The organism is Stenotrophomonas sp. SMYL86 (assembly GCF_036320025.1).
Classification (GTDB): Bacteria; Pseudomonadota; Gammaproteobacteria; order Xanthomonadales; family Xanthomonadaceae; genus Stenotrophomonas; species Stenotrophomonas maltophilia_A.
This window is the reverse complement of record NZ_JAWIRU010000009.1, coordinates 37204-93219: the sequence shown is the minus strand read 5'-3', so window position 1 is coordinate 93219 and position 56016 is coordinate 37204. Positions and strand designations below refer to the sequence as shown.

The 56016-nt window shown below is 65.5% G+C and carries 55 protein-coding genes and 6 tRNA genes (1 of these 61 only partly in view); 30 read left to right on the top strand and 31 right to left on the bottom strand.

The annotated features are described in order from the left end of the window. Positions 1-91 carry the final stretch of a hypothetical protein gene (locus V3B64_RS11820; protein ID WP_005412387.1) on the top strand. Its footprint begins 362 nt before the window's first position, so 91 of the gene's 453 nt are visible here — the last part of the coding sequence; its start codon lies beyond the left edge, outside the window; the stop codon is at positions 89-91. Between the two features lie 21 nt (positions 92-112). Here V3B64_RS11820 and V3B64_RS11815 read toward each other — a convergent pair whose 3' ends face one another. The 3 genes from V3B64_RS11815 to V3B64_RS11805 form a co-directional block, all read right to left on the bottom strand. Then, entirely contained in the window at positions 113-451 is a 339-nt protein-coding gene (locus V3B64_RS11815) for a response regulator (RefSeq protein ID WP_157173538.1), read from the bottom strand. A 151-nt stretch (positions 452-602) separates the two neighbouring features. Further along, positions 603-935, bottom strand: coding sequence for a hypothetical protein (locus tag V3B64_RS11810; RefSeq protein ID WP_032961798.1), 333 nt, complete (start codon positions 933-935; stop codon positions 603-605). A gap of 215 nt (positions 936-1150) precedes the next feature. After that, a complete protein-coding gene (locus V3B64_RS11805; protein WP_032961796.1) occupies positions 1151-1480 on the bottom strand; it encodes a hypothetical protein in 330 nt (109 codons plus the stop codon). Between the two features lie 1075 nt (positions 1481-2555). Here V3B64_RS11805 and V3B64_RS11800 point away from each other — a divergent pair. The 11 genes from V3B64_RS11800 (at position 2556) to V3B64_RS11750 (ending at position 8362) form a co-directional block, all read left to right on the top strand. Continuing rightward, positions 2556-2717: a hypothetical protein gene (locus tag V3B64_RS11800; protein WP_154267699.1), complete on the top strand. Its 162-nt coding sequence runs from the start codon at positions 2556-2558 to the stop codon at positions 2715-2717. Between the two features lie 68 nt (positions 2718-2785). Further along, the gene (locus V3B64_RS11795) at positions 2786-2956 is read left to right on the top strand and encodes a hypothetical protein (protein WP_004154558.1); all 171 of its coding nucleotides are present in this window, start codon (positions 2786-2788) and stop codon (positions 2954-2956) included. Positions 2957-3020: 64 nt separating this feature from the next. Beyond that, complete coding sequence (locus V3B64_RS11790; protein ID WP_005412385.1) at positions 3021-3620, top strand: hypothetical protein; 600 nt, start codon at positions 3021-3023, stop codon at positions 3618-3620. A gap of 52 nt (positions 3621-3672) precedes the next feature. Further along, positions 3673-3996 (top strand): hypothetical protein, encoded by a 324-nt coding sequence (locus V3B64_RS11785; RefSeq protein WP_005412384.1) that lies wholly within the window; start codon positions 3673-3675, stop codon positions 3994-3996. Then, positions 3996-4436, top strand: coding sequence for a hypothetical protein (locus V3B64_RS11780; protein ID WP_005412383.1), 441 nt, complete (start codon positions 3996-3998; stop codon positions 4434-4436). Before V3B64_RS11785 ends, V3B64_RS11780 begins: the two co-directional genes overlap by 1 nt. Then, positions 4433-4615: a hypothetical protein gene (locus V3B64_RS11775; RefSeq protein WP_032961794.1), complete on the top strand. Its 183-nt coding sequence runs from the start codon at positions 4433-4435 to the stop codon at positions 4613-4615. The genes V3B64_RS11780 and V3B64_RS11775 overlap by 4 nt, the downstream gene beginning before the upstream one ends. Next, positions 4612-4872, top strand: coding sequence for a hypothetical protein (locus tag V3B64_RS11770; RefSeq protein ID WP_032961791.1), 261 nt, complete (start codon positions 4612-4614; stop codon positions 4870-4872). Before V3B64_RS11775 ends, V3B64_RS11770 begins: the two co-directional genes overlap by 4 nt. 63 nt (positions 4873-4935) lie before the next feature. Further along, positions 4936-5556 carry an antirestriction protein ArdA gene (locus V3B64_RS11765; protein ID WP_032961789.1) on the top strand — a complete coding sequence of 207 codons (621 nt, stop codon included), beginning with the start codon at positions 4936-4938 and terminating at the stop codon, positions 5554-5556. 241 nt (positions 5557-5797) lie between these two features. Next, the gene (locus V3B64_RS11760) at positions 5798-5938 is read left to right on the top strand and encodes a hypothetical protein (RefSeq protein ID WP_005412379.1); all 141 of its coding nucleotides are present in this window, start codon (positions 5798-5800) and stop codon (positions 5936-5938) included. A gap of 738 nt (positions 5939-6676) precedes the next feature. Then, on the top strand, positions 6677-7051 hold the full coding sequence (locus tag V3B64_RS11755; protein ID WP_005412378.1) for a hypothetical protein: 375 nt from the start codon (positions 6677-6679) through the stop codon (positions 7049-7051). 66 nt (positions 7052-7117) lie between these two features. Continuing rightward, on the top strand, positions 7118-8362 hold the full coding sequence (locus V3B64_RS11750) for a site-specific integrase (RefSeq protein WP_049417433.1): 1245 nt from the start codon (positions 7118-7120) through the stop codon (positions 8360-8362). Positions 8363-8421: 59 nt separating this feature from the next. On the opposite strand, the gene V3B64_RS11745 is transcribed toward V3B64_RS11750, so the two are convergent. The 6 genes from V3B64_RS11745 to V3B64_RS11720 form a co-directional block, all read right to left on the bottom strand. Further along, positions 8422-8508: transfer RNA gene (locus V3B64_RS11745), tRNA-Leu, on the bottom strand. 139 nt (positions 8509-8647) lie between these two features. Next, on the bottom strand, positions 8648-9013 hold the full coding sequence (locus V3B64_RS11740; RefSeq protein ID WP_071228865.1) for a hypothetical protein: 366 nt from the start codon (positions 9011-9013) through the stop codon (positions 8648-8650). Positions 9014-9258: 245 nt separating this feature from the next. Further along, positions 9259-9334 (bottom strand) — tRNA-Lys (locus tag V3B64_RS11735). Positions 9335-9532: 198 nt separating this feature from the next. Beyond that, positions 9533-9608 (bottom strand) — tRNA-Lys (locus V3B64_RS11730). Between the two features lie 79 nt (positions 9609-9687). After that, positions 9688-9764, bottom strand: a tRNA-His gene (locus tag V3B64_RS11725). 168 nt (positions 9765-9932) lie between these two features. Beyond that, positions 9933-10064 carry a hypothetical protein gene (locus tag V3B64_RS11720; RefSeq protein WP_275043403.1) on the bottom strand — a complete coding sequence of 44 codons (132 nt, stop codon included), beginning with the start codon at positions 10062-10064 and terminating at the stop codon, positions 9933-9935. Positions 10065-10112: 48 nt separating this feature from the next. Here V3B64_RS11720 and V3B64_RS11715 point away from each other — a divergent pair, with 48 nt between their 5' ends. From V3B64_RS11715 to V3B64_RS11705, 3 genes are all read left to right on the top strand, one after another. Continuing rightward, on the top strand, positions 10113-10454 hold the full coding sequence (locus V3B64_RS11715) for a hypothetical protein (RefSeq protein WP_329914182.1): 342 nt from the start codon (positions 10113-10115) through the stop codon (positions 10452-10454). Between the two features lie 139 nt (positions 10455-10593). Continuing rightward, a complete protein-coding gene (locus V3B64_RS11710) occupies positions 10594-11514 on the top strand; it encodes a hypothetical protein (protein ID WP_032129316.1) in 921 nt (306 codons plus the stop codon). Positions 11515-11523: 9 nt separating this feature from the next. After that, positions 11524-12018 carry a hypothetical protein gene (locus V3B64_RS11705; RefSeq protein ID WP_329914181.1) on the top strand — a complete coding sequence of 165 codons (495 nt, stop codon included), beginning with the start codon at positions 11524-11526 and terminating at the stop codon, positions 12016-12018. Positions 12019-12336: 318 nt separating this feature from the next. On the opposite strand, the gene V3B64_RS11700 is transcribed toward V3B64_RS11705, so the two are convergent. After that, positions 12337-12413: transfer RNA gene (locus tag V3B64_RS11700), tRNA-Arg, on the bottom strand. A 39-nt stretch (positions 12414-12452) separates the two neighbouring features. Beyond that, positions 12453-12529 (bottom strand) — tRNA-Pro (locus V3B64_RS11695). A 180-nt stretch (positions 12530-12709) separates the two neighbouring features. On the opposite strand from V3B64_RS11695, the gene V3B64_RS11690 reads away from it, so the two are divergent. Then, positions 12710-13468, top strand: coding sequence for a Bax inhibitor-1/YccA family protein (locus V3B64_RS11690; protein ID WP_032129086.1), 759 nt, complete (start codon positions 12710-12712; stop codon positions 13466-13468). A 60-nt stretch (positions 13469-13528) separates the two neighbouring features. Here V3B64_RS11690 and V3B64_RS11685 read toward each other — a convergent pair whose 3' ends face one another. From V3B64_RS11685 to grxC, 7 genes are all read right to left on the bottom strand, one after another. Continuing rightward, entirely contained in the window at positions 13529-14278 is a 750-nt protein-coding gene (locus V3B64_RS11685; protein WP_329914180.1) for a sulfite exporter TauE/SafE family protein, read from the bottom strand. Positions 14279-14306: 28 nt separating this feature from the next. Continuing rightward, the gene (locus V3B64_RS11680; protein ID WP_121504052.1) at positions 14307-15215 is read right to left on the bottom strand and encodes a LysR family transcriptional regulator; all 909 of its coding nucleotides are present in this window, start codon (positions 15213-15215) and stop codon (positions 14307-14309) included. 53 nt (positions 15216-15268) lie between these two features. After that, on the bottom strand, positions 15269-16012 hold the full coding sequence (locus tag V3B64_RS11675) for a cysteine hydrolase (RefSeq protein WP_329914179.1): 744 nt from the start codon (positions 16010-16012) through the stop codon (positions 15269-15271). A 161-nt stretch (positions 16013-16173) separates the two neighbouring features. Next, positions 16174-16584, bottom strand: coding sequence for a hypothetical protein (locus V3B64_RS11670; RefSeq protein ID WP_329914178.1), 411 nt, complete (start codon positions 16582-16584; stop codon positions 16174-16176). A 131-nt stretch (positions 16585-16715) separates the two neighbouring features. Further along, positions 16716-17720, bottom strand: a complete 1005-nt coding sequence (locus tag V3B64_RS11665; RefSeq protein ID WP_032129081.1) for an isocitrate dehydrogenase — start codon at positions 17718-17720, stop codon at positions 16716-16718. Between the two features lie 361 nt (positions 17721-18081). Continuing rightward, complete coding sequence (locus tag V3B64_RS11660) at positions 18082-18474, bottom strand: carboxymuconolactone decarboxylase family protein (RefSeq protein WP_004146041.1); 393 nt, start codon at positions 18472-18474, stop codon at positions 18082-18084. Further along, complete coding sequence (gene grxC / locus V3B64_RS11655; RefSeq protein ID WP_049400919.1) at positions 18471-18761, bottom strand: glutaredoxin 3; 291 nt, start codon at positions 18759-18761, stop codon at positions 18471-18473. Before grxC ends, V3B64_RS11660 begins: the two co-directional genes overlap by 4 nt. An 88-nt stretch (positions 18762-18849) precedes the next feature. Here grxC and V3B64_RS11650 point away from each other — a divergent pair, with 88 nt between their 5' ends. The 10 genes from V3B64_RS11650 to lpxH all read left to right on the top strand — a co-directional run bounded on the left by V3B64_RS11650 (position 18850) and on the right by lpxH (position 35932). Continuing rightward, complete coding sequence (locus V3B64_RS11650) at positions 18850-20550, top strand: M48 family metalloprotease (RefSeq protein ID WP_180838317.1); 1701 nt, start codon at positions 18850-18852, stop codon at positions 20548-20550. Between the two features lie 116 nt (positions 20551-20666). Continuing rightward, positions 20667-21356, top strand: a complete 690-nt coding sequence (gene phoB / locus V3B64_RS11645; RefSeq protein ID WP_005408258.1) for a phosphate regulon transcriptional regulator PhoB — start codon at positions 20667-20669, stop codon at positions 21354-21356. A gap of 106 nt (positions 21357-21462) precedes the next feature. Further along, the gene (gene phoR, locus V3B64_RS11640) at positions 21463-22794 is read left to right on the top strand and encodes a phosphate regulon sensor histidine kinase PhoR (protein WP_032129078.1); all 1332 of its coding nucleotides are present in this window, start codon (positions 21463-21465) and stop codon (positions 22792-22794) included. 4 nt (positions 22795-22798) lie between these two features. After that, positions 22799-24886, top strand: a complete 2088-nt coding sequence (ppk1, locus tag V3B64_RS11635; RefSeq protein WP_049400920.1) for a polyphosphate kinase 1 — start codon at positions 22799-22801, stop codon at positions 24884-24886. A gap of 356 nt (positions 24887-25242) precedes the next feature. Next, on the top strand, positions 25243-26769 hold the full coding sequence (gene ppx / locus V3B64_RS11630; protein WP_010483920.1) for an exopolyphosphatase: 1527 nt from the start codon (positions 25243-25245) through the stop codon (positions 26767-26769). A gap of 306 nt (positions 26770-27075) precedes the next feature. Then, positions 27076-30045, top strand: a complete 2970-nt coding sequence (locus V3B64_RS11625; protein WP_121504055.1) for a TonB-dependent receptor — start codon at positions 27076-27078, stop codon at positions 30043-30045. A gap of 337 nt (positions 30046-30382) precedes the next feature. Then, positions 30383-33307, top strand: a complete 2925-nt coding sequence (locus tag V3B64_RS11620) for a TonB-dependent receptor (protein WP_329914177.1) — start codon at positions 30383-30385, stop codon at positions 33305-33307. A gap of 145 nt (positions 33308-33452) precedes the next feature. Then, positions 33453-34598 carry a glycosyltransferase family 1 protein gene (locus V3B64_RS11615; protein WP_032129074.1) on the top strand — a complete coding sequence of 382 codons (1146 nt, stop codon included), beginning with the start codon at positions 33453-33455 and terminating at the stop codon, positions 34596-34598. Then, a complete protein-coding gene (locus tag V3B64_RS11610) occupies positions 34579-35118 on the top strand; it encodes a phosphatase PAP2 family protein (protein ID WP_049400923.1) in 540 nt (179 codons plus the stop codon). Before V3B64_RS11615 ends, V3B64_RS11610 begins: the two co-directional genes overlap by 20 nt. A gap of 67 nt (positions 35119-35185) precedes the next feature. Beyond that, positions 35186-35932, top strand: coding sequence for a UDP-2,3-diacylglucosamine diphosphatase (gene lpxH / locus V3B64_RS11605; protein WP_253143531.1), 747 nt, complete (start codon positions 35186-35188; stop codon positions 35930-35932). Between the two features lie 87 nt (positions 35933-36019). On the opposite strand, the gene V3B64_RS11600 is transcribed toward lpxH, so the two are convergent. Beyond that, the gene (locus V3B64_RS11600) at positions 36020-37273 is read right to left on the bottom strand and encodes a zinc-dependent metalloprotease (protein ID WP_049400924.1); all 1254 of its coding nucleotides are present in this window, start codon (positions 37271-37273) and stop codon (positions 36020-36022) included. 225 nt (positions 37274-37498) lie between these two features. On the opposite strand from V3B64_RS11600, the gene V3B64_RS11595 reads away from it, so the two are divergent. Beyond that, positions 37499-38956: a DUF2235 domain-containing protein gene (locus V3B64_RS11595; protein ID WP_049400930.1), complete on the top strand. Its 1458-nt coding sequence runs from the start codon at positions 37499-37501 to the stop codon at positions 38954-38956. Between the two features lie 68 nt (positions 38957-39024). On the opposite strand, the gene V3B64_RS11590 is transcribed toward V3B64_RS11595, so the two are convergent. The 7 genes from V3B64_RS11590 to V3B64_RS11560 form a co-directional block, all read right to left on the bottom strand. After that, positions 39025-39849 (bottom strand): ferritin-like domain-containing protein, encoded by an 825-nt coding sequence (locus V3B64_RS11590; RefSeq protein WP_032129069.1) that lies wholly within the window; start codon positions 39847-39849, stop codon positions 39025-39027. Between the two features lie 9 nt (positions 39850-39858). Beyond that, a complete protein-coding gene (purF, locus tag V3B64_RS11585; protein WP_032129068.1) occupies positions 39859-41325 on the bottom strand; it encodes an amidophosphoribosyltransferase in 1467 nt (488 codons plus the stop codon). Between the two features lie 30 nt (positions 41326-41355). Continuing rightward, entirely contained in the window at positions 41356-42135 is a 780-nt protein-coding gene (locus V3B64_RS11580) for a CvpA family protein (protein WP_329914176.1), read from the bottom strand. 46 nt (positions 42136-42181) lie between these two features. Further along, on the bottom strand, positions 42182-43210 hold the full coding sequence (locus V3B64_RS11575) for an SPOR domain-containing protein (RefSeq protein WP_329914175.1): 1029 nt from the start codon (positions 43208-43210) through the stop codon (positions 42182-42184). Between the two features lie 81 nt (positions 43211-43291). Then, positions 43292-44563, bottom strand: a complete 1272-nt coding sequence (folC, locus tag V3B64_RS11570) for a bifunctional tetrahydrofolate synthase/dihydrofolate synthase (protein WP_329914174.1) — start codon at positions 44561-44563, stop codon at positions 43292-43294. A gap of 41 nt (positions 44564-44604) precedes the next feature. After that, positions 44605-45249, bottom strand: a complete 645-nt coding sequence (locus V3B64_RS11565) for a histidine phosphatase family protein (protein ID WP_010483945.1) — start codon at positions 45247-45249, stop codon at positions 44605-44607. Positions 45250-45498: 249 nt separating this feature from the next. Continuing rightward, complete coding sequence (locus tag V3B64_RS11560; protein ID WP_329914173.1) at positions 45499-47661, bottom strand: S46 family peptidase; 2163 nt, start codon at positions 47659-47661, stop codon at positions 45499-45501. A gap of 399 nt (positions 47662-48060) precedes the next feature. Here V3B64_RS11560 and tdh point away from each other — a divergent pair, with 399 nt between their 5' ends. Beyond that, positions 48061-49083, top strand: coding sequence for an L-threonine 3-dehydrogenase (gene tdh, locus V3B64_RS11555; protein ID WP_010483949.1), 1023 nt, complete (start codon positions 48061-48063; stop codon positions 49081-49083). Positions 49084-49243: 160 nt separating this feature from the next. Here the strand turns inward: tdh and V3B64_RS11550 are convergent, their stop codons facing one another. Continuing rightward, positions 49244-49939: a TorF family putative porin gene (locus tag V3B64_RS11550; protein WP_329914172.1), complete on the bottom strand. Its 696-nt coding sequence runs from the start codon at positions 49937-49939 to the stop codon at positions 49244-49246. 206 nt (positions 49940-50145) lie between these two features. On the opposite strand from V3B64_RS11550, the gene kbl reads away from it, so the two are divergent. Next, complete coding sequence (kbl, locus tag V3B64_RS11545; RefSeq protein ID WP_329914171.1) at positions 50146-51354, top strand: glycine C-acetyltransferase; 1209 nt, start codon at positions 50146-50148, stop codon at positions 51352-51354. A gap of 84 nt (positions 51355-51438) precedes the next feature. Here kbl and V3B64_RS11540 read toward each other — a convergent pair whose 3' ends face one another. The 4 genes from V3B64_RS11540 to V3B64_RS11525 all read right to left on the bottom strand — a co-directional run bounded on the left by V3B64_RS11540 (position 51439) and on the right by V3B64_RS11525 (position 54508). Then, entirely contained in the window at positions 51439-51774 is a 336-nt protein-coding gene (locus tag V3B64_RS11540; RefSeq protein ID WP_005412356.1) for a hypothetical protein, read from the bottom strand. Positions 51775-51859: 85 nt separating this feature from the next. Then, positions 51860-52669, bottom strand: coding sequence for a pseudouridine synthase (locus V3B64_RS11535; RefSeq protein WP_197616478.1), 810 nt, complete (start codon positions 52667-52669; stop codon positions 51860-51862). Positions 52670-52689: 20 nt separating this feature from the next. Beyond that, positions 52690-53196, bottom strand: coding sequence for a hypothetical protein (locus V3B64_RS11530; protein WP_010483956.1), 507 nt, complete (start codon positions 53194-53196; stop codon positions 52690-52692). Between the two features lie 220 nt (positions 53197-53416). Next, on the bottom strand, positions 53417-54508 hold the full coding sequence (locus V3B64_RS11525; protein ID WP_010483958.1) for an OmpA family protein: 1092 nt from the start codon (positions 54506-54508) through the stop codon (positions 53417-53419). A 357-nt stretch (positions 54509-54865) separates the two neighbouring features. On the opposite strand from V3B64_RS11525, the gene V3B64_RS11520 reads away from it, so the two are divergent. Continuing rightward, positions 54866-55885 carry a zinc-binding alcohol dehydrogenase family protein gene (locus V3B64_RS11520; RefSeq protein ID WP_071229155.1) on the top strand — a complete coding sequence of 340 codons (1020 nt, stop codon included), beginning with the start codon at positions 54866-54868 and terminating at the stop codon, positions 55883-55885. Positions 55886-56016: the final 131 nt, after the last annotated feature.

Genomic DNA, 56016 nt, shown 5'->3' with positions numbered 1-56016 from the left:
CCTCATGGCCTGCTCGACGGACCTCTACAGCGGTCCTCCGGTGCAGACCTACGACACGGTTACAAAGCGTTTCCTAAAACGCCGGACCTGAACTACTGGCGCATGGACGCGCCTAAACAGGAATGCCGATTTGGCGAGTCCTATCAAGGGCGCTCATGAGTTCTTTGATGCGGTACGGCTTCGGGAGAAAGGTCGCCCACTGGTGAGCGTCAGGGAGCTGCGGGTTCGGCACCCCGGACGCGAACATGTAGGGAATTCGGTGCGACAGCAGGTAATCGGCGACGGACATTGATGCTCCGTCCTGCGTCTGGATGTCTAAGATCGCCGCGTGAAATGCTTTCGCCTCTATGCGGTCGAATGCATCGGCAGCGGAGGCGACCACATCGACCTCGTAACCCTGCATCGCCAGGATTTCCTTCAACATCCCTGAGAGGTCAGGATCATCTTCCATGACCAACAACGAGCCGAGCCGACCCTGGCTGTATGCATCCGTAGCCATCGCGCGTTCTCCCACGCCTACGTTCCCCAAACGGTTCGTACCGTACACGACGGCCAGTTAAAAGACAGGAAACGACTCTACCTGAAAGTGAACAGTTCAGCTATCACGCCAATTCTTCATCCTTGAACCACCACATTACAGCCAAGACGACAAACCAAACGATCAGCGGGACGCCAATCGTGAATTCCACGAGTAGGCCTCTCATGTGCTCGTGCTGCGCGGCCTCAGTCAGTGCAGAATCCAGAATTGGCACCGCATCGGCCACCACGCTGTACGCGGTCGTGTCATCGTTTATGACCTCGCGGGTACGTTCGACCAGCTCCCGTGCTGCTCGAAGCTTCGCGTGCTGATATGCGGCGGGCACTCCAGCACAGACCAGCGAGAGGACAGTGACCAGCGCCGCCAAGCGAATGAGGAGGGTATTGAGCGATGCCATAGATGCTCGTTGTAATGTCTATGCCAACCGCTAAGTTTATTCGACCACGGAGCACTGGGAGGGCTTGACAAGGGTGCTATCATAGTAAGACCTAAGTATTACTCTAGCAGGACTATAGAGTTCTATTCATTGGTATTCACCATCAAGTAGAGCTACAGTTCTCCTATGCACTCCTGGGGTGTTCCTCTGTCCTCCTTGGGTGCCACTGCGGCGGACTAGACCTCCGTCCCATCCTTGATGACCCATAGCACCACGCCCGCACCAATCCAAGCGAGCGCCGGGATGCCCAAAGCGAGCTGGAGAAACAGGTTGCGGGAATTGCGGTTGCTGATGAGGTCATTCGTCGCGGCGTCAAACGTCCGCACCGCCTCATCAACCAACACCTGCGGCGAGGCGTCGTTCTCGATGATCTGCTCGTTCCAGGAACGCAACTCCTCAGCGCTCCTTACGCCGGTCTGAAAGTACGCGGCAGGGAGTCCTGCGAGCACTAAGGCCAGGACGGTGATCGCGGTAGCGGTTCTTATCGTGTATCGGCGGGCGTACATAACGTCTCCTCGAAGTGACAGAGGTGGTCGAAAGGTTTGCGGCAAATTTCCGAAGGAGTATCCAACTACTTGGAACGGCGCGATCACCCCCCGTAGGGGGTCGCCCCCTGTAGCGTAAGGCACGATGCGCCCCCTTCGCGTCACCTGCGGCGTCACCACCTCGGCTAACCTACTGATTCCAAAGGTGAACCACCGGATTAGGTATCCAGTGCCTAGGCAATCCCATGCGATACCTGGGCAACCTGCGGACATCCGCGCTCAAACGTTCGCGCCCCTGTCTGTCCCTATCTGTCTTTTTGCCCTGACCGCCACGCGCCCACCTCGGCACCACCTCGGCACACCTGCCGACCACCTCGGCACACCCTGCCCGGCCTATGCCCACCTGCCGCCCACCACGGCCAGCCAATGCGCCACCACGGCCCACGCAAGGCCCGCCACGGGCACCCCTACCGCCCCGCCTATAGAAGCTCCCCACGCGCGCGCTAGGCGCTCCCTGCGACCATCCAAAATCGTTGCCATCGGGGTATTGACAGCCATGCGGGGATTGATCTAATCTATACCCGTCGCCAGCAACACGGCGGCAGCGGAAAAGGCGGCGACAGACGTGCGACCGATGGATCGACAGCACCTAGAGCTTATCCCGCCAGCACTGAGGACTAGCCCCAAAGGCCCCTAAGCGCACCGCAGGTAACGTCCGGCTCAACCATCCCCCTACCGGGAGTGATTGACAAATCGGGAGCAAAAGGGCATAATGCCCACCATCGAACAACGGCCGCAGGGTGCGGTCGGGACAGTAGGAAAGGGGCAGGCAGGAGCGCCGCCCACGGCAGAACGCGGGGAGCTGGGAACACTAGCCGCGCCGGGAAGTGTAAGGGCCGATGAAGGCCGCCACGGATACCGGGTCACCGCCAGAAAGAGCGGGGCCATCTGTACGGGATTCCTAGGCGAGCTGGAGGCGCTCCCGGAAGCTGGCGACGGTCAGATTCCATGCCTTACGAGCATGAGTCTGACCGCCAAAGCGCCCCTACCGTTGTGATGGGGCGTTTTGGTGGTCCGATTCACTGGAGAGCAACCCATGACGATGATCCCGTTTGATATGACCGCCCGCGACTACTACGTGGCCGGTTGCATCCGCCGCGGCATCCGCGAGCACCGCGCCCGACTCAACGAGCGGGAGCGCCAGGCACACAAGAACCGCACCCAAGTTGCGCCTTGTCCATCCCCCGTTGTCATCTGATCCCCTTTCGTCAACCCGGTTTTCCACACCCCGCCGACGTGTGACGGCGGGTCTTTTTTGGAGCTACCATGAGCACCAATGGACCACTGGAGGACTTGCAAGTGCGCAAGCTCACCGCTGAGATTCGCAAGATCAACCGCGAGAGCGACAAGCTGATGATGGAGACCCGGTGGTATCCGCTGGTGGTCGCCACGGCCTTTGTGGCTGGCATCGTCACGCTGACCAAGCTGTTCCTCTAACAGCGCCCTACCCCAATCCCCCGAAGCCGCCGCAAGGCGGCTTTTTTGTTGCCCGGAGAAAGCTATGAACAAAATTCCTTCCGCCCTGATCGCCGCCGCTCTGCATGTGGCCCCCAAGAATGACGTTCGCTTCTACTTGAATGGCGTGCTGATTGAGTCGCACGCCGATGGTGCGATCATCGTTGCTACAGACGGCCACCGCATGCTTGTGGTGCGTACCAGCCTGCCGTGGGACATTGGCAAGATCATCGTGCCGCGCAATGCGTGCGAGCTGGTCGCCAAGATGAAGGGCGATGTCTATTTCAGCGCCGTGGGCGATGCCAGCCGGTTCAAGGCGGAGCGCGGAGGCCAGGCCATTGAGTTTGCTGCCGTTGATGGAACCTACCCGGACTGGCGTGCTGCGGTGTCCAAGCCGAACGAACTCAAGCTGTCCGGATTCGCGCCTGCCGTCCTCGAAGGCGTAGTGAAGGCGGCCGGTGTAATTTGCAAGGCATTCGGCGGCAAGGCCACTTCACTGATTCCGGTGACTGGCGGCGACGTGGCGGCCATGTTCGGTATTGGCGGCATCACCGATCCGAGCATCAGGTGCGCGTCTTTGATCGTCATGCCAATGCGCGACTCGTCATACCCGGAAGCCCTGTGCAGCGACGCGCTCCGCGCTTAACCCGAACCCATCAGCCGCCGCAAGGCGGCTTTTTTGTTGCCCGGAGAAAGCCATGAACCTCGACAACTACGCCCCCGAGAGCGCGAAGCGCATAGCCGTGGCGCTGGTGGATGCCGCCCTCGCCGCTGGTTACTCGCTCGGCGTCTACGACGGCGAAGAAACCACGGTGCGGCACAGCCGCGACCGGCAAGAAGTGTTGGAGGCCCTCGCCTCTACCGACCACGATCACCTGCGGTTCTACCGCCCGGACGCAACAAAGGCGGGGTTTGTGCTCCTGATTTGGGAGAACGGGGACGACGCCGCGAGCGACTGGAGCGACAACGACGAGACCAACGCGCTGGTGATGCCGGTGCTGCGCGGGCTGGGGGTGCTGTGATGGAACTGCGCACCTACGGAACCCGCAACGTGTTCCTGGCACAGCCGGGGCGCTATCACGAACAACTGGCGGCGACCGCGATGACGCCGCAGCAAGCCGAGGAGTTCGCCACCGTGGTCAACCGCGCAATCAGGGATACCGACTTCGACCCCATCGACCTCGCGCAGCTGGCGAGCGGGTGGACGTGGCCCGAGCCGATGAGCACCGCGCCGCTGGGCATTGAGGACTCCGAATTTCTTGTCGAGGTGGCGCGCATGCTGCACCGCCTCTGGCAGGAGGTCGGCGAGCAGTGGAGCGGCGTTTGGGCCTACGACATCGCCGACCCGCTGGGCGGGTGGCTGTCGAGGAACGGCATCAACCACGAGACCGCCGATGGCGTGGCCCGCGCCGAGCAGCAGGCCCGCGCATGGATCGCCGAGGGCATGGGAGCCGCGCGATGAGCTACCGCGAGGAGGACATCTTGTTCGAGACCGAAAAGGCATGGGTGCTGCGCAAGGGGCCGAACCATTTTGAGGTCTACAAAATCGGCCTCACCCACTCGACACGCCACGGCATTTTTCACAACATCCCCGGCGCACTGGATCGCGCCATCGAACACGCAAAGGGCCTGTCGCAATGAGCAATGACAACGAGCTGGCTGTACCTGCCGGTGACAAGCTGGTCACCCTGGGCGACCGATCGGTCTCCTACGGTCCCCGCCAAGAGTTCGACGGGAGCGTCGAGCCTTGCGCACCGATGGCCGCGCAGTTTTGGGGCGTCTACCGCTGGGCCGGTAAGGACCGCTGGTGGTGGATTGCCGACGTGGCCGACGAGGACACCGCCCGCGCAGTGGCCGCCGCCTACCTGCTGAACGTCAAGCCCGATTGGGCGCACTGACCGATAACCACCCCTGATCCCGAGGCCCGCCTAGTGCGGGCCTTCGCATTTCTGGAGCACACCATGCAAATCTACGTTGCCTGCCTTGCCTCATATAACGCTGGCGTCCTGCACGGCGAGTGGATCGACTTGGAGGGACGCGACGCCGACGACGTGCGCGATGAGATTGCCCGCATCCTGCGCGAGTCGCCGCACCCGAACGTGACCGTTGATTGCCCGGATTGCGGCGGTACTGGAACCACATACGTCCCCCGAGTATTCGGCGGGGCGGAATGCACGGCGTGTGGCGGAAGCGGCAAGGTCGCCAGCGCCGAGGAGTGGGCCGTCCACGACTACGACGACGTGTTCGGGGATACCTGGGGCGAGCACCCCGACCTGGACAAGCTGTGCGCATTGCAAGAGCGGCTGGACGAGTTGCACAACGACACCGAACGCGCTGCCTACACGGCCTTCTGCGACCACGAGGGCCTCGACGATGTGACCGTGGAGCAGTTCCACGAAGCCTACGTGGGCCAGTTCGATAGCTGGGCCGACTTTGCCGAGAACTATGTGGACGAATCGGGGCTTCTCCACGGCGTGCCCGACGCCCTCTCCCGCTACTTCGACTACGAGAGCTATGGCCGCGACATTCGGCTCAACGGTGACGCGTTTGAGGTGAGCGGCTTCTACTTCTGGAGCCGCTAACGCCGCTTCCGCAAGACCCTGCGCCAATACAGGTATGTGCGATGCGCCGGCACCGAGCTAGTCCACACCCATACGACTAGGTGAAGGGCCGTAATGGCGACTTCTACGCGGGGGTCAATCATCGAACGGTCCTTGGGGTCGGGAGTGGCGATCACGCCCTTCAGCCCTAATCATAAGGCCAATCTCGATATTTGGCACTCATTGTTCCATTTGTAGCACTTGCATAACAGGAGACTTACATATGCGTAACGCAGATTTCACCGCAAACTCGACCCTGGTGATCGTCAACGTGGCCCTCCGCGTCCACCAGTTCGGCCCGTTCTTGGTATTCGAGCGGGAGGTTTTGGTCCTGCATGAACGGACCTACGAGGTGCCCGAATGATTCGGACCATCAATTTCGACCATAACGAGAAGCGCGGCGCTCTCCGCGCGATGCTCGGCCTACTCAACGAGCGCGTCCAGTTCTCGGTCGTCCCCGAGGACTGTGGCTGGCGGGTGTCGTATCCGGTCCCACCCGCGGCCCCAACGGAGACCCCGCGGCCATGACTTCACTGCACCAGTCGGGATCAATCTCTCCCGTGGTACTTGATTCCTACGGACGCGCCATCATTGTGGCCTGTAGTCTGCCCGACGGCAGCGTCATGCTGTCGGGCTGCGCATCCGCAGACGACCAGGGGGGCGTTCTCAGTCTATGAGTACGGTGAGACGGACAATAGCCAGCGCGGTAGTCCGCGTAGGGCAAGGACTGTTTTTGCATCCGTGGTCGGGGCCATTGTGACCCTGGCGGCGATGCTGGCACTACCGTTCTTAAAACACTGAAACGTAAGACCTTTTTGTGGAGCGCAGCCGGGGGTGGCGGCGCATTACAACGCCGTGAGCAGGGGACAGGACGGCCCCTTCGCAGGGCAGAAGTACCTGGACCTGTTCGTGAAAGCCTTTGGATATGAGATCGGAATCGACCCCTCCCCCACGCCTTGGCAGCGTGGTTTCTGGATGGACAAAATTGGCAAGAATGCCATCAACATTGGCTTGGGCCTTGTAATCCTTACATTGCGGCTCCAAGATAGACCCTGATGGTTTCCCAAGGGGGAACCATCCCCTTACGGAAAATGAGCGCACCATGAATCTCTCGCAGAAAGAACTGACGGCCATTCTCACAACCGCACTGTCAGCCTTCCGGGAAGAGATCGACGAGGACATCACCGCCACCCGCATCCTCACCCTACTCGCCGTTGTGGACGAGCCGGGCATTCAGCAGGTGGACCTTGAGCGCGTCCTCGGCGGACTCTCTCCCTCCGCAGTGAGCCGCAATGTGCTCGACCTGTCGTCTATCAAGCGTAACCGCGAGCCGGGGCCTGACTTCCTAGAGCAGCGCCCTGATCCCGCCTACCGCAAGCGCAACCTGATCTTCCCGACGACCAAGGCGCTGCACTGGCTGGCTTCGCTCGCAGAACGTGTCAACCGCAAGGTGACGGCGCGCGTCGCAGCCGCCTAACCCCCAACACCCCGTTGTGCCCCGAGGCCCGCCTAGTGCGGGCCTTTTTCATTTCTGGAGATACACATGGCCCTTCGCCTCAAAGGGACCGCGCCCAAGCCGGGTGCGCCCGATAAGCGCTACTACATGCTCGACGTGCAGGAGGGATACCGGCGCGTGCGCTTGTCCACCGGCACCCGCGACCGCGTGGCAGCCGAGCGCAAGGAGCAGGCGGTCCTCGACGCCCTGCGCGACGACCCCGAGATTGCAGAGGACGCGCTGCGGGAGCTGATTCGGGGCAAGTCCCGGTCGGTGCAGATGGCCGTGGCGAAGGCCAAGGTCCGCCAGCGCACCCTCAAGGACGCGATGGACGACGCGCTGGACGACCGCAACTTTTGGGGCAAGCTCCGGTCCATCGACACCGTGCGTACCAACTGCAAGGTGGTCCAGAGCTACCTGGGCGAGGAAACGCCCATCAACGACATCACGCAGGCCGCGGTCAACGACATGGCGCAGCGCATGCTCGCCGACAAGGCGGCTCCCGCCACCGTGAACCGCAAGATGCAGTGCCTCCTTGCCCTACTGAAACGCGAGAGGAAGGCCGGCCGGTTCTTGGGAGAGCTGCCCGAGTACAGCTTGGCCGACGAGAGGGACAACGCACGCACGTTCGTCCTGAACGTTGAGGACGAGGAATTGATCCTGGCGCGGCTGCTGGAGTGGGACACGCTCCCGAACGGCCCTGCCGGAGGGCACCCACGGGTGCGCGACGGGGCGGACTACCGCGACCTGTTCGTGTGCCTCGCCGACCTGGGCTGCCGCATGAGCCAGGCCATCGGCATCCGGTGGTCCGAAGTAGTCGATCAGGGCGGAAGGCTCCACGTCCGCTTCTGGCGGCACGCTACGCTCAAGAAGGGGCGTCCCCGCACCCTACCCTGCACCGCCCGTGTCGCCGAGGTTCTACAGCGGCGCAAGGACGCCCTGGCGGCCACATCGGACGGCCCCTTCACGATGCTCAATCGCACGCGCGCCGACCGGCTGTGGCAATGGGCCATCAAGGGGACACATCTCGCTTCCGAGAAGGAGTGCGTACCGCATGCGCTCCGCCATACGTGCGCCACTCGGCTGCTGCTGGCGACCGGCAACATCAAGCTCGTGCAGGAGTGGCTCGGACACCGCGACATCCAGACCACCTCAGCGGTCTACGCGAAGGTACTGGCCGAGCAATCGCTCCAAGGCATGTCTGCACTGGAGCAGTTCCGCCTCCCAGCCGCCTCGAACGGAACAGGTGACGTTCCGAGACAGGGATCAATTGCCAAAGCGGGAATCCAATAGGACAACTGACCGTCGCCAGCTTATTTTTCAATCACTTAGGCAATCTGTGCTCGGCCAGATGGTGCGAAAGGCGGGACTCGAACCCGCACGAGGTCACCCTCACTGGAACCTAAATCCAGGGCGTCTACCAATTCCGCCACTTTCGCGTGGCCGGCTCAGGCGTTCATTGTCGCAGGCGGGGGCAGGAAGCGGAAGGCCTGCACAAAACTGAATCTGCCGCGATGGACGCGCCCCCTGCATCGCTGCCGCCCCGGCGGGCGCACCGCCCGCCAGGACGACTGCGGCTTACTGCTGCGGTACAGCGCGGGCCGGTGCCATGCCGGCATGTTCGGCGGGCGCCTCCCCCTTGCGGATCTCCACGCCCCCGTCGTCGGTACGGCGCAGGGCCACCGACTCCGGCATGGCCTTGCGCACATCCACCGAACCGTCCGCATTGCGCTGCACATCCACCGCGTCAGGCAGGACCTCCGCTTCCGCAGGCTGAGCCGGCTGCATCTGCATGGCGTCACCCACCGGGCGCGCCGGAGTGCTCTCCGTGCCCGCATCGCGTTCAACGGTCTTCGCGGGATCATTGGCCGGCGCGCAGGCAGCCAGCGCCATCAACGCGAAGGGAACCCACAGCGTGCGGTGCAATCGATTGATATCAGCCATCAACATCTTCCTTCGTGCATGCGCCTTCGGCGCGGAAGATCCATTGGGTGCGATGCAGGAAGGATGCGGTGAGAAGCAGCGCACAGCATTGAAAACACTGATGACGCGTATGCCCCTGATTTCAGCATCGCTTCAGTAGATCCACGCCATGCGCCGTTTCAGCAGATCCACACCATGCGTGGATGAAGCGCAACCCGGCGCGCAGACAAGAAAAAAGCCACTTGGCGAACCAAGTGGCTTTCGTCTGGTGGGCTGTCAAGGATTCGAACCTTGGACCTATTGATTAAGAGTCAACTGCTCTACCAACTGAGCTAACAGCCCGAAATCGGGGCGCGAATTATGACCCGATCCGCTCGGTGGGTGCAAGTACTTTTTTCAACATCGTTGAAACCAGCACTGCGGTCCCGCTGCATTGCAGATCCACGGCCAAGCGGGGCTCTGCAACCCGTGATCCATCGAAACGATGGGAGTCACACTTATAAGAAAAAAGCCACCTGGGATACCAGGTGGCTTCTGTCTTGGTGGGCCGTCAAGGATTCGAACCTTGGACCTATTGATTAAGAGTCAACTGCTCTACCAACTGAGCTAACGGCCCGTGAAACTCAGACGCACATTGTAGCGTGCTTTCTGTTTATTGCAATACCGTTTCGGCTGCGCCGATGCGGTTGAATCAGTGGGGTGGCTGAGGGGATTCGAACCCCCGACCACCGGAATCACAATCCGGTACTCTAACCAACTGAGCTACAGCCACCACTGAAACTTTCGCTCCACCGCCGATGAGGCTGACGCTGGACCTTGATGCTTTGCTAGCGGGTGGAACCAGAAGTCCGTCCCCCGAAGCGAGTCCGGCATTTTCCGGGAGTCGCGAAGGAATTGCAAGCACTTCTTCACATTGATGTGCAGGGGCCGGAACAGGAGATCAATGCTGCTCCGCCGAGGTCACGCGCGCGATGTCCGCATGCCCATCCAGGAATGACAGCGTGGCCTCCCCTTTCGGCGTGACCTGCAGCTGCAGGCGTGGCTGGCCAGCTCCGTCGAGCAACTGAAGCATCACGTTGCGCGACTGCGTCCTGCCAAGAAGCACTCGACGGGTAATCGCTTGCAGACCCTGCGCGTGCAAGCGCTCATCGTCGGCCCAGAACATCGGTCGCAACCGTCCATCGGCGACATCGTTTCGATCAAGTCGAACGACGTGTTGCGTTCGGCCGTCACCCCCATCAGCAGGCCAGCAAACGCCCGCGAGGCGACAGCGCCGCGGCAGAAAGGTAAGCCGCCGTTGGCGCCTGCGCCGCCGATGTACTTCGACCAGCACCTGCTTCACCTCACCCACGCCGTTCGAATCTGCATCCATCCCGAGCTAGAGAAGGCGCGTGCCGCACGCACCGGATGTCAGGCGCTGGCGAACAGCCCGCCCGTCGTCGGGCACGCCCCGAGAGCATGAACGCTTAGTGAACAAATCGTGAATGAATCTCAAATAGGGATGGGGGAGATCCATTCATACAACGTTAGCTGCAGGACATGGAACGCAGGGCGCGCGTTTGCAACCATGCCGGTTCCTGCAATGAAGGTGAGATCAATAGATGAGCAAGCGGCTAATCGGATTCGTCGCGCTGGCAGCCGTGCTGGCAGTGGCAGCCGTTGCAATGTCCGGCTACCGGCAGCAGGCAACTGCGGATGCCACGGCAGAGGAATCCGGGAAGAGTGGCAGCCTCGATGAACGGCCTGACCAGGGAAGGCAGCTTCCGGCGTCAGGTGCGGCGGCCGCGCAAAGGCTTGAGCGGGACAACAAGATCCCGCCGGGCTCGTACAAGGCCGTGGGCCCCAAGGCCTACGAAATCGTAAGAGGCAATGAGTTCCGGCCTCCCGGTGACGCGCTTGCCCACGTCAAGCAACTGATGCTGCGCTCCGAATCCGGAGATGCCACGGCAACCTACGAAATCTATCGAACCATCGAGCAATGCCAGACCTTCATCTCGGATCGCGCTGACAAGCTGGCGGATTCGGCCACCACGGTCGGGGCCGGCAACTGGTTCCTGGAGCGGTCGGAACGAATCCTCAAAGAGTGTGAGTCGCTGGCTCTGGATCAGGACATCTATCACGCCGATTGGCTTTCGAAGGCCGCCGCCATGGGCTCGCAGGAAGCGATGCGCGCCTACTCGCGATCGCCGGAGAAAGTCATCGGTTCGCTTGATGACGCAATCCGTGATCCCGCGGCGCTCGAGGCGTGGAAGGACACCGCCACCGGATATCTGCGCGAACTGGAATCACAAGGGAACGTCAATGTCATCAGCGACATGGCGATGGCCTACACCTATGGCGGCATCGTTCCTGCGGATCCCGTTGCGGCCCTGGCGTACACCCGCGTCCTCAACCGGCTGGACCCACGTTTTGCCACCACCAATGACATTGCCAACCATGAGAAAAACCTGAGCAGCCAAGAGAAAGAGAAAGCCCGCATTTCATCGAACGAAATCTTCAAGAACTGTTGCATCCCACGATAAGGACCTATTGTGAAAGCTAGACTGATTGGGATTATCCCTTCGCTTGGTAGAAACTCCATTCCCGCCATTGCAGGCGTGCTGCTGTTCATGGCGGCCGGGAGCCTTCAAGCGAAAAAGCTTCCTGGCGTCATCAACTGCACCGCCGGATGCACGCTGACAACCCCGTATCCCGATCCGGTGACCAACCAGCAGCTTTCCCAAGAGGTCCAGAAGCTCAATGACGGCCGGACCACGGTCTGGACTGCCCAGACGCGCGTCCAGACCGGCGATGTCCTGACCGTCTGTAACGGTATTTCCTGCGTCAACTACACGTGGCGAGGTGCAGGTTTCGACTCCGGCGAAGTGATTTCGACCGTCCTCCCGCCCAACTCCCGCGGCGGTGGTGGTGGCGGCGGCGGCGGTGGCGGCGGTGGTGGCGGCGGCAGCGGCCCGATCAGCGGCGGCTGCCACGGCAACTGCGGCGGTGGCGGCAAGGTGCGAGTGGGCGAACTGGAACAGATGTGATCCATCCGGGGTGCACTCGACCAGAGTGCATCCATCGCGACATTGAAAAAGGCCAGCGCATAGCGCTGGCCTTTTTTCTTTGCCGGGTGCATTGCCCCATCCCAGGCGGCGCTGCTCAAGCACCTGCGGAGTGAGCCGATCGACGTCAGACGCCGGTCAACCGCAACCGGAATGACATCACGTCGTGCGACTGCACCCCATACAAAGGGCATCTTTCATCGGAAAAGAGGAAGGTGGAATGCTCGCCACCCAGGGTCGTGCAGCCATCGAATGGGAACCAATGTTCACGGATGTGAGCACTTAAACCATTGATTCCAATGGCGCGCCCGACAGGAATCGAACCTGTAACCGCCGGCTTAGAAGGCCGGTGCTCTATCCAGTTGAGCTACGGGCGCCCGAACCGGAACGGTGTCCAATCCGACGTGATGTGGGATTGGTCGGGGTAGAGGGATTCGAACCCCCGACATCCTGCTCCCAAAGCAGGCGCGCTACCAGACTGCGCTATACCCCGGTCTTGCAATCCCCTCGGGTCAGGCCCGGGGAGTTGGTCATTGTCGCCAAGCGCATTGGGAACTGTCAACGCAGGATGCGTAGATCCGGCGCCTGCCACAACGCCGAAAGCAGTCATCGGCTATGCTCACGCCCATCGGCCGGATGGCCGTCCTGACCCTCATTCGCACGGAGAACGCGTATGCGCAGCGGCAACCCGGCTCTTTCCGAGTCCACCTTCCTCGACCTCGCCAGTGGCTCGGTGGTGACCAGCCCCGACCAGGCCATGACCCTCAACGGTACCGTCAACAAGACCGGCTTCCTGCTGCTGTTGACCGTGCTGACCGCCGCTTTCGCCTGGAACCAGACCATCGGCGACTACGGCCAGGTCTTGCCCGGTGCCAGGCTGTATGCCATGGGAGGCGCCATCGGCGGCCTGGTGCTGGCGCTCATCACCGTCTTCAAGAAGGAGTGGTCGCCGGTCACCGCACCGATGTACGCGCTGGTGGAAGGCCTGTTCCTGGGCGCCATCTCGGCCGTGTTCAACGCCAAGTTCCCGGGCATCGTGTTCCAGGCGGTGCTGCTGACCTTCGGCACCCTGTTCGCGCTGCTGTTCGCGTACCGCAGCGGCCTGATCAAGGCCACCGAGAACTTCAAGATGGGCGTGGTCGCCGCCACTGGCGGCATCGCCCTGCTCTACCTCGCGTCGTTCGTGCTGGGCTTCTTCAACATCGACGTGCCGGTGATCCACGACTCCGGCTGGCTGGGCATTGCTTTCAGCCTGTTCGTGGTGGTCGTGGCCGCGCTGAACCTGGTGCTGGATTTCGACTTCATCGAAACCGGTGTCGCCCAGCGTGCACCGAAGTACATGGAGTGGTATGGCGCATTCGGCCTGATGGTGACCCTGGTCTGGCTGTATGTTGAATTCCTGCGCCTGCTGTCGAAGATCCAGCAGCGCTGAGCCGAAACATGCCGTAGACGACAAAGGGCGCCCTTCGTGGCGCCCTTTTTCGTTCTTCCCTCAGCGCGCCAGCAGTACCGGCAGCGACGACGCCAGCAACGCGATGCCTGACGCGGTCAGCAGGCCCAGCACGACCTGCCGGAAGCGTGCCTCGCTGATGCCGATGTAGACCCGCGCGCCCAGCAGGGTCGGTACCAGCATGGCCGGTGCCACGATGGCGAAGTACGGCAACATCTGCCGGCTCACCAGGCCGCTGCCGACATAGGTGGCCATGGTCACCGCCAGCATCGCCAGGTTGAAGTTCTGGATGACCGCGCGCTGCTCGTCCTTGCCGAAGCCTCGCAGGGTGCTCCACAACGTCGGCACCGGCCCGGCAAAGCCGCCGATGCCACTGAGCACGCCACCGGCCATGCCAGCAATCGCATCACCGATACGGCCGCCGACGCGGACCGGAGGCAACGAGCGTGCCATCAGCATCACCGGGCACCACAGCGCCAGGAAGCCACCCAGCAGCGCCTTGAACCAGTCCATGTCCAGCTGTGGCAGCACCGTCACGCCCAGCGGAATGCCGGCCAGCCCACCCAGCACGAACGGCAGCAGCAGGCGCAGGTTGAAACCGCGGCGCACGGTGAACACTGCGACCAGCTGCCCGACCAGCGCACCAAACACCGAAAGCGTCGCCGCCAGCCGCGGCTCCAGTCCCCACGCCCAGAACGACATCGCCACCATGCCGAAGGCGAAGCCGGACAGGCCCTGCACGAATCCGGCGACGATCGCGCCCAGCGCGACCAGCAGATACACCGACTCCATCCCCCCCCCCCCGGTTGCAGCCGCGCGACTACCCTGCCGCGCCCACCTGTGCAGCGTAGTGCGCCGCAAGGTGCTCGACCAGCGCGCGCACCTTCGGCGCCAATGCCCGCGCGTGCGGATACAGCGCGAAGTAGCGCCGCTGTCCGGCGTGCCAGGCGGGCAGCACACGGATCAGGCGGCCGGCACGCAGGTCCTCCTGCACGGTCAGCGCAGTGAACAGGCTGATGCCCATGCCAGCCAACGCAGCGGCATACAACGCTGGCGTCGCATCCACCCGCAGGCGCTGCCCCGCCTCGATGCTCGCGCCGGCACCGCGTGGCCCCTGCAGCTGCCAGGGCGACATCGCCGCTGTGGGACTGAAACCCAGCAGCGTGTGCTGTGCGAGGTCCGAAGCCTGCCGGGGCAGACCGTGCCGCGCCAGATAGGCCGGTGCGGCGACCAGGATGCGTGGGCAGCTGGCCAGCTCGCGGGCGACCAGCTGGCTGTCCGGCAAGGAAGGCGCGATGCGCAGGGCCAGATCGAAGCCACCCCCGACCACATCAACCAGCTGGTCGTCGGCGGAAAGATCCAGCGTGACCTGTGGATAGCGCTGCAGGAACGACGGCAACCAATGCGGCAGCTCCTGGCTGGCGACCACCTGCGGCACGCTGATCCGCACGGTGCCGCTGGGCTGTGCCTGCCCTGCGCGTGCGCGGTCATCCGCCTCCTGCAGGCGATCCAGCAGCGCTGCCGCCTCGCGGTAGTAATCGCGACCGGCTTCGGTCAGTGACAGCCTGCGGCTGTTGCGATCGAGCAGTCGAACCTGCAGATGTTCTTCCAGCTGCCGCAGTTGCCGTGACATCGCCGAATGGGTGGTACCCAGTCGTTCGGCGGCGGCGGTGAAACTGCCTGCATCGACGATGGCGCGCAGCGCACGCAGGGCGGCGAAATGGTCCATCGGCGGGCGGCTCCAGGTGGCGGGGCCCGCGGCGTGCGGGCCCCGTCAGCTTATCAAGCGCCGTCGCCGGCCTTGCGTACCGGCAGGGCCAGGATCGCGTCAGTCGCCATGACATCGCCGAAGGTGTCCTCAATCTGCGCCAGCGAGGCGTCATGCAGCGCGCGATGACCGATGCGCTGGCCTCCGGCAAGATCCAGATCACGGCTGGCAGTTGCATCGGACGACACGATGACGCGGTAGCCACGCGGTGCCGCTGCGGCATCGCGGGCGGCACCTGCCACGCAGGCATGGGTCTGCAGGCCGGTGACGATCAGGGTGTCGATGCCGGCATCCTTCAGCACCTGGTCGAGCACTGCGGCCGAGTCACCGGCGAACACGCTGACGTTGTCCTTCTGCACCACGGTCTCGCCCTTGCGCGGCTGCAGGTCGCGATGGAAGGCGGCATTGACGCTGCCCTGCGCGAACAGCGGCGCACCAGCCGGCAACACGTGCTGCACATGGATCACGCGGATGCCGTGGGCATCGGCGAACTCGACCACCCGCTTCGCCTGCCGCAGTGCGGCCACGCCATCGGGGATGACCATGCGGCCACCGGCGAAGCCCGGCACAGCGCTGCCGTCGAAGTATTCGTTCTGGAAGTCGATCACCAGCACGGCGGTCTTCGCCGCATCCAGCGAAGCCACAACGGGTGCGCCAGCCATGTGGCGGATGGTGGGATGGGCCGGTTCGGCAGCGGTGATGGGGGTAACGGTGGCCATGCCGATCAGGCTGGCCAGACCAAAGGCGGTGAGGTTCATGTTCAAGCTCCTGTGCGGTGGAAAGTGGGCACATGATGCGGAGCGGACGGCGCACGAACCAGCCATGTAAAAGCACATGATCTGTGCAAATGCCCCCCACAATGCCCTTGTCGCGTCGAGCCAGGCGCGCCTCCGCAGGAGCAGTCGAGCATGGCTCGACTCTACTGGGCCAGCTTGACCCCATTGAGTCGCACGATCATCGCGTGGTCACGACCCAGCACCACTTCGGCGGTATTGCTGCCCGCGCGCACGGCACGTGCAAGGCCCGCCGGACACTTCACTGGGACGCCGGCCAGGGTCTGCACAAGCTGGGCCGGAGAGATCCTGCTCCTGATCACGAACTCGGCACAGCTGCCTTCGAGCAGATACACAGGCGACCCTTCCGGAAATTCAATCAACCGCAGGATGCGCGCCTCGCTCTCCTGCATGCTGCGGAGGGGCGCCCCCTGCGTCCGCAGGCGGCGCAGCGCGCGCTGGGCGCGGGACCACGGCCAGTAGAAGATGGCGTAGATGGCCACGCCGACAGCATAGACGGCAACGGCCGCCACGACCCACACGGCCGCCTCAGGCATCTGAAAAAATCCTGTCGGTGAAAAACCGCAGTTGAAAACGCAGACGGGCCGTACAAGGACGGCCCGTCTTCAACGCATGCAGGCCCGGACTGGACATCGCCGAGACGATCTCCAGCCGGAACGCCGGCCGCTTACAGGCGGCTGGCGATGGCCTGGGCAAAGCTCATGGTGGTGCCGGTGCCGCCCAGGTCGCCGGTCAGCGAATCCTTGGCTTCCATGGTCGCCACGATGGCCTTGCGCAGGCGCTCGGCATTTTCCGGCTGGCCGACATGGTCCAGCATCTGCGCGGCCGCCAGCAGCAGCGCGCACGGATTGGCCTTGCCCTGGCCAGCGATGTCCGGCGCGGTGCCGTGCACGGCTTCGAAGATCGCCGCGTCCTTGCCGATGTTGGCACCCGGGGCCAGGCCCAGGCCGCCGACGAGGCCGGCGCACAGGTCGGAGATGATGTCGCCGAACAGGTTGGTGGTGACGATCACGTCGAACTGTTCCGGACGCATCACCAGCTGCATGCAGCAGTTGTCGACGATCATTTCCTGGAATTCGATGTCCGGGTACTGCGCAGCCACTTCACGGGCGACATTCAGGAACAGGCCCGAGGTCGACTTGATGATGTTGGCCTTGTGTACGGCGGTGACCTTCTTGCGGCCGGTGCTCTTGGCCAGCTCGAAGGCGTAGCGCACGATGCGCTCGGAGCCCTTGCGGGTGATGCGGGTGCCGGAGAAGGCGGTCTCGCCGTCGGCCGACACTTCCTGGCCTTCGGCCAGGTAGGCACCTTCGGTATTCTCACGCACGGTGATCAGGTCGACGTTGTCGAAACGCGACTTGGTGTTCGGGAAGGTGTGGGCCGGACGCACATTGGCGTACAGGTCGAAGTGACGGCGCAGGCTGACGTTGATCGAGGTGAAGCCACCACCGACCGGGGTGGTCAGCGGGCTCTTCAGCGCGACCTTGTTGCGCGCGATCGATTCCAGGGTCACCGCCGGCATCAGGTCGCCGTGCTTTTCCAGGGCCACCAGGCCGGCGTCGGCGTCTTCGTACTCCAGGCCAGTCTTGAGCTGGTCGAGCACGAACAGGGTGGCGTCCATGATTTCCGGGCCAATGCCGTCGCCGCGGATGACCGTAATTTTCTGCGTCATTGATCGATGTTCCGAACAGGGGGAAAAACGCCGTCCGGACGTGCCCGGAAACGCCGGCGCAAAGGAAGTTTCACCGGCAATTATGCCTGAGCCGGGGCCGAGGTCCCAAATAGACCATGGTCCCAGTGCCCGGCTCAGGCAGAATTGCCCGCGCATCCCACCTTATCCCCGCGCCTGTCGGCGCGCCCCCTTGAACAACAAGGGGGCTCCTGGGCTGTGGGATCACGGGGAAGGCGCCCCGCACGTCCGGTAGTGCCGGCCGCTGGCCGGCAACCTCGGCCATGTGGGGTTCACGGGATGCCGGCCAGCGGCCGGCACTACCGGGAGGGCCACAGGGCCCGGTTCCCGGCGCCCGTCAGGTTCAGTGCGCGTGCGCTTCCGGGGCGGCGGCGCCGCCTTCGAGCTGGTCGAGGAAGTCGACCGCGCGGCGCAGGTGCGGGATCACGATCGAGCCGCCCACCACCAGGCCGACCGAGAAGGTCTCGAAGAACTCTTCTCGGGTCACCCCGGCGTCCTTGCACTGGGCCACGTGGTAGCTGATGCAGTCGTCGCAGCGCAGCACCATCGAGGCCACCAGGCCCAGCAGTTCCTTGGTCTTCACATCCAGCGCGCCGGCCTGGTAGGTCTGCGTGTCCAGCGCGAAGAAGCGGCGCACCACCTGGTTCGGCTCGCCCAGGATCCGCTCGTTCATGCGCTTACGGAAGTCGGTGAACTCGGCGATGCGGTCCTTGCTGCCGTCGTCGGCCGCGCTCATGCCTGGCCCTGCCCGGCCAGCAGCGGCTCGAGCTTGCCTTCACGGTGCAGGGCCATCATGTCGTCGTAGCCGCCCACGTGGACGTCGCCGACGAAGATCTGCGGCACGCTGGTACGGCGGGTCAGTGCCATCATCTTCTCGCGCTCGACCGGGTCCAGGTCGATGCGGACCTCGGTCCACTGCTGGCCCTTGCTCTTCAGGAAGTTCTTGGCGGCCACGCAGTACGGGCAGACGGCGGTGGAATAGATGGTGATGGCGGGGGCACCGCCGGCGGTCTGGGCTGTCACGGGAAACTCCACGATGGATCGACGGTCTACATATGGTACCGGTGCGCTGGAATTTCCACGCCACGGCCGCAACACTGTGGATTAACGAATGGTTGCCCCCCACCCTGCCACGCTTGGCGCGCCCTGCCCGAGGACCCACTGCTTGCGAGCCCTGCTGCTGACTACCGCCGTCACCCTGGCCCTGGCCATGCCGCTCGCCCAGGCCCAGGAGAAGCTGCCCGACATCGGCTCCTCGGCCGGCGAGCTGCTGACCCCGGCCCGCCAGGCCGAGTACGGCGCGATGATGCTGCGCGAGCTGCGCAACTACGGCTACCTGCTGGATGACCCGCTGGTCAACGACTGGCTGCAGACCATGGGTACCCGGCTCGGCTCCAACAGCGACCAGCCTCGCCAGCCCTACACGTTCTTCGTGATGAAGGACCGCCAGATCAACGCCTTCGCCACGCTGGGCGGCTACATCGGGGTCAATGCCGGCCTGGTGCTGACCGCCGAGCGCGAAGACGAGGTGGCTGCGGTGCTGTCGCACGAAATCGCGCACGTCACCCAGCAGCACGTGCTGCGCGGGGTCGAGCGTGCCCAGCGCGACCAGATCCCGATCCTGCTCGGCATGCTGGCGGCGGTGGTGGCCGCACAGGCCAGCAACAGCACGTCGTCCGGCAACGCGACCATGGCCGCGATCAGCTCGGGCATGGGCCTGATGCAGCAGCGCCAGATCAACTACACCCGCTCCAACGAATCCGAGGCCGATCGCCTCGGCATCCGCACCCTGTCGCGCAGCGGTTACGACGTGGACGCCATGGCCGGCTTCTTCGAGCGGATGGCATCGGCGATGCGCGGCAACGAGGGTGGCTACAGCGTGCCCGAGTTCCTGCGCACCCATCCGGTCAACATCACCCGCATCAGCGAGGCGAAGGCCCGCGCCGACCAGATGAAGAAGGACACGGTGCTGCTGACCACCAGCACCCCCAGCGGCGAGCGCAGGGAGCGCGTGGACCCGGCCGATCCCAGCCTGGCCGAACCCCTGTTGCGCGGAACCAACCCGCTGCTGCCCAGCAGCGTGCTGCGCATCCCGATGGGCCAGCTCAGCCGCGGCGCCAGTGGCGACTTCGACTGGGCGCGCGAGCGCCTGCGCGTGCTCAGCGCGGATTCCACCCCCGAGCTGGAACGCGAGTATGCCGATCTGGCCAAGCGTCAGAAGGACGGCCTCAACGATGCCCAGCGCTATGGCCAGGCGCTGGCGGTGATGCGCAGCGGTCGCGCCGGCGCCACCCAGGCCCGGCAGACCCTGGCAGGCCTGCTGCAGACCCGCCCGGACAACCTGTGGCTGGCTCTGGGGCTGGGCGAGGCCGAATCGCGTGCAGGCCAGACCGCCCAGGCCAACAGCCGCTTCGAGCAGCTGCTGCGCCAGCACCCCAACAGCCGTCCGGTGGCGCTGACCTATGCCGAGATCCTGAACGAACAGGGCAGCCGCGAGGCGGGCCAGCGCGCGCAGGCCATGCTGCGGCCCCTGCTGTCGCAAAGCGGTAACGATCCGGTCTTCCAGCAGCGGTACGCCCGCGCCAGCGAGTTGGCCGGCGACAGCGTGCGTGCCAGCGAGGCCTACGCCGAGGCAGCCTTCCTCAGCGGCCGGCCGGAACAGTCGCTGATGCAGCTGCAGGCGCTCAAGCGCAATCCGGCGCTGGACTACGTAGGCCGGGCACGGGTGGATGCGCGCATCGAGGCGATCACCCCCACCGTGCTGGAGCTGCGCCGGCAGGGCGTGCAGGACCCGGACCTGGACCGCCGCTGAGCGCTGCATGACCGGCCGATGGCAATCCCGAACGGTTCCGGTCAGGTAGTCACAAACATGTCATCAAACCGTAGTCTACTGGCACCACTCCAGTAACCGAGCCCTACGGTGTCCTCGTGCAGAAACGCATCCTGATCGTCGATGACGAGCCCGCGATCCGTGAAATGGTCGCCTTCGCCCTGCGCAAGGGCGATTACGAACCGGTCCACGCCGGCGACGCCCGTGAGGCCCAGACCGCCATCGCCGACCGCGTCCCCGACCTGATCCTGCTGGACTGGATGCTGCCCGGCACCAGCGGCCTGGACCTGGCCCGGCGCTGGCGCAAGGAAACCCTGACCCGCGAAGTGCCGATCATCATGCTGACCGCCCGCGGCGAAGAAAACGACCGCGTGGGTGGCCTTGAAGCCGGCGTCGACGACTATGTGGTCAAGCCGTTCTCGGCGCGCGAACTGCTGGCCCGCATCCGTGCGGTGATGCGCCGCGCCCGCGAGGACGACGAGGACGGCAGCGTGGCGGTCGGCCCGATCCGAATCGACGGCGCCGCCCATCGCGTGTTCGCCAACGACCAGCCGGTGCCGATCGGCCCGACCGAATACCGCCTGCTGCACTTCTTCATGACCCACCCGGAGCGCGTCTATACCCGCGCCCAGCTGCTGGACCATGTGTGGGGCGGCAGCGTGTACGTGGAGGAGCGCACCATCGACGTGCACATCCGCCGCCTGCGCAAGACGCTGGAACCGTTCAACGCCGAAAACATGGTGCAGACCGTGCGCGGCGCCGGCTACCGCTTCTCCACTGCTACCTGAGCCTCGTCGTGCCGGCACCGCGCACCTGCGGGTGCCGGCGCCGGCAACTCTGCTATAACCCTCGGTTCACCCCAGTGAACCGCCGCACCTCAACGACGAGATCGCAATGCCCCGCCACATCCGCTCTGCCTGGTTGAAGACCCTGGCCACCGTTGCCGCGGTACTGCTGTTCGCCGGACTGGTGGGGTGGTTCACGGGCCATCTGTGGTTGTGCATCGCACTGGGCGCGCTGGCCACGCTGGCCTGGCATTACTGGCGACTGCGCAGCGTGCTGCGCCGGCTGACCGCGCGCCAGCGCTGGGATACCGCCGAAGAAGGCACCGGCGTCTGGAACGAGCTGGACCGCCTGCTGTACCGCAACCAGGTGGAAATGCGCGTGCGCAAGCGCCGCCTGCTGGACATGCTGCGCAGCTATCGCGCTGCGGCCGCCGCATTGCCCGATGCGGTGGTGGTGCTGGATCGCAACAGCCAGCGCGTGCAGTGGTTCAACGAGGCAGCCACCGCCCTGCTCGGCCTGCATCACCCCGGCGATCTCGGCGAGGCACTGGTCGAGCGCCTGCAGCCGATGCCGCTGGCGCACTGGCTGGCCGGCGGCCGCAATGCCGAGCCGATCCTCGACGTGCCTTCGCCGGTCGATCCGGCGATCCGCCTGAACCTGCGCCTGATTCCCTATTCGTCGGATTACTGGCTGCTGATCGCTCGCGACGTCAGCAAGCTGCTGCGCCTGGAACAGGTGCGCCGCGATTTCGTGGCCAACGTTTCACACGAACTGCGCACGCCGCTCACCGTGGTGCACGGCTATCTGGACATGATGGACCCGGAGGATTTCCCGGGAACCGGACCGATGCTGGAAGAAATGCGCAAGCAGAGCCAGCGCATGGCCCAGCTGGTGGAAGACCTGCTGACCCTGTCGCGCCTCGAATCGCAGGAACACAGCGAGGAAGAGACCGTGGCCATGCAACCGATGCTGGCGACGCTGCGCCGCGAAGCCGAAGCGCACAGCCAGGGCCGCCACCAGATCAGCATCGACGACCTGGCCGGCGTTGACCTGCAGGGCTCGACCAAGGAACTGCACAGCGCCTTCTCCAACCTGGTCACCAATGCGGTGCGCTATACGCCGGCCGGTGGCCGCATCGCCGTGGAGTTCCGCCGCGAAGGCGACGGTGCCGTGCTGGCGGTGCGCGATTCCGGCTATGGCATCCCGGCCTCCCACCTGCCGCGCCTGACCGAACGTTTTTACCGTGTCTCCAGCAGCCGCTCCCGCGAAAGCGGCGGTACCGGCTTGGGCCTGTCCATCGTCAAGCACATCCTCGGCCTGCACCACGCACGGCTGGAGATTGAAAGCGAGGTCGGCAAGGGCTCGGTGTTCTCCTGCCATTTCGATGCCGACCACGTGCGCCCGCGCGAGTCCGCCCCCCTGACCTCCATCGAAGAATGACGCCATGAGCAGCCTCGGATCCCTCCCCCTCCCCGTGAGCCCGGACAACGATCCGTTGCGCGACCCGGCGCTGTACATCAACCGCGAGCTGTCGCAGCTGGATTTCAACTTCCGCGTGCTGGCCCAGGCGATGGACCCGCAGGTGCCGCTGCTGGAGCGCCTGCGCTTCATGTGCATCTCCTGCACCAACCTCGACGAGTTCTTCGAGATCCGCGCCGCTGCCGTACGCCACGCGCAGGAATTCGGCCTGCCGCCGGCGCCGGACGGGATGAGCCCGCAGGCCATCCTCAACGCCATCCATGACCGCGCCGCGGAACTGGTGGACCAGCAGTACCGCTGCTGGAACGAGACGCTGCGCCCGGCGCTGATGGAGGCCGGCATCGGCGTGCTCGGCCGCCATTCCTGGACCGATCGCCAGAAGCGCTGGCTGCGTGCGTACTTCCGCAACGAGATCATGCCGGTGCTGTCGCCGCTGGGCCTGGACCCGGTGCACCCGTTCCCGAAGATCCTCAACAAGTCGCTGAACATCGTGGTGGTGCTGAAGGGCACCGACGCGTTCGGCCGCGCCGGCCACCTGGCCATCGTGCGTGCGCCGCGCTCGCTGCCGCGCATCATCCAGCTGCCGGAGAAACTCGGCGGTCCGCAGAACTTCGTGTTCCTGTCCTCGGTGCTGTCCACGTTCGTCGATGAACTGTTCCCGGGCATGGAAGTCCAGGGTGCCTACCAGTTCCGCGTTACCCGCAACTCCGAGCTGGTGGTGGACGAGGAGGAAGTGGAGAACCTGGCGCTGGCACTGCGCGACGAACTGGTCGACCGCGGCTACCGGCCGGCAGTGCGCCTGGAAATCGCGCAGGACATGCCGCGCGACATCGTGCGCACCCTGCTGCAGAACTTCGGCCTGACCGAGAACGCGGTGTATCGCATCGACGGCCCGGTCAACCTCAACCGCATCATCCAGCTGTACGACCTGATCGCACAGCCAGACCTGAAGTACCCGCCGATGACCCCGCGCACCCTGCGCGACAGCGACGGCATTTTCGAGACAGTGGCGCGCCACGACCTGCTGCTGCATCACCCGTTCGATGCCTTCACCGCCGTGCTGGACCTGATCCGGCAGGCGGCGGTCGATCCCAACGTGCTGGCGATCAAGCAGACCCTGTACCGCACCGGCAAGGATTCGCTGATTGTCGATGCACTGATCCAGGCCGCACGCAACGGCAAGGACGTGACCGTGGTGGTCGAACTGCGCGCCCGCTTCGACGAGGAAGCCAACCTCGGCCTGGCTGATCGCCTGCAGGAGGCCGGCGTGCAGGTGGTGTATGGCGTGGTCGGCTACAAGACCCACGCCAAGATGCTGCTGATCGTGCGCCGCGAGGGCCGCAAGCTGCGCCGCTATGTGCACCTCGGTACCGGCAACTACCACAGCGGTACCGCCCGTGCGTACACCGACATCAGCCTGATCACCGCCGATGCGGACATCGGCAACGATGTGCACCTGCTGTTCCAGCAGCTGTCCGGGCTGGCCTCGAAGATGAAGCTCAAGCGCCTGCTGCAGTCGCCCTTCACCCTGCACACCGGCATCCTCGGCCGCATCGAGCGCGAAACGCGCATCGCCGCCGCCGGCCGCCCGGCGCGGATCATCGCCAAGATGAACGCCCTGAACGAACCGCAGGTGGTGCGCGCGCTGTACGCCGCCTCGCAGGCCGGCGTGCAGATCGACCTGATCATCCGCGGCGCCTGCACCCTGCGCCCGGGTGTGCCGGGCATCTCGGACAACATCCGCGTGCGCTCGATCGTCGGCCGCTTCCTGGAGCACAGCCGCGTCTACTGGTTCGGCAACGACGGCGCACCGGAGATGTACTGCGCCAGCGCCGACTGGCTGGAGCGCAACCTGCTGCGCCGGGTCGAGACCTGCTTCCCGATCCTCGATCCGGAGCTGGCCAAGCGGGTCTACCGCGAGGTCCTGCAGAACTACCTGGACGACAACCTCAATGCCTGGGAACTGGATGCCGACGGCATCTACCACAAGCGTGCGCCCGCCCACGACGAGGCACCGCATTCTGCGCAGATGGCACTGATGCAGGGTCTGTAACCCGGTGTGTCGACCAAGGTCGACACCTACCAGGAGCGGTAGGCACCGATTTGGGGCTGGATAGGATCAGTGCCGACCAACGGTCGGCACCCACTATCAGATCGCAGAAATCTGTCGAAGGCGGGGTGGGTCCGGTTGAGGGGGCGTGAGCCGCATGGATGCGGCGACCGAGCTTACATGGACGTACTTGCAGCGTCCCCCTCGACCGGACCTACCCCGCCATCCCACGGATAGCCAGCTCTTGACGTTGACGTTGCCTCTGCAGGTGCAGGGCGCAGCCCAGCCGCACTCCCCTCTTCCAAAATGTGAAGGCCGCGCGGTGACGAGCACACCGCCCCTTCGGCTAACATTCGTCCATGCCGCACACCACCACGACTCCGCCCGCATTGCAGGATGGCGACCTGCTGGCCGCCATCGACCTTGGCTCCAATAGTTTCCACATGGTCATCGCGCGCTACACGCTCGGCCAGCTGCGGGTAATCGACCGCCTGCGCGAGACGGTGCGCATGGCCGACGGCCTGGATGGCAAAGGGGGACTCTCCTCCGCTGCCCGGCAGCGCGCGCTGGAATGCCTGGCCCGCTTCGGCCAGCGCATCCGCAATGTACCGCCGCACCGGGTGCGCGCACTGGCCACCAACACCGTGCGCCAGCTGCGTTCACCGCAGTCGTTCCTGGTTCCCGCCGAAACCGCGCTCGGGCACGCCATCGAAGTGGTCAGCGGCCGCGAAGAAGCGCGCCTGATCTACCTGGGCGTGGCCCATGCACAACCGCCCAAGCCCGGCCAGCGCCGGCTGGTCATCGACATCGGCGGCGGCTCCACCGAGTTCATCATCGGCATGGGCATGCAGACCCTGGAGCGCGAAAGCCTGCAGGCCGGCTGCATTGCCAGCACCCGGCGTTTCTTCCCCGGCGGCAAGCTGAGCAAGAAGCGCTGGAAGGACGCGCTGGCCGAGATCGGTCGCGAGTTCCAGCCCTTCGCCAGCAAGTACCGTGCGCTGGGCTGGCAGGAAGCGCTGGGTTCTTCGGGCACGCACAAGGCGATCAGCGAGATCTGCGCGACGATGAAGCTGAGCAAGGGCGCGATTACCGCCGAGGCCCTGCCGCAACTGCGCGACGAACTGCTGAAGGCCAAGAAGATCGACGACATCCAGTTGCCGGGACTGTCCAGCGACCGCCGCCCGATCATTGCCGGCGGCATCCTGGTGCTGGAGGCCGCCTTCCAGGCGCTGGGCCTGCAGAAGCTGCTGGTCAGCAAGGCCGCGATGCGCGAAGGCATCCTCTACGACATCGTCGGCCGCGCTGGCGAGAACGATCTGCGCGATGAATCGGTGTCCGCGCTCAGCCAGCGCTACGGCATCGATACCGTGCAGGCCGACCGTGTGCAGGACACCGCGCTGTCACTGCTGGAACAGGTGCAGGAACGCTGGCGGCTCGATGCCGACGACGCGCGCATGCTCGGCTGGGCCGCGCGCCTGCACGAGCTGGGCCTGATGATCGCGCACAGCGGCTACCACGTGCATGGCAGCTACGTGCTGGAACACTCGGATATCGCCGGTTTCTCGCGGCAGGAACAGCAGATGCTGGCCGCGCTGGTGCGCAGCCATCGCCGCAGCGTGACCAAGACCGCCTTCGACGCCCTGCCCGAGCGCCTGCTGCTGACCGCTCGCCGGCTGGCCGCCCTGCTGCGCCTGGCGGTGCTGCTCAATCGTGCCCATGAGGACGATCCACTGCCGGCGTTGGAACTGACCGCCGACGACAACCGCCTGTCGTTGATCGTGCCGCAGGCCTTCATTGATGCCCGGCCACTGCTGCGCGCCGATCTGATCGGCGAGACCGACGGCATCGCCGGGCTGGGCATCCAGTTCCGGCCCTTCGTAGCCTGAGGCTCACGCTTTCCCGCGAGGGAAAGAAGGTCACACACCGTTACGGTTCGCGCATGCGCCCCCGGTTGACCTGCTGCGACGCAGCAGATCAAGTCGGGGGAGCGCATTCAGCGTTACAGCTAAGCGACTGCTTTTGTTGAGCTTTCGTGAAATCTGACGATGAAGCCTGGTACAAATCGACACGACCTCTTTACAGAGCATTAACCAACGAGACTACTATCGGGTCATCGGTCCGCTTGTGGGCGGCCGATTTCTTCGACGCCCCTTTTGGCGTCCCTGCACGACCTGAGAGAGAGAGAGCTCGTCATGACTTCACGTACCACCCCCCTGGGGCAGGCCATCCGCTACGCCCTGGCAACCACTGCGACGCTGGCCGCCCTGCCTGCGTTCGCCCAGAGTGGCAGCACCGCCGCGCCGACCACCCTGGATCGCATCGAGATCACTGGCTCGCGCATCCGCCAGGTGGACGTGGAGACCGCTCAGCCGGTCCTGGCACTGAGCCGGTTGGACATCGAGCGCCAGGGCTTCAGCTCGGTGGCCGACATCCTGCAGAACGTGACCGCCATGGGCAGCCCGGCGATCAGCCGTGCAAACGCACTGAGCTCGGGCGAAAACACCGGCGGCACCTACATCGACATGCGCAACCTGGGCGCGCAGCGCACCCTGGTGCTGGTCAACGGCAAGCGCCTGGGCATCAGCACCTCGGGCCTGCAGGACGTGTCCTCGCTGCCGGTGTCGGCGGTGGAGCGCATCGAAGTGCTGAAGGATGGCGCGTCGGCCATCTACGGTTCCGATGCGATGGCCGGCGTGGTCAACATCATCACCCGTTCCAACGTCAACGGTGTGACCGCCAACGTCTACCACGGCCAGTACAGCGAAGGTGACGGCGCGCGCGACCGCTTCGACGTGGTGGGTGGCTGGAGCAATGACCGCGTGTCGCTGACCCTGGCACTGGAGCACTCCGAAGAAAAGAGCGTCTGGGCCAAGGACCGCTGGTTCAGCAAGTACGGCGTGAGCGACCGCCACCCGAACGATGCCTCCAACTGGACCACGCTGAGCCAGTGGGGCCAGGTCACCGGCCTGAAGGGCGGCCCGGGCTGCACCAACACCAAGGACGGCTGCGGCTATTCGCTCAACCGTGGTGCTGACCCGACCAACCCGGCCAACTACCACCTGACCGATGCGACCCCGTTCACCGGCGACGTCAGCAACGCCAACGAACAGATGCACGTCATGTATCCGCTCAAGCGTGATTCGGTGTACTTCGACGGTCGCTTCAAGATCACCGACCAGGTCAACCTGCGCACCGAATTCGGCTACAACAAGCGTTCGGCCGAGCGCCAGATTGCAGGCTACCCCCTGCAGTCCAGCTCGGTGTCCATCTCGGGCGACCCGACCGCCACCGGCCTGATGTCCAAGGACAGCTACTTCAATCCGTTCGGCAACCAGCACGGCTATGCCAAGCCTACCGACGTGGCCTGGAACCGCCGCACCTGGGAAATCCCGCGTGTGAGCACCAGCGAACTGAAGACCTACCGTGCGGTAGTGTCGCTGGATGGCAGCTTCGAGATCGGCCAGCGCTACTTCGACTGGGACGTGGGCTACCAGTACAACCGCAACGAGCTGACCGCTACCGCCACCGGCAACCTGCACAAGAAGCGCGTGCGCGATGCTGTGGGTCCGTCGTTCCTGGATCCGGCCACCGGCAAGGTGATGTGTGGCCGTCCGGGCGCGGTGATCAGCGGCTGCACGCCGTGGAACCCGCTGGTGCCCTACGGCAAGAACGATCCGAACGGGCTGACCGGCAATGAAGAACTGATGGCCTGGCTGTTCCCGGCGGAACGCACCACCGGCCGCACCACCACCAAGAACGCGTTCGCCAACCTGTCCGGCAGCATCATGACCCTGCCGGCCGGCGACCTGGGCTTCGCTTTCGGCGTGGAAAGCCGCAAGGAAGATGGCCGCTACACCCCCGATGCCCTGGCCCAGACCGGCGCCACCACCAACCTGGCCGCAGGCCCGACCGGTGGCAGCTACAACGTGAAGGAAGCCTACCTGGAGCTCAGCGTGCCGGTGCTGGCCGACCTGCCCGGTGCGCGTGAGCTGAGCTTCAGTGCCGCCACCCGTTACTCCAAGTACAACACCTTCGGCAACACGCTCAACAGCAAGTTCGGCTTCAAGTGGAAGCCGATCGACCAGCTGCTGGTCCGTGGTACCTGGGCAGAAGGCTTCCGCGCCCCGACCATCAACGACCTGTACGGTGGTGGTTCGGAAACCTTCGCGCAGTTCAGCGATCCGTGCGACACCGTGTTCGGCTCGGCCAAGGGGAGTGCCGAAGTCCGCGCGCGATGCGCACGTGACATCGCCGATGCCGCCAACTTCCGCCAGCTGAAGCAGGGCAACGCCCCGGTGACCACGGCGCAGGATGCGACCCCGACGCCGTTCGTGTCCGGTTCGAACCCGCTGCTGGTTCCGGAAACCTCGACCAGCAAGACGCTGGGCCTGGTGTGGAGCCCGACCTTCATCAGCAACTTCAACGTGGCGCTGGACTGGTGGAAGATCCGCATCGACAACACCATCGTCGGTGACAGCCCGAACCAGATCCTGAGGGACTGCTACGAGCAGGGCATCGAATCGCGCTGCAGCCGCTTCAGCCGTGACCCGTCCAACGGCATCGTCACCGGCCTGAAGTTCGGCAACCGCAATGCCGGCTTTGCCGAGACCGAAGGTTACGACCTGGATGTCAGCTACCGCGTCGACACCAGCTACGGCAAGCTGAGCGCAGGCTGGACCAGCACCTATGTGAGCAAGAACGTCTACCGCTCCACCAACGATGTCCGCGAAGCGATCACGCCGATCAACGGCGTTGCCAACACCATCGGCACCGCCACCAGCCTTGCGTTCCGCGTGCGCTCGAACCTGGTGCTGGGCTGGGATGTGGGTGACTTCGGCGTCAGCTGGACGGCACGCTACTACTCCGGTGTGAAGGAGCGCTGCCTCAACGCCTCGCGTTATGCGGACGAATGCTCCGATCCGACCTTCCTGGCTCCGTGGCTGAAGTCGCCGACCGCGTACAACGAGCGCGGTGCCGTGACCTTCCACGACGTGCAGTTCCGCTACAACCTGCCGTGGGATGCCACCGTTTCGGTGGGCGCGAACAATGTGTTCGGCAAGGAAGCGCCGGTGATGTACAGCAAGCCGAACTCGTCGTTCTCCTACTACGGTGGCTACGACATCGGTCGTTTCATGTACATGAAGTACCAGCAGCGCTTCTGATCCATCCGCGCTGTTGAAGCTCGACGACCACGGCCCTTCGGGGCCGTGGTTTTTTTCTGCCTCCGCGCAGACTGTCGCTTTCCACATTGACCGTGATGCGTTCAATCAGGGACACGGTCCTCTGCGCTGCGTCCGCCGCGATGCCACAGGTTGGAGCAATCGATTGATTTGCTTCCGCTTTGTGCAGAAGCGTCACGGCCGTCTGCAGCGCTTTCGTCGCTTGCCCATACGTCTCCCCATCCATCTTCACTAGGTTCGAACATCCACCGCCGCGGTGGAGTTGACGCAGCCCCGCTTGGCTGTGTTCCGAAGACTTCGAAGACTGAGAGAGAGACCCATGACCATCCGTATTCCCGAGCTCGGGTTGGCGATCCGTCGTGCACTGGCGATGACGGCCACCACCGCACTGGCCGCCCCCGCATTCGCCCAGCACGCACCGGAAGCCACCACGCTGGACCGTATCGAGATCACCGGTTCGCGCATCCGCCAGGTCGACCTGGAAACCGCGCAGCCGGTGCTGACCATCAGCCGCGCCGACATCGAGCGGCAGGGCTTCAATTCCGTTGCGGACATCCTGCAGAACCTGACCGCGACCGGCAGCCCGGCCTTGAGCCGTGCCAGCCCGCTCAGTGCGGGCGAGGCCGCAGGCGGCAGCTACGTGGACATGCGCGGCCTCGGTGCACAGCGCACCCTGGTGCTGGTCAACGGCAAGCGCCTGGGCATGACCACTTCGGGTTACCAGGATATATCCAGCATTCCCGCCGCTGCCGTGGAACGCATGGAAGTGCTGAAGGACGGCGCCTCGGCCATCTACGGTTCCGACGCGATGGCCGGCGTGGTCAACATCATCACCCGGCGCAACGTCCAGGGCGTGACCGCCAACGTCTACCACGGGCAGTTCAGCGAAGGCGATGGTGCCCGCACCCAGTACGACGTGGTTGCCGGCTGGTCGAATGACCGCGCTTCGATCAGTGTCGCCGCCGAGCATGTCGAAGAAAAGGGCGTTTGGGCGAAGGACCGCGGCTTCAGCGCCTACACCTATACCGATCGTCATCCGGACGATGGCTGGACCACGGTCGGGCAGTGGGGGCGCATCGTCGGCTTCAAGGGCCCGGGCTGCAGCAGCGCCCGTGGCTGCAGCTATTCGCTCGATCGCGGCAGCCAGCCGGGCGGGCCGGACAGCTTCCACCTCAGCGACAACACGCCGTTCACCGGTGATGTCAGCAACAGCAATGAACAGATGCACGTGCAGACGCCGATCAAGCGCGATTCGCTCTTCGTCGATGCACGCATGGATCTGAACGACCAGATCCGTTTCAACACCCAGCTGGCCTACAACCGACGCACCACCACGCGCCAGATTGCCGGCTATCCGTTCCAGTCCGGTGCGGCCGGCATCACGCCGATGTCCGCCGACAGCTGGTTCAATCCGTTCGGCAGCCACCACGGCTATGAACGCCCAAGCGACGTGCACTGGAACCGCCGCACCTGGGAGATTCCACGCATCAGCACCAGCGAACTGACCACCTGGCAGGGTGTCGCAGCGTTTGAAGGCAGCTTCCAGTTCGCCGGTCGCGACTTCGATTGGGAAGCCGGCTACCAGTACAACCGCAGCGAGCTGGAGCAGCGTGCCACCGGCAACCTGCACAAGCAGCGCGTTGCCGATTCCACCGGTCCTTCGTTCTACAACCCGGCCACCGGCAAGGTGGAATGCGGTACACCGGATGCACCGATTGCCGGCTGCAAGCCCTGGAATCCACTGGTGCCGTATGGCCAGGATGACCCGTACGGCCTGACCGGCAATGGCGAACTGCAGGACTGGCTGTTCCCCGAGGAACTCACCCGTGGCCGCAACACCACCCGCAACCTGTTCGCCAGCCTCAGTGGCGGCCTTGCCACGCTGCCTGCCGGGGAACTGGGCTTTGCCCTGGGTGTGGAGAGCCGCCGCGAGGAGGGTCGCTTCATTCCCGATGCGCTGGCCCAGACCGGCGCCACCACCAACCTGGCGGCGGGCCCCACCGGCGGTGGCTACCGTGTCGACGAGGCCTATCTGGAGCTGAGCGTGCCGGTGCTGAGCGACCTCCCCGGTGCACGCCAGCTGACCCTGGACATGGCAACGCGCTACTCGGACTACACCACCTTCGGCGGAACCCTCAACAGCAAGTTCGGCATCTCGTGGAAGCCGATCGACCAGTTGCTGGTCCGTGGCACCTGGGCCCAGGGTTTCCGTGCGCCGACCATCTCGAATCTGTACGGCGGCGGCTCGCAGACCTTCACCACCGGCTTCCGTGACCCCTGCGATACGGTCTATGGCGCCGCCGCCAGCAGCCCGGAGGTACGTGCACGTTGCGCCGCCGACATCGCCAACGCGGACAGCTACCGCCAGCTCGGCCAGGGCAACGAGCCGATCACCGGCAGCAGTGGGCAGACGCCCCTGCCCTTCACCAACGGCTCCAATCCCGACCTGAAGCCGGAAACCTCGACCAGCCGCACGCTGGGGCTGGTCTGGAGCCCGACGTTTGCCGAAGGACTGAACATTGCGTTGGACTGGTGGAAGATCCGTATCGACAACACCATCGTCGCCGACCATCCCAACGACATCCTCCGCGACTGCTACGAACTGGGCATCGCCGAGCGCTGCGGCAGTTTCACCCGCGACCCGGAACTGGGCATCGTCAACACGCTCAACTATGGGAGCCGCAACAGCGGGTTCCGCCAGGCCGAAGGCTATGACCTGGAGATCGACCACAAGATCGAAACGTCCTGGGGCACGCTGAGCGCCGACTGGAAGACCACCTATGTGGTCGCCGCGGAAGAACGGACCACCAACGAGGCGGATGCCCCGCCCATTCCCAGCAATGGCATCGCCAGCAACAGCGGCATCGGCTTCCGTGTGCGCTCCAACGCATCGTTGGGCTGGGAGCGTGGCAACCTCGGCCTTAACTGGGGCCTGCGCTATTTCTCCGCGGTCAAGGAGCGTTGCCTGGATGCAGCCACGTATCCGGGTGAGTGCTCGCACCCGGGCCAGCGCGCGCCGTGGTTCAGTGGCAGCCGTGACTACAACCGTCGCGGATCGGTCACCTTCCACGACGTGCAGGCGCGCTACAACCTGCCATGGGATGCGACCGTCTCGATCGGTGCCAACAATGTGTTCGGCCGCCAGGGACCGGCCATGTACAGCCAGCCGAGCGCCAACTTCTCCTACTACGGTGGCTTCGACATCGGTCGTTTCATCTACATGAAATACCAGCAGCGCTTCTGATCCACCGCGCCCCCTGCACGACCGCCACGGCCCTTCGGGGCCGTGGCTTCGTACAGGGACCTGACCACCGTCATCCCGTGGTCGCAAAGCGGTCATATCGGCTACATCGCCAGGCCCGAGCATGCCGGAAACCCGGAGGCCCGACATGCGCTATGCCATCGTCACCGAGACCTACCCGCCGGAAGTGAACGGCGTTGCCCTCACCGTGCAGGGCCTGGAGCAGGGACTGCGCAATTCCGGCCATGACATCGACCTGATCCGGCCACGCCAGACCAGCGAAGCACTGGACTCGGCACCGGGCACGCTGCTGGTGCCGGGCGCCGCACTGCCGCGCTACCCCGGCCTGCGCTTCGGCCTGCCTGCACCGATCCGGCTCAACCGCCACTGGCAGCAGCAGCGTCCCGATGCGGTCTACATCGCCACCGAAGGCCCGCTGGGCTGGTCGGCGCTGCGCACCGCGCGCCGCCTTGGCATTCCGGTCGCCAGTGGTTTCCATACCCGCTTCGACGAGTACCTGCCCGACTACGGCGTGGCCTGGCTGCAGGCTGCCGCGATGCGCTGGATGCGCCGGTTCCACAACCAGGCCGATGCAACCCTGGTGCCCACCCGCGAGCTGCAGCAGTTCCTCGGTGAACAGGGCTTCGAACGCGTGCGCCTGCTGGCACGCGCGGTCGACAGCCAGCAGTTCGATCCGGGCCGGCGCGACCCGGCGCTGCGCGAGGAATGGGGCGTGGACGGCAACGGCCTGGTCGCGATCCATGTCGGCCGCATCGCTGCGGAAAAAAACCTTGGCCTGGCGGTGAAAGCCTTCCGCCGCCTGCAGCAGATCCGCCCCAAAGCCCGCTTCGTCTGGGTGGGTGATGGTCCGGCCCGCGAAAAACTGGCACATGAAAACCCCGATTTCATTTTCTGCGGCATCCAGCGCGGCGAAGCCCTGGCACGGCATTTCGCCAGCGGTGACCTGTTCCTGTTCCCCAGCCGCAGCGAGACCTTTGGCAACGTGACCCTGGAAAGCATGGCCAGCGGCCTGGCCACCGTCGCTTTCGACTACGGTGCGGCCCGCGAATACCTGCGTGATGGCGAGAACGGTGCGGCCGTGGAAAACGATGAGCAGTTCATCGAGGCAGCGGTGCAGCTGGCCGCCGATGATGCACGGCGCCGCGAATTCGGCAGCAGCGCCGCGCGCGCGATGAAGCGCCTGCATCCACAGCAGGTGGTTGCCGAATTCGATGCCCTGCTGGCCGAGCTGGCCCAGTCGCGGAGGAGCGGCCATGCGCACCACGCCGCTTGAGCTGCTGGCTGGCCGCGAGGCGCGGCTCTGCCGCCGGGCCAACCACTACTGCCGGCGTCGCCGCGTGCGTCGCCTGTTCTCGGTCATCAGCCGGCTCGGCGATGGCGTGTTCTGGTACGTGCTGATGGGCGCGCTGGTGGCGCTGGACGGCTTCGACGGACTGCGTGCATCGGTGCACATGGCCGCCACCGGTCTGGCCGCACTGCTGCTCTACAAAGGCCTCAAGCGCTGGACCCGGCGTCCCCGCCCGTATGCGGCCGATCTGCGCATCCGCGCCTGGGTGGCGCCGCTGGACGAGTTCAGCTTCCCCTCCGGGCACACCCTGCACGCGGTGTCGTTCACCATCGTCGCGCTGGCCTACTACCCGTGGCTGGCGCCGCTGCTGGTGCCGTTCACCTTCGGCGTCGCGCTGTCGCGGGTGGTGCTGGGCCTGCACTACCCGTCCGATGTACTGGCCGCCACCGGCATTGCCATCCTGCTGGCATCGGCCAGCCTGGCCTGGTTGCCGCTGCCGGTGTAGCCCCCGGGGTCAGATCCCTTCGGTAGCGCCGGGCCATGCCCGGCGGTGGATGCCCTAGAATGCCTGCATGACCACGTTGTTCATTTCCGACCTGCACCTGGACCCCAGCCGTCCGGAGATCACCGACCTGTTCCTGCGCTTCCTGCGCGAGCAGGCGCCCGGCGCCGATGCGCTGTACATCCTCGGCGACCTGTTCGAAGCCTGGATCGGCGACGACACGCCCTCGCCTGCTGCCGATGCGGTGGCCGACGCGCTGAAGGTACTTTCCGACAGCGGCGTGCCGGTGTACTTCATCCGCGGCAACCGCGACTTCCTGCTCGGCGAAGACTATGCGCGCCGTGCCGGCCTGCGCATCCTGCCCGACCCGTGCGTGATCGAGCTGTACGGCCGCCCGGTGCTGCTGCAGCACGGCGACCTGCTGTGCACGGACGACATCCCCTACCAGCAGTTCCGCGCACAGACGCGCGACCCGGTGTTCCAAGCGCAGTTCCTGTCGCAGCCGCTGGCCGCACGCATCGCCTTCGCGCAGAAGGCCCGGGAAACCAGCCAGGCCCGCCAGTCGGAAATGAAGCAGGATGATCGTGCGCAGTTCGAGTCGGTAACCGACGTGTCACCCGCCGAAGTCGATGCCACCTTCGTGCGCCATGGCGTGGACACCATGATCCACGGCCACACCCATCGCCCGGCGGTGCACACGCTGCAGGCCGGTGGCCGCGCCTGCAACCGCATCGTGCTGGGTGACTGGTACGAACAGGGATCGGTGCTGCGCGTGGATGCCGGCGGCTGGTCGCTGGATACGCTCGCGCGCGAATGATGGATCGCGGGGTGCCAACCAAGGTTGGCATCTACCAGGGCAGGTGAACGCACCCGGGTAGACGCCGACCTCGGTCGGCGGTTGGCCTCAGCGGAAGGCCGCGATGGTGGCCTTGGTATTGACCAGCACGCGCTGGTTGTCGGCGGTGCTGGCATTGCCCATCGGGATGCCGTTGTAGCTGATGTTCGGGTTGGACCAGTAGTTCAGGCGCGGGCAGCCGGCCGAGCAGTCATAAGCCATGATCGTGCGCCAGCGCGAACCGGAGGACGGCTCGTAGCGATAACCGTGCCCATAGGCATAGGGCGACGTGCTGGGATCACTGGCGATATCGTGCCGCGCACTCTGCAGGTGGCCGATCTCATGCGCGAAGGAGTAGTAGCCGGTCGCGCAGTCCCAGTACACCGCCGCGAACGCGGTCGATGCCGTCGAACCGATGCCCGAGGCCAACCCGCAGTAGCTCGTGTTGTTGATCAGCAGCACGCCGACATCGGCCGCAGTGTTGTTGCGGCTGGTGTGGATGCTGTCCATGTAGCCGTCGCTGGTGTTGCGGAAGCGGGTCAGGTCGGTGGTGAAGTTGCCGGATTCGGTGTAGCTGGTGGTTTCATAGCCGGCCAGCTGCAGGGTGATGCCCACGTTGCTGTTGACGTAGCCCTGGTTGGATTCGGCCACCGCCAGCTGCACCAGCGACTGCATGTTGCCGCCATAGGCCGTTACCGCTGCATTGGTTGCCACCACCAGCACGCGGATGGTGGCCGGGGTACCGGACGAGGCCTGCGCGATGCCGATGCGGTCATTGTTGCCCATCGGGATTTTCGGCAGCTGGTTGTAGTCGGCCGGATGGTCGGCCGGCATCCGCGATTCATCCACTTCCACCAGTACATGCCGGTTGCCCAGTGGGCGCAGGCGATACAACTTGCCGTCCTTGCGGATCGAACCGGTGAGGGTGTTGCCCGAACGCACCAGGATCACTGAATTACCAGGATCATCCTGGCCATTCGAAGTGGCGGCAGTCAGCCGATCGGACGGCGAGCGCAACTGGCCGTACCAGATGCTGCCGCCATCGGGCAGGGCTTCCACCTTGCTGCGCACCGCCTGCACGCGCTGGCCAAGCAGTTCGAACTCCAGCTGCGGCTGCGCAGTGGCAGCAGCGTCGACACGCACTTCCTGTACCGTCGCGGTGGACGGGGTGGCCAGCAGCTTGCCCAGCGCGGGCTCACTGTTTGCCGATGCGCGGCTGATGACCGTCACCGGCTCGAACAACGGTGCCGCATGCGCGGCCGCTGCCACCGACAAACCCAACACCAGGCCACCTGCCGCTTTGCCAATCGATCTGGACAACATTGCGTCGCTCCTTGAATGATGTGAACAGCGTTGATGCAGCACGCCCGGGTCTACCGGGTCTGGCCATCTGGCCTGCGCGGGTCGTGTGAATTCAATAGAAGATGGGAATGAAAATCAGGAACTGTGATCGACCGCATCTGCGTTAAGTAAGGTCAAAAGCGTCACTACACTTCGCCAATACATCGCTTTCGCGCTACCGTGACGCAGCCACGACGGGGAATGCACATGGCACCATCGCAGGACACGGACGAAGATGTCGGCTTGCTGCGGATCGGCCTGTTCTTCGATGGCACCCGCAACAACGCACACAACCTGGCACGCGGTCGCCCACAGGTTCCGCAGCCACGCCCGGCGCAGCTGCGCGCGGATGATGATTCGACCTACCAGAGCCGGCTGACCAGCAGCTACGACAACGGCCTGACCAACATCGCGCGCCTGCAGCAGCTGTATCCGGACAGCCGCCGCGATGCGATGGCCGCGCCTTCGCTGTCGATCTATGTCGAGGGCGTGGGGACCCGCGATGATGCCGATGACGATCTGATCGGACTGGCCTTCGGCATCGGTGCCAGTGGCGTTCGCGCGAAAGTGCAGCGCGCGCTGCAGGTGCTGCTGCCGGCGGCACTGGCCGAGCTGTCCGCGCGCTGGCAGCGACCGCTGCGTGGCGTGCAGCTGGATCTGTTCGGCTATTCGCGCGGTGCTGCCGCGGCACGTGATATCGCAAACCAGCTGCAGGCCTGGGACAGCGCGCGCTGGCGCCAGCTGCTGCAGGGCGCCGGCCTGCCCTGCACTGCGGACTTCGCCGCCGTCACGCCGGTGCTGCGCTTCATCGGACTGTTCGACACCGTGGTTGCAGTCAATGGTGGCCGCGCCGATGAACACCCGCAGCTCGCCCTGCGCAGTGGCATCGCGGCACACGTCGTGCAACTGGCCGCGCGTGACGAGCATCGCCAACACTATCCATTGACCAGCGTCGCGCCAACGTTCACCGAGATCGCCCTGCCCGGCGTGCACGCCAACATCGGCGGTGGCTACAACCAGCTGGAAGAAGGGCCCAAGCTGCTCAGCCGTCCGCGCCGGCAGCAGCTGCGTCGCCCAGCGGTTTCCGACTACCAGGTCCCTCCACTGGCGTTGCTGCAGGCCACCACGGCCTACGCCGAAACGCAGGCCGACGCCGAACGCTGGCGGCAGCAGCTGGGCGTGGGTGAAAAGGAGATCTGGGTGGACGTCTGGCACCAGTGGCAGCAGCAGCGTCGCGCCGGCAGCCGCAGCGTGCTGTTGTCGCCGGTGCTGTATGTGACCGCCGCGGTGGTGCTGCGTCGGCGCATCGACTGGCGTTACCAGCTGATCGCACTGCAGGTGATGCAGCAGCAGGCCATCGATGCTGGCGTGCAATGGACCGCCAATGCCGCTGGAGTTCCCGGCTGGGAGCTGCCGTCCGCCCTGCAGCCGATCGCACGCCGACTGGTGGCCGGACAGCCGCTGACGCAGACACAGGAGGCGCTGCTGCGACGGCGTTACCTGATGCAGTCGGCGCACTGGAACTTCGATGCACTGGGCGACACCGCACTGACCTACGCCGCCGATGCCGGCGTCAGCGAACTGCCGTACCGGCCGGGTCCCGGCCTGTTCTACATCAACCGGCCAACGGTGGATGGCAAGCGCGTGGTGTTGCCGAACGCCTGAAAAAAGGGGACGGAGGGGATTAAGTCGTTTGTGCCACAAACGACTTAATCCCCTCCGTCCCCTTTTCTTCAGCCGGCCTGTTCAACCAGGTTGGCCAGCTCATCCGCATCGAACCCGGCCAGCAGGCGCGCTTCGATGTTGAATGGCCCATGCAGGTAGCCGCCGGCGTACTCCACCAGCAGTTCCTTGAAGCGCGCACGCGGCTCGACAGCGGCGCGGTCGCAGTACCAGCGGTACCAGCGCGAACCGGCAGCGACGTGCGCCACTTCCTCGCGCAGGATCACTTCCAGCACATCGGCGGTTTCGCCATCGCCGACATTGCGCAGCTTCCCGATCATGCCGGGCGTTACGTCCAGGCCGCGCGCCTCCAGCACGCGTGGCACCAGTGCCATGCGTGCCAGGCCGTCATGGGCGGTCTTTTCGCACATTTCCCACAGGCCGTTGTGCGCTGGGAAATCGGCATAGTCGTGGCCATGCACCTGCAGGCGTTCGCGCAGCAGCATGAAGTGCCGCGATTCGTCGTCGGCACAGCTGACCCAGTCGGCATGGAACGCCGGCGGCAGGCCACGGAAGCGGTATACCGCATCCCAGGCCAGGTCGATCGCGTTGAGTTCGATATGGGCGATGGCGTGGATGAAGGCGGCACGCCCTTCCACACCGCCCAGTCCACGCCGCGGCACTTCACGCGGATGCACCAGCACCAGCTGCGGCGGCCGGCCGGGCATGCGGATCGGCTCCGGCGGCGGTGCATCGGCCGCCACCTTCAGGCGGCCAGCACGGAACGCGGCGGCATAGGCCTGGGTCAGCGCCACCTTGCGCAGCGGGTCGGCTTCGGCCAGGCACTGCTGCGCAGCGCGCAGCAGGTCGCCACCAACGTCGGGTACATCGACCACGCCTGGACCTCAGGCGCGGCGCTTGTGCTTGGCGTCGTCCGAACGCAGCTGCTGGATGCGCTCGAAGTAGCCCGGCTCGATACCCGTCGGGTAGTGGCCGTTGAAGCAGGACGAATCGAAGTTGCGCAGCGCCGGGTTGCCCTCGCTCACCGCCGCTTCCATGTCTTCCAGGTCCTGGTAGATCAGCCAGTCGCAGCCCAGGTGGGCTTCGATCTCTTCCACGGTGCGGTTGTGCGCGACCAGCTCTTCGGCCGCCGGCATGTCGATGCCGTAGATGTTCGGGTAGCGCACCGGCGGTGCCGCGCTGGCCAGGTACACCTTGCGCGCGCCCGCATCACGGGCCATCTGCACGATCTGCTGGCTGGTGGTGCCGCGCACGATCGAGTCGTCCACCAGCAGCACCACGCGGTTGCGGAACTCCAGGTGGATCGGGTTGAGCTTGCGGCGCACCGACTTCACGCGTTCGCCCTGGCCCGGCATGATGAAGGTGCGGCCGATGTAGCGGTTCTTGATGAAGCCTTCGCGGTACTTCACCCCGAGCACGTTGGAGATCTCCAGCGCGGCATCGCGCGAGGTATCCGGGATCGGGATGATGGTGTCGATGTCGTGGTCCGGGCGCAGGCGCAGGATCTTCTCGCCCAGCTTGATGCCCATGCGCATGCGCGCCTTGTGCACCGAGACGTTGTCGATCATCGAATCCGGGCGCGCGAAGTACACGTATTCGAAGATGCACGGGGTGTGCTCGGCCGGCTCGGCGCAGATTTCCGAGAACAGCTCGCCGCGCGCGGTGATCACCAGCGCTTCGCCCGGCTGCACGTCGCGCACGCGCTGGAAGCCCAGCACGTCCAGCGCGGCCGACTCGGAGGCGACGATGTACTCGTCACCTTCGGCGTGGCTGCGCTTGCCCAGTACCAGCGGCCGGATGCCATGCGGATCGCGGAAGGCGACCAGGCCCAGGCCCAGCACCACGCTGACCACCGCATAGCCACCCTTGCAGCGGCGGTGCACGCCGGCCACCGCGCGGATCGCGGCTTCCGGGCTGAGCTGGCGCTGCTGCTCCAGTTCATAGGCGAACACGTTCAGCAGCACTTCGCTGTCCGAATCGGTGTTGACGTTGCGGCGGTCCTGTTCGAACACCTGCTGGCGCAGCGCTTCGGTGTTGATCAGGTTGCCGTTGTGGGCCAGCGCGATGCCGTACGGCGAATTGACGTAGAAGGGCTGTGCCTCGTCCATGCCTTCCGAACCGGCGGTCGGGTAGCGCACATGGGCGATGCCGACGCTGCCTTCCAGGGTGGACATGGTGCGGGCATCGAACACATCGCGGACCAGGCCGGTGGCCTTCTGCACGCGCAGGCGGCTGCCGCTGGCGGTGGCGATGCCCGCCGCATCCTGGCCACGGTGCTGGAGAACGGTCAAGCCGTCATACAACTGCCCGGCGACGTTCTGGTTGCCGACGATTCCGACGATGCCACACATGGTGCGAGGTCTCCGCTGGGCTGTGCCCAGTTACAAGGAAGGTGGCCGTACCTGGCCGCGGTGGTCGCCGCGCGCGCGGTCGACGTTGGCCGGATCGCCCGGCTCGATACTGTCCGGCAGTGCAGGAGCGTCCGGGCGCACTTCGGCCGGATCGTAGGAATCGCCCTGTTCCGCTTTCGCAGGCCGCAGCCATCCGCTGCCTGCCACTACCTGGTTGAGGATGCCATTATCGCCTGCCGCGCCCGGCTTTCCCAACCCGGCGCCTGCGTTCTTGCCCAACTCCATCAATGCAGATGGGGACAGCGCCTCGGTCGGCAAGGCCTTGGGCAGCAGATCGGCCCCGGGAACCTCCCAGTGCGGCAGTTTGCTGTTCATCCAGGCCACGGTCGGGTTCAGCAACGGACGCACCGCCGAGCGCTGCCACGAGGGTTCGGCGGTCAGCGGGGTGAAGCTGCCCAGCAGCAGCAGGACCGCGGCGATCAGGCCGCCTCGCACCGCGCCCAGCACCCCGCCCAGCAGGCGGTCCAGGCTGGTCAACATGCTGCGGTGGACCAGGGCTTTGATGACCATGCCGATGACCGCGACCACGATCATCACGCCGATGCCGACCCCCAGGTAGCCACCGACGAAGTGTTCGCCACCGGGGGCCGCCGGAGCGGCCCACCAGTGGGCGGCATCATTGCCGAAGGCGAAGGCCGCCCACGCGGCCAGCAGCCACGACAGGGTGCCGATGACGATTCCGACGAAGCCGCGCAGCATCCCCAGCAGGGTCGAGGCGGCGATCACGATCAGCAGCACCACGTCGATCATGGCGCCCCGCTCCTTCGGCGGCGCTGGCAACGGGGCTGCGCGTGGGTCATGGGTGCGGTCGGACCATGCCGGCCACGCCGACCTTGGCGGCGACCTGCGCCTTCAGCTGCTCGGCGTCAGCGCGGTTGGCCACCGGCCCGACGCGGACGCGATGCAGGGTTCCCTTGTCCGTGCGCACCTGCTCGACGAAAGCGCTGAAACCAGCGGCACGAACCTTGTCGCGCAGGGCATTGGCATCGTTGGCCTGACCGAACGCGCCCAGCTGCACGGCAAAGCCGACGCCGCTGGCAGCCGGTACTGCCGGTGTGGTCGGCGCCGTCGCCGGCTTGCTGGCGGTGGCCTCCGGCTTCGGTTCGGGCTTCGGCGCCGGCTTCGGCGGTTCCGGCTTGGCGGCCGGCGGCGCGGTCGCCGTTGGCGTGCTCGGCGGCAGGCTTTCGCTGCGGACCGGGTTGCCGCTGGCCGAGGGCGCAACAGCTGCGGACGGGGTGCTGGCGCTCGGCGCAGCCGGTGCCGGGGTGGCCGCAACCGGGGCACTGCTGCCGGCCGCCGCGTCCAGGGTGATCACTTCGGCCTTCACATCCGCACGGATCTTCACCGCCTGCAGGCGGGCCGCTTCGGCCTGGGCACGGTCGGCGTAAGGTCCAACGCGCACGCGCCATGCCTGGCGGCCGTTGATGGTGGCCGTTTCAGCGAAGCCCGGCAGCTGCGAGCGCTTCAGGTAGGCGATCACCGCATCGGCGTCGGCCTTGCTGCCGTAGGCACCGAAGGTGACCGCATAGTTGCCGGCGGCGACTGCCGGCGAGGTGTCCACGGTCGGCGGCGTAGCCGGCGTGGCAGCCTCCTGCAGCGGCTTGGCCTGCCCGGTCTGCAGGCCGGTGGCACCACCGGCCGGGGCGACCAGAGGCAGCTCACGGGTTTCGAACTGACCATCGGCCGGCGCATCCGGCGCGGCGATCGGCACATTGGCGACACCGCTGTCGGGTGCGGGTCCCTTGACCAGCATCGGCAGGAAAATCACGGCCAGTGCCACCAGCACGATGGCACCAATCAGACGCTGTTTCAGAGGCGTATCCACGTGAGGCAGGCAACTGTCCGGAGATTGCCGTCGATTATACGGGTGCCGGACCGGCCGGCGTCGGCGTTGGCTGAACGCGGATCAGGCGTCACCCTGCAGCCACTGCAGGGCCGCAGCGGCGGTATGGAAGGAGCCGAACACCAGCACCCGGTCACCCCGCTCAGCCTGGGCCAGCACCTGCGCCAGCGCCTGTTCGACGCTATCGGCCAGCGGTGCCTTGGCCGCCACCGTACCGCTCAGGCGTGCCTGCAGCTGAGCGGCGCTCTGCCCACGCGGACCGTCCAGCCCGGCCAGGGTCCACTCGCCCACCACGTCCTGCAGGGCCTGCACCACACCCGCCGCGTCCTTGTCCTGCAACGCGGCGTACACCGCCAGGGTGCGGCCGGCTGACACTTCGGCCTTCAGCGCACGCGCCAGCTGGCCCGCCGCCTGTGGGTTGTGGCCCACGTCCACGCGGATCTGCACGCCGTCGCGCTCGAATGCCTGCATGCGGCCGGAGATTCGCGCTGCTGCGATACCCGCGGCCCACGCCGCACGCGGCACCGGCTTGTCCAGCGCGCGCAGGGCAGCGATGGCAGCACCGGCATTGGCCAGCTGGATCGGGCCGGACAGCGCCGGGGTCGGCAGCTCCATGCGCAGGCCGACGTCGCGCCAGCGCCAGCGCTGGGCGTCGATCGGCTCGTAGAAGTAATCGCTGCCGCCGCGGATCGCGTTGGCACCGACCAGATAGGCACGCGCCAGCACGCTGGACGGCGGATCGGTCTCGCCCAGGATCACCGGCTTCCAGCCGCGGATGATGCCGGCCTTCTCGGTACCGATCGCTTCGCGGTCCTCGCCCAGCCACTCGGCATGGTCGATGTCCACGGTGGTGATCACCGCCACGTCGGCGTCGACGATGTTGACCGCATCCAGGCGGCCGCCCAGGCCCACTTCCAGCACCGCCAGGTCCAGCCCGGCGTCGGCGAACAGCTGCAAAGCAGCGAGCGTGCCGTACTCGAAATAGGTCAGCGTGGTGTCGCCGCGTGCCGCTTCGACGGCATTGAACGCAGCAACCAGCGCCGCATCGTCGACATCCTGGCCATCGATGCGCACACGTTCGTTGTAGCGCAGCAGATGCGGCGAGGTGTAGGCACCCACCTTCCAACCGGCAGCACGGCCGATGGCCTCGATGAAGGCCACGGTGGAGCCTTTGCCGTTGGTGCCACCGACCACGATGGTGCGCCCGGCCGGCGCGCCAAGACCCATCGCCGTGGCCACGGCGCGCACGCGTTCCAGGCCCATGTCGATGGTCGCCGGGTGCTGGCGTTCAATGTAATCCAGCCAATCGGCCAGGGTGGTCGGGGTGTTCGTCACGGCAGTGCTTCCAGCAGGTACAGGTGGTTCGGTGTGGCGGGTCAGAGTGCGCGGTGCTTGGCTTCGCCGAAGAACGGCGTGTGGTGGGCGCAGTCGTTCAGGCGCACCACTTCCAGGCTGTCCAGGTCGGCGCCTTCGAGCAGGTTGAGCGTGGTCGGCGCCTGGCGGAAGGTCCACAGGCGGGAAATCGGCAGGCCCAGCACCTTGCACAGGATCACGCGGTTGACCGCATCGTGCGCAACCACCAGCAGGGTGTCGTGCTCGCCGAGGCCTTCGGTGGCACGGGCCAGACCACGCCAGCTGCGTTCCAGCACCAGCCGCAGCGATTCGCCACCGGGCATCAGCACGGTATCGGGCTCCTCGCGCCAGGCCTGCAGGCGCGACGGATCCTTTTCGTTGATCTCGCTGGCGAGCAGGCCTTCCCACTCACCGTGGGCGATTTCCTGCAGCTCCGGCTCGGTCAGCAGCATGTCGGCACGCGCGGCGCCAAGCGCCAGCTGCGCGGTGCGCTGGGCGCGCGACAGCGGCGAGGCGACGGCACGGGTGATGTCCACCGAGGCCAGGCGGGCACCCAGTGCCTGGGCCTGGGCTTCACCGATCGGCGAAAGCGGAATATCGATCTGGCCCTGGTAGCGGCCTTCGGCGTTCCACGGCGTTTCGCCGTGGCGGGCAAGCAGGATGCGCATGCGTGCAAGGGGTCCTGGGGGGAGGAGGTTTCCGCGTTTCGTTCACATCCTGTGAAGTACGCGGAACAGGGATGATACCTGTTCGGCGCACCGGGCCGGGCCGGGCATGAAAAAACCCCGCGACCTGCGTCGCGGGGTTTCGGAAACTCCGGCTATCTGGTCGAGGTTGCCGGCCAGCGGCCGGCACTACCCTCGGTACAGGCAGTAGATCCACGCCATGCGTGGATGGACCGCCCCGAACCGCGAACCTTACTTGACCAGGTTCAGTTCCTTCAGCAGCTGCGGCGCCGGCGCCACTTCCTGCATGATCCACTGCATGTAGCGGCTGTCGACGGCGATCATGCGGGTCATCACCGGGTCGAACACCCAGTTGGAGCTGACCGATTCCCAGTTGCCATCGAAGGCCAGGCCGACCAGCTTGCCGTTGGCATCCAGCACCGGCGAACCGGAGTTGCCGCCGGTGATGTCCAGGTTGGACAGGAAGTTCACCGGCACTGAACCAATGCGCTTGTCTTCCAGGCCGCCGTAACGCTTGGCCTTGACCGCATCGAGCAGCGCCTTCGGCGAATCGAACGGATCTTCACCGGTTTCCTTCGCCGCCACGCCTTCCAGGGTGGTGAACGGGGTGTACTTCACACCGTCCTTGCCATAGCCCATGACGTTGCCGAAGGTGATGCGCAGCGACAGGTTGGCATCCGGATAGACGAACTCGCCCTGGCTCTTCTTGTAGTCGGCCACGGCCTGCAGGTACAGCGGGCGGGCGGTCAGCGATTCGCCTTCGCGGATCTTCTTCTGCTCTTCCTGCTTCAGCAGCGCCGGCATGACGGCCACGGCGTACTGGATGGCCGGATCATTGCTGGCTTCGAACGCGGCACGGTCGGCCTTGAACCACTTCAGGCGGGTGTCCAGGCTGCCCAGCTCGGTGCCGCCCAGCTTGTTCACCAGCGACTTGACCGCAGCGGCATCGCTGCCGGCCAGCCACTTGTTCAGCACTTCGTTGTCGCGCTGCGCGGCCGGCAGGGCCACGTACTGGTCCAGCCAGTAGGTCTGCAGCTGCTGGTCCATCTTCGCCACGTAGCGACGGTCCATCTGCTTCAGGCCACCTTCGATGGTGGTCAGGTCGCGTTCCTGGTAACCGGCTTCGCGTTCCGCATCCGGCTTGCTGCGCTCGATCGACAGGCGGTACAGGGTGATCGCCGCGCCGACGGCCGAGGTGTTGTTGAACTGGCCGACGAACAGGTCGCGTTCGCGGGTCGACTTGCTGGTATCCAGATGCTTGAGCAGCTGCGCGTGTGCCGCCAGGGCCGGCTTGCCGGCAGCGCCCTGCTTCTTCAGCCACGCCAGTACGGCGGCTTCTTCAGCCTGCTTCTGGCCGGCGGCGTCGATGCGCTTGAAGCCTTCCAGCTGGCCCAGGTAGTTCTTGGCCACGTTGTTCATGCTGGCGGCGGTGGCGGCGTACTTCACCTTGACGTCGGCGTCGGCCTTGCCGGCATCGGCGATCATCTTCAGCACTGCGTTGTAGTGCTTGGCGATGGTCGGGTAGGTGAAGCTGGCGGTTTCGTTGAACTCGCCGGCCAGGGCGTAGCGGTTGGTGCGGCCCGGGTAGCCGGCCACCATCACGAAGTCGTCGGCGCCCAGCGGCTGGTCGGCGAACTTCAGGAAGTGCTTGGGCTGGTACGGCACGTTGTCGGCGGCGAAGGCAGCCGGCTTGCCATCCTTGCCCACGTAGGCGCGGTAGAACGAGAAGTCGCCGGTGTGGCGCGGCCACATCCAGTTGTCGACGTCGCCGCCGAACTTGCCGACGCTGCCCGGGGGCGCGTAGACCAGGCGCACGTCCTTGATTTCCATGTTGCGGAACAGGCGGTAGGTATTGCCGCCGGAGAAGCTGTACAGGCGGCAGCGGAAGCCGGCATCGGCTTCACAGGCGGCGACCTGGGCCTTGTCGAAGGCGTCCAGCGCGCGGCTGCGGGCCAGCGGATCGTTGCCGGCGCCAGCAATGGCGGCCTTGGCCTGGGCGGTGACGTCGGTGATCTGGTCGAGCACGAACACGCGGGCGTTCGGGCCGGCGCTCAGTTCATCCTTCAGGGTCGGCGCGTTGAAGCCGTCCTTGATCAGGTTCTTCTGCGCGGTCGAATTCAGCTGGATGGCGCCATACGCGCAGTGGTGGTTGGTGACCACCAGGCCCTGCGGCGAGACGAAGCTGGCGGTGCAGCCGCCGAGGGCGACGACCGCGCCCATCGGGTCGCCGGTCAGGTTGGACAGCTGTTCCGGGGACAGCTTCAGGCCGGCCTTCTGCAGCGGACCGGCGATTTCCGGCAGCTGCTGCGGCACCCACATGCCTTCAGCGGCATGGGCGACCTGGGCCAGCCCAAGGCTGGCGACGATGGAGAATGCAAGCAGGTTCGAGCGCATGGAGCGGCCCCTGGTAGTGGAACCTTCGATTGTAGCCCGCCGCCCTGCCCCGGCCCGAACCCCGGAAGTCATGGGCCTGTTTCTTGCTCTGCCACGCGCACGTGGGCCGCGCACACGGAAATCGTCCAGAGGGGGCGTGGTCACCCTGGACGGGACCGTTGGCGCCCTGGATGGCGCCATCGAGCACCATGGAGGGGCTTTTGCGTGTCCTGGCCAGGGTGACCACGCCCCCTTTCCCGGATCAGGGAGGCGCCGCTGTTCGCAGCACGTTCGAAACGCCCGCCAACACACGCCTTTCGTTCCGCCACTGCACCCGCAGCGCAACATGGGAAATCCGCGCGGCACCCTATAATCCGCGCTTTCCCCCTGATGAGTTCCACCCCGATGGCGCAGCAAACGATGAAGGCCCTGGTCAAGCGCGAAGCGGCCAAGGGCATCTGGCTGGAAGAAGTTCCGGTGCCGACCCCGGGCCCGAACGAGGTCCTGATCAAGCTCGAGAAGACCGCGATCTGCGGTACCGACCTGCACATCTACCTGTGGGACGAGTGGAGCCAGCGCACGATCAAGCCGGGTCTGACCATCGGCCACGAATTCGTCGGTCGCGTCGCCGCACTCGGCTCGGCCGTGACCGGCTATGAGATCGGCCAGCGCGTCTCGGCCGAAGGCCACATCGTCTGCGGCCACTGCCGCAACTGCCGTGGCGGCCGTCCGCACCTGTGCCCGAACACCGTCGGCATCGGCGTCAACGTCAACGGCGCCTTTGCCGAGTACATGGTGATGCCGGCCAGCAACCTGTGGCCGATCCCGGACCAGATTCCGTCCGAGCTGGCCGCGTTCTTCGACCCCTACGGCAACGCCGCGCACTGCGCGCTGGAGTTCAACGTGATCGGTGAAGACGTTCTGATCACCGGTGCCGGCCCGATCGGCATCATCGCCGCCGGCATCTGCAAGCACATCGGTGCACGCAACGTGGTGGTGACCGACGTCAACGACTTCCGTCTGAAGCTGGCCGCCGACATGGGTGCTACCCGCGTGGTCAACGTGGCCAACCAGTCGCTGAAGGACGTGATGAAGGAACTGCACATGGAGGGCTTCGACGTCGGCCTGGAAATGAGCGGCAACCCGCGCGCGTTCAACGACATGCTCGACTGCATGTACCACGGCGGCAAGATCGCCATGCTCGGCATCATGCCCAAGGGCGCCGGCTGCGACTGGGACAAGATCATCTTCAAGGGCCTGACCGTGCAGGGCATCTACGGCCGCAAGATGTACGAGACCTGGTACAAGATGACCCAGCTGGTGCTGTCCGGCTTCCCGCTCGGCAAGGTGATGACCCACCAGCTGCCGATCGACGACTTCCAGAAGGGCTTCGACCTGATGGAAGAAGGCAAGGCCGGCAAGGTGGTGTTGAGCTGGAATTGACCCTTCGGGTCAATTCCCCCGCAGGTTTCCTTATCCCCGCGCCGTCGGCGCGCCCCCTTGAACAACAAGGGGGCTCTCCCCCAGCCGGGGTAAGGCATGCGGCTGAAATTGAAAAAGGCGCCCATTGGGCGCCTTTTTCGTGGACATCAGCGAAGGCGCATCAGTTACCGATCGCGACGGTCAGCATCACGCGGCTGTGGGCCAGCTTGCCGGAGTTGTCGCGGCCGTTGCCGTCGGTGCCGTAGTAACCCAGGCCGACCTTGGCCATCCCGAACTGGCGCTCAACGCCGACATTCCAGTCGGTGTAATCCTTGGCGATGCCGTCTTCAAACGTGCTGCGGCCGACATTGGCATTCAGGGTGAAGTCCTTCGGCAGGCCCCAGCTGCCACCCAGGCCGAAGTACCAGCCATCGGTGCTGCTGTTCCATACATCGTTGGTGTAGGCCACCGTCAGCTTGTAGGTGTCATCCAGCGTGGTGGTGGTGATCAGCTCGTTGTAGTTCTGGTGGCTGGACTTCAGGTAGGTGTAGCGGTTCAGCAGCACGTCGACGTTGACGCGCTCGGTGACGTCCACGCCGTAGCCGATCAGGTAGTCGACCTCGGTCTTCGGATCACCTGCACCGAAGTCCACGCCCGAACCCCACACGCCGGCATACAGGCCAACCGGGCTGGTGTAGGTGAAACCGGCCTGCAGGGTCGGATCCTCGTCGGTCTGCGACACACCACGGAACAGGTAATCGGAAACAGCGGTGACGTTCCAGCTGTACGGCGATTCGTTTTCCTGGGCGCTGGCGGCGAACGGGGTGGCCAGGGTCAGGGCAGCGGCAATGGCGAGGCAGGCACGGGCGTGCTTCATGAGCGTCTCCGGTGGGGGCGGTGGCGTGGAAGGCGGGGAGCGGGCGTAGCGGCCGGAGCGGGACAGCTCCGGTTCACGAATTTTTAACCAGTTTGCTATTGCGATGCAACATGTGCCGGCCGTGGCGATGCCCCATCCGGGCCGGTCGGCAAGCGGCGATGCCCGGTAGAATCAGCGGTTTCCCCGTTCAGAGCCGTGCCCACGCCATGACCGACGCCTCCTCCGCCCTGACCCGCCACTACGCCGAGGAACTGGACGCCATCCGCGCCCAGGGCCTGTTCAAGTCCGAGCGGATCATCACCAGCCCGCAGTCGGCCGAGATCACCCTCGAGGACGGCCGCAAGGTGCTGAACTTCTGTGCCAACAACTACCTGGGCCTGGCCGACCATCCGGACCTGATCCAGGCCGCCAAGGATGCGCTGGATACCCACGGCTTCGGCATGGCCTCGGTGCGCTTCATCTGCGGTACCCAGGACCTGCACAAGCAGCTGGAGAAGCAGATCGCCGACTTCTTCGGCAAGCAGGACACCATTCTGTACGCGGCCTGTTTCGACGCCAACGGCGGCCTGTTCGAACCGCTGCTCGGTGAGAACGACGCGATCATTTCCGATGCACTGAACCACGCCTCGATCATCGACGGCGTGCGCCTGTGCAAGGCCAAGCGCTTCCGCTACGCCAACTGCGACATGGCCGACCTGGAAGCCCAGCTGCAGGCCGCCGACGCCGCCGGCTGCAAGACCAAGCTGATCACCACCGACGGCGTGTTCTCGATGGACGGCTTCATTGCGCCGCTGGACGAGATCACCGCGCTGGCGAAGAAGTACAACGCGCTGGTGCACATCGACGAATGCCACGCTACCGGCTTCCTCGGTGCCAGCGGCCGCGGCTCGGCCGAAGTGAAGGGCGTGCTGGAAAAGATCGACATCATCACCGGCACCCTGGGCAAGGCCATGGGTGGTGCACTGGGCGGCTTCACCTGCGCCAGCGCCGAGGTGATCGAGCTGCTTCGCCAGCGTTCGCGCCCGTACCTGTTCTCCAACTCGCTGCCGCCGCATGTGGTGGCCGCCGGCATCAAAGCGTTCGAGATGCTGGCCGCCGCTGACGATCTGCGCGACACCCTGGTGGAAAACACCCGCTACTTCCGCGAAAAGATGGTCGCCGCCGGTTTCGACGTGAAGCCGGGCGTACACCCGATCAGCCCGGTGATGCTGTACGACGCACCGCTGGCGCAGAAGTTCGCCCAGCGCCTGCTGGAAGAAGGCATCTACGCGATCGGCTTCTTCTTCCCGGTGGTGCCCAAGGGCCAGGCACGCATCCGTACCCAGATCAGCGCCGCACACACGCGCGAACACCTGGACCGCGCCATCGATGCGTTCACCCGCATCGGTGTCGAGCTGGGCGTGATCAAGGGTTGATCCCCACCGGCCAAAGCGTGCCGACCAAGGTCGGCACCTACCAGGCGTGAGGGCGTGCCGACCGAGGTCGGCACCTTCCCGGCATCACTTCTTTTTCTTCTTGCCCTTCGGCTCGTCCTTGCTGGCCACCACCACCGGCTTGGCGGCAGCATCCTGGCCGTTGCCCTTGGCAACGCGGATGCCGTTGGCCTTCATCCAGGCGTCGAACTCGTCGGCGGTCATCTTCTTGTCGCCGTTGCTCATGAGGAAGCGGTAGCTGCCGCGACCATCCAGTTCCGGGGTCTTCACTTCCACCACCGGGGTCTCGGCCGGCGTTTCCGCCTTGGCCACCTTCTTGTGGCCACCACAGGCGGTCAGCAGCACCATCGGCAGCAGCAGGCCTGCGCAGCGCAGGGTTTGGTTGAGGGTCGGGTGGTACATGGGCAGGCTCCGTTCGGGAAATTCAGCAGCCAGACGCCCCCTACGCCTGGAACGGTGGCCGGCAACCGCCGGCCGCGGGCGATGATCAGCCCGGTGCAGCGGCCCCCAGCCGCTGCTGGTCACTGACCTCCAGCACCCGCCACTGGCCCTTGCCGAGATCGCCGAGCTGCAGCCCGCCGATCGCAACCCGGACCAGGCGCAGCACCTGCAGGTCGAAGGCCGCCAACAGGCGGCGGATGTGGCGGTTGCGGCCCTCGTCGAGGACCACCTCCAGCCACGCGGTCTTATCGCCGCTGCGCAGCACGCGCACAGCCTGGGCGACGAGGAACTCGCCCTCGTCGTCCACGCCGGCCTGCAGGGCCGCCAGCGTGGCGTCATCGGGCAGGCGGTCGACCTGCACGTGGTAGGTCTTGTCCGGCCCGGTCTGCGGGTCGGTCAGGCGCGCCGCCCATTGCGGATCGTTGCTGAACAGCAACAACCCTTCACTGGCCTTGTCCAGGCGCCCGACCGGCGCGATCCACGGCAGGCCGGCACCATCGAAGCAGCGGTACACGGTGTCGCGGCCACGTTCGTCCTGCGCGGTGGTCACCACCCCACGCGGTTTGTTGAGCATCAGGTACAGGCGCTGCGGCGCGCCCATCGGCTGGCCATCGACCTCGATCGGCGGCGCCGGCTGCCCAATCGGGAATTCGGGATCCCGCACGATGCGGCCGGAGACGCGCACGCGGCCATCGGCGATCCAGCGCGCGGCCTCGCTGCGCGAACACACACCGGCCTTGGACAGCACGCGCGCCAGGCCATGACGGACACCGGCGGCTGTGGCAGCGGGAGTCGCACGCCCACGCGGTGCGTGGGAGCGGGCGGCGGGGGCGGCAGGTGGGCGGCGCGTGCGCAAGCCTCTGCTCCCCGCGGTGCTTACTTCTTGTCGACCGGCTTGGTCTCAGCCGGTGCTTCGGCCGGGGCCGGAGTGGCGGCCGGAGCCGGACGCGCCTTGACCACACGCACGCCACGCGCCTTCATCCAGGCGTCGAACTCTTCGGCGGTCATGCGCTTGCCGTTCTGGCTCATGTCGAAGCGCCAGGGCGTGTTGTCGAATTCGGTCTGCGGCTTGTAGGCCGCCGGATCGTTCGGCTTCACTGCCGGGGCGCTCGGAATGGCCTTGGCGATGTTCTGGCAACCATCGATGCGCAGGCGCTGCAGCACCTGGTCCAGCGACTGCGACGGATCGTAGTTGCTGCTCAGCACGCCGGCCGGCATGCCCAGCTGGTTGCCACGGATGTAGAGCTCGTCGGCCACCGGCGCGATGGTCGTGGCCGGCAACGGCAGCGGCGAGGCGCTGGTGTTGACCGAGCAATCGACCGCAGCGTGGGCGGCGGGAACCAGGGCCAGCGCCAGGAAGGCGGCCGATGCAGAGCGCAGCATGAAGGGCATCCAGGAAAGGAAGTGACGCGGCGAGTTTAGCAATGCCGCGACAGCTTTCAAGCGCCACTTTCAATGAATACGGCAACTCATTGGTTTTACGGATAAAAACCCGACGAACGGTTGTTCCCGGACCGACGAACACGCGGATTCCGGGCCGCAGAAACAACAAGACCCGGCCGAAGCCGGGTCCTGCTGTGTCCTACTGGCAGAGCGTCAGAACTTAGTTCTGCACGTTCAGCTCGGTACGACGGTTCTTGGCGCGACCTTCCGGGTTGTCCGAACCATCCGGGTTGGTGTTCGGAGCAATCGGACGGCTCTCGCCGTAGCCGATCGGGCCGACCAGGCGACCGGCGTCAACGCCGTTCTTGGTCAGGTAGTTGTACACGGCGGTAGCGCGACGCTCCGACAGCTTCTGGTTGTAAGCGTCGGTACCCTTCGAGTCGGTGTGACCGGCAACTTCAACGCGCAGATCCGGGTAACGCTTCAGGATCTCGGTGGCTTCGCTCAGGATCGCCACGGCGTCCGGACGCAGGTTCGACTTGTCGAAGTCGAAGTTGACGCCCTTCAGGTCGATGGAGACCGGCACCGGGCAACCGTCCGGACCGATGGTCTGACCCGGCTGCGAGTTCGGGCACTTGTCGTCGCAGTTGTTGACGCCGTCACCGTCGTCATCCAGGTCGGCGCAGCTCGGGGCAACCGGAGCCGGAGCCGGAGCAGCCGCGACCGGAGCCGGGCCCAGCGGGATCACGACGCCGACCGAAGCCAGCACGTCACCGAACCAGTCTTCCTTCGGAGCGGCAACGCTCTGGTCGTCGAAGTCAGCGCGGTAGGCCACTTCGGCGCGGACAGCAACGCGCTTTTCGAAGGTGGTCTGCAGGCCGACGCCCAGCTTGGCGGCAACGTTGCCGTCCTTACGCTGGCGCGGACCGTTGGCATTCAGCGCCGGGTACTCTTCTTCCGACTTCTGGTAGCCCAGGCCACCGACGATGTACGGGTTCCAGCCGCGGCCTTCCTTGATGAAGTGGCGACGCAGGTCCAGCGAGACGCCGTACTGCGACCAGTTCAGGTCCTTGTTCGAATCGAAGTTCGGGTTCTGATAGTTCAGCTCACCGTCCAGCGACCAGTTCGGGCTGATGAACTTGCCCAGGCCCAGGGTCACGAACGGAGCGTCATTGGTCAGACGGTCGCTGTCCTGGAAGTTGAAGCCGGCCGAACCGGTCAGGTACCAGCGGTCATCGAACTCCTGCGCCGAAGCTGCCTGGGCAAAAGCCAGGCCGCCCAGCAGCGCGGCAGTAAGGATCTTCTTGTTCATTGAGTACAGCTCCTATTTCGGGGGTATGAAACCGGTAGAGGCATGGGCCAGCACAAGTGCGTCGATGTACGACAGCCGATTCAGCACGCCACCGCCGCGAACATTATGCTCAGGCGGGTGAAGGCCATGTTAACAGTCCCGTAACATGTGAAGTGTTGCGCCCGACCGTCCGCCGGTCCGACGTTGAAACCCTATACAGGATGATGAAAATCCGCAAGACCCTCACGCTGCAAGGGTTTGACGGGGTTTAGGCGGGGAAAACGACATATTGCGCGGCGCGCTGCATCAAACGGTTCAGCGCGTCTGCGGAAACGTGAGGAACCTTATGATGGAGCCACGAACCCAGCCGGAGCCGTGATGAAAGCCGTCGCCCTGAGTCGTGAATCCGCCCCTGCCCTGTGCGATATCCACCTGCCTCCGCCGCTGCCTCCCCGGGGGCGTGACCTGCTGGTCCGGGTCGAGGCGGTTTCAGTCAACCCCGTCGATGGCAAGCAGCGTGCCAGCACGGATCCGGCCACGCTCCAGGCACCCCGCGTGCTGGGTTGGGACGCTGCCGGCGTGGTCGAGGCAATCGGCGACGAGGCGAGCCTGTTTGCCTCCGGTGACGAGGTTTATTACGCAGGCGATGTCACCCGCCCCGGCTGCAATGCGCAGTACCACTGGGTGGATGAACGCCTGGTCGCGCGCAAGCCAACCACGCTGGATTTCGCTGAAGCCGCAGCGCTGCCGCTGACCACGCTCACCGCCTGGGAGCTGCTGTTCGAGCGCATGCCGCTGCGGCTGGACGATCGCCGCCACGCCGGCCAGCACCTGCTGGTGATCGGCGGTGCGGGCGGGGTCGGCTCGATGGCAATCCAGCTGGCCCGCCATGCGGGTTTCGAGGTGATCGCCACGGCGTCGCGCGAGGCCTCGGCCGACTGGTGCCGGCAGATGGGTGCCCGGCACGTGATCGACCACCGGCAACCACTTCAGGCCCAGCTGCAGGCGCTGGGCATCGACACGGTGCAGGTCGCACTCAACCTGGCCGACACCGATCACTACTGGGACGAACTGGGCCTGCTGCTGGCGCCGCAGGGACATGTGGGCCTGATCGTCGAGCCGCGTGGGCCGCTGCGCATCGGCGATCCCTACAAAGCCAAGTGCATCGGCATCCACTGGGAGTTCATGTTCGCGCGCTCGCGCTTTGCCACTGCCGACTGCATCGAGCAGCACCGCATCCTCAGCCGCACGGCCAGCATGATCGATGCCGGCCAGCTGCGCGGCACCCTCAGTGAAAGCCTGGGCCCGATCAATGCGGCAAATCTGGACATCGCGCATCAGCGCCTGGCCAGCGGACGCACGGTGGGCAAGCTGGCGCTGGCAGGCTGGGGCGACTGAGCCAGGCTGGAACGCCGATGTAAAGCCGAGCCCATGCCCGGCCGTGCGGTCTGATCGTAGCGTCGGGGGGGGGGGCCGGGTTCAAAAGGCGCACTCGGGCACCCGCCGCCACCAGCTAGCGGGGGGGGGGT

Coding starts and splice junctions, on each gene's coding strand:
- V3B64_RS11740 (WP_071228865.1), bottom strand. CDS start 9,013: ATGGCTGATATCAATCGATTGCACCGCACGCTGTGGGTTCCCTTCGCG.
- V3B64_RS11600 (WP_049400924.1), bottom strand. CDS start 37,273: ATGTTGTCCAGATCGATTGGCAAAGCGGCAGGTGGCCTGGTGTTGGGT.
- V3B64_RS11680 (WP_121504052.1), bottom strand. CDS start 15,215: ATGGACCATTTCGCCGCCCTGCGTGCGCTGCGCGCCATCGTCGATGCA.
- V3B64_RS11560 (WP_329914173.1), bottom strand. CDS start 47,661: ATGCGCTCGAACCTGCTTGCATTCTCCATCGTCGCCAGCCTTGGGCTG.
- lpxH (WP_253143531.1), top strand. CDS start 35,186: ATGACCACGTTGTTCATTTCCGACCTGCACCTGGACCCCAGCCGTCCG.
- V3B64_RS11785 (WP_005412384.1), top strand. CDS start 3,673: ATGAACCTCGACAACTACGCCCCCGAGAGCGCGAAGCGCATAGCCGTG.
- V3B64_RS11650 (WP_180838317.1), top strand. CDS start 18,850: ATGGTTGCCCCCCACCCTGCCACGCTTGGCGCGCCCTGCCCGAGGACC.
- V3B64_RS11675 (WP_329914179.1), bottom strand. CDS start 16,012: ATGAACCTCACCGCCTTTGGTCTGGCCAGCCTGATCGGCATGGCCACC.
- V3B64_RS11800 (WP_154267699.1), top strand. CDS start 2,556: ATGACGATGATCCCGTTTGATATGACCGCCCGCGACTACTACGTGGCC.
- V3B64_RS11720 (WP_275043403.1), bottom strand. CDS start 10,064: ATGCTTCAGTTGCTCGACGGAGCTGGCCAGCCACGCCTGCAGCTGCAG.
- kbl (WP_329914171.1), top strand. CDS start 50,146: ATGACCGACGCCTCCTCCGCCCTGACCCGCCACTACGCCGAGGAACTG.
- V3B64_RS11565 (WP_010483945.1), bottom strand. CDS start 45,249: ATGCGCATCCTGCTTGCCCGCCACGGCGAAACGCCGTGGAACGCCGAA.
- V3B64_RS11540 (WP_005412356.1), bottom strand. CDS start 51,774: ATGTACCACCCGACCCTCAACCAAACCCTGCGCTGCGCAGGCCTGCTG.
- V3B64_RS11595 (WP_049400930.1), top strand. CDS start 37,499: ATGGCACCATCGCAGGACACGGACGAAGATGTCGGCTTGCTGCGGATC.
- ppx (WP_010483920.1), top strand. CDS start 25,243: ATGCCGCACACCACCACGACTCCGCCCGCATTGCAGGATGGCGACCTG.
- V3B64_RS11665 (WP_032129081.1), bottom strand. CDS start 17,720: ATGACGCAGAAAATTACGGTCATCCGCGGCGACGGCATTGGCCCGGAA.
- purF (WP_032129068.1), bottom strand. CDS start 41,325: ATGTGTGGCATCGTCGGAATCGTCGGCAACCAGAACGTCGCCGGGCAG.
- V3B64_RS11765 (WP_032961789.1), top strand. CDS start 4,936: ATGCAAATCTACGTTGCCTGCCTTGCCTCATATAACGCTGGCGTCCTG.
- V3B64_RS11615 (WP_032129074.1), top strand. CDS start 33,453: ATGCGCTATGCCATCGTCACCGAGACCTACCCGCCGGAAGTGAACGGC.
- V3B64_RS11690 (WP_032129086.1), top strand. CDS start 12,710: ATGCGCAGCGGCAACCCGGCTCTTTCCGAGTCCACCTTCCTCGACCTC.
- V3B64_RS11755 (WP_005412378.1), top strand. CDS start 6,677: ATGAATCTCTCGCAGAAAGAACTGACGGCCATTCTCACAACCGCACTG.
- V3B64_RS11780 (WP_005412383.1), top strand. CDS start 3,996: ATGGAACTGCGCACCTACGGAACCCGCAACGTGTTCCTGGCACAGCCG.
- ppk1 (WP_049400920.1), top strand. CDS start 22,799: ATGAGCAGCCTCGGATCCCTCCCCCTCCCCGTGAGCCCGGACAACGAT.
- V3B64_RS11580 (WP_329914176.1), bottom strand. CDS start 42,135: ATGATCGACGTGGTGCTGCTGATCGTGATCGCCGCCTCGACCCTGCTG.
- V3B64_RS11670 (WP_329914178.1), bottom strand. CDS start 16,584: ATGCCTGAGGCGGCCGTGTGGGTCGTGGCGGCCGTTGCCGTCTATGCT.
- V3B64_RS11620 (WP_329914177.1), top strand. CDS start 30,383: ATGACCATCCGTATTCCCGAGCTCGGGTTGGCGATCCGTCGTGCACTG.
- V3B64_RS11685 (WP_329914180.1), bottom strand. CDS start 14,278: ATGGAGTCGGTGTATCTGCTGGTCGCGCTGGGCGCGATCGTCGCCGGA.
- V3B64_RS11610 (WP_049400923.1), top strand. CDS start 34,579: ATGCGCACCACGCCGCTTGAGCTGCTGGCTGGCCGCGAGGCGCGGCTC.
- V3B64_RS11530 (WP_010483956.1), bottom strand. CDS start 53,196: ATGCTGCGCTCTGCATCGGCCGCCTTCCTGGCGCTGGCCCTGGTTCCC.
- V3B64_RS11750 (WP_049417433.1), top strand. CDS start 7,118: ATGGCCCTTCGCCTCAAAGGGACCGCGCCCAAGCCGGGTGCGCCCGAT.
- V3B64_RS11810 (WP_032961798.1), bottom strand. CDS start 935: ATGGCATCGCTCAATACCCTCCTCATTCGCTTGGCGGCGCTGGTCACT.
- V3B64_RS11520 (WP_071229155.1), top strand. CDS start 54,866: ATGAAAGCCGTCGCCCTGAGTCGTGAATCCGCCCCTGCCCTGTGCGAT.
- V3B64_RS11790 (WP_005412385.1), top strand. CDS start 3,021: ATGAACAAAATTCCTTCCGCCCTGATCGCCGCCGCTCTGCATGTGGCC.
- V3B64_RS11660 (WP_004146041.1), bottom strand. CDS start 18,474: ATGAGCGCGGCCGACGACGGCAGCAAGGACCGCATCGCCGAGTTCACC.
- V3B64_RS11795 (WP_004154558.1), top strand. CDS start 2,786: ATGAGCACCAATGGACCACTGGAGGACTTGCAAGTGCGCAAGCTCACC.
- V3B64_RS11770 (WP_032961791.1), top strand. CDS start 4,612: ATGAGCAATGACAACGAGCTGGCTGTACCTGCCGGTGACAAGCTGGTC.
- V3B64_RS11710 (WP_032129316.1), top strand. CDS start 10,594: ATGAGCAAGCGGCTAATCGGATTCGTCGCGCTGGCAGCCGTGCTGGCA.
- V3B64_RS11760 (WP_005412379.1), top strand. CDS start 5,798: ATGCGTAACGCAGATTTCACCGCAAACTCGACCCTGGTGATCGTCAAC.
- V3B64_RS11805 (WP_032961796.1), bottom strand. CDS start 1,480: ATGTACGCCCGCCGATACACGATAAGAACCGCTACCGCGATCACCGTC.
- V3B64_RS11625 (WP_121504055.1), top strand. CDS start 27,076: ATGACTTCACGTACCACCCCCCTGGGGCAGGCCATCCGCTACGCCCTG.
- V3B64_RS11815 (WP_157173538.1), bottom strand. CDS start 451: ATGGAAGATGATCCTGACCTCTCAGGGATGTTGAAGGAAATCCTGGCG.
- V3B64_RS11775 (WP_032961794.1), top strand. CDS start 4,433: ATGAGCTACCGCGAGGAGGACATCTTGTTCGAGACCGAAAAGGCATGG.
- V3B64_RS11550 (WP_329914172.1), bottom strand. CDS start 49,939: ATGAAGCACGCCCGTGCCTGCCTCGCCATTGCCGCTGCCCTGACCCTG.
- V3B64_RS11525 (WP_010483958.1), bottom strand. CDS start 54,508: ATGAACAAGAAGATCCTTACTGCCGCGCTGCTGGGCGGCCTGGCTTTT.
- phoR (WP_032129078.1), top strand. CDS start 21,463: ATGCCCCGCCACATCCGCTCTGCCTGGTTGAAGACCCTGGCCACCGTT.
- tdh (WP_010483949.1), top strand. CDS start 48,061: ATGAAGGCCCTGGTCAAGCGCGAAGCGGCCAAGGGCATCTGGCTGGAA.